52 protein-coding genes and 3 tRNA genes (2 of these 55 cut by a window edge) are annotated in these 56,383 nt (G+C 69.0%); 18 read left to right on the top strand and 37 right to left on the bottom strand.

Annotation, left to right across the window (positions count from 1 at the left end):
• On the top strand, window positions 1-361 hold the 3' end of the coding sequence (locus ACQ5DX_RS14900; RefSeq protein ID WP_430333341.1) for an RNA degradosome polyphosphate kinase. It extends 1,868 nt beyond the left edge of the window; the window shows 361 of its 2,229 coding nt (coding positions 1,869-2,229); its start codon lies beyond the left edge, outside the window; its stop codon occupies window positions 359-361.
• Between the two features lie 43 nt (window positions 362-404).
• Window positions 405-1,385, top strand: coding sequence for an NUDIX hydrolase (locus ACQ5DX_RS14905; protein ID WP_430333342.1), 981 nt, complete (start codon window positions 405-407; stop codon window positions 1,383-1,385).
• 103 nt (window positions 1,386-1,488) lie between these two features.
• Here the strand turns inward: ACQ5DX_RS14905 and ACQ5DX_RS14910 are convergent, their stop codons facing one another.
• From ACQ5DX_RS14910 to leuC, 3 genes are all read right to left on the bottom strand, one after another.
• Window positions 1,489-2,211 (bottom strand): HU family DNA-binding protein, encoded by a 723-nt coding sequence (locus ACQ5DX_RS14910; protein ID WP_430333343.1) that lies wholly within the window; start codon window positions 2,209-2,211, stop codon window positions 1,489-1,491.
• A gap of 156 nt (window positions 2,212-2,367) precedes the next feature.
• On the bottom strand, window positions 2,368-2,979 hold the full coding sequence (leuD, locus tag ACQ5DX_RS14915) for a 3-isopropylmalate dehydratase small subunit (protein WP_430333344.1): 612 nt from the start codon (window positions 2,977-2,979) through the stop codon (window positions 2,368-2,370).
• Window positions 2,980-3,004: 25 nt separating this feature from the next.
• Window positions 3,005-4,438 carry a 3-isopropylmalate dehydratase large subunit gene (leuC, locus tag ACQ5DX_RS14920; protein WP_430333345.1) on the bottom strand — a complete coding sequence of 478 codons (1,434 nt, stop codon included), beginning with the start codon at window positions 4,436-4,438 and terminating at the stop codon, window positions 3,005-3,007.
• A 121-nt stretch (window positions 4,439-4,559) separates the two neighbouring features.
• Here leuC and ACQ5DX_RS14925 point away from each other — a divergent pair, with 121 nt between their 5' ends.
• From ACQ5DX_RS14925 to ACQ5DX_RS14935, 3 genes are all read left to right on the top strand, one after another.
• A complete protein-coding gene (locus tag ACQ5DX_RS14925; RefSeq protein ID WP_430333346.1) occupies window positions 4,560-5,261 on the top strand; it encodes an IclR family transcriptional regulator in 702 nt (233 codons plus the stop codon).
• A 91-nt stretch (window positions 5,262-5,352) separates the two neighbouring features.
• Complete coding sequence (locus tag ACQ5DX_RS14930) at window positions 5,353-5,850, top strand: PPOX class F420-dependent oxidoreductase (RefSeq protein WP_430333347.1); 498 nt, start codon at window positions 5,353-5,355, stop codon at window positions 5,848-5,850.
• A 75-nt stretch (window positions 5,851-5,925) separates the two neighbouring features.
• On the top strand, window positions 5,926-6,093 hold the full coding sequence (locus tag ACQ5DX_RS14935) for a DUF5302 domain-containing protein (protein ID WP_430333348.1): 168 nt from the start codon (window positions 5,926-5,928) through the stop codon (window positions 6,091-6,093).
• A 76-nt stretch (window positions 6,094-6,169) separates the two neighbouring features.
• Here ACQ5DX_RS14935 and ACQ5DX_RS14940 read toward each other — a convergent pair.
• From ACQ5DX_RS14940 to ACQ5DX_RS14960, 5 genes are all read right to left on the bottom strand, one after another.
• Window positions 6,170-6,242 (bottom strand) — tRNA-Glu (locus ACQ5DX_RS14940).
• Between the two features lie 75 nt (window positions 6,243-6,317).
• Window positions 6,318-6,393, bottom strand: a tRNA-Glu gene (locus ACQ5DX_RS14945).
• A 153-nt stretch (window positions 6,394-6,546) separates the two neighbouring features.
• Window positions 6,547-6,618, bottom strand: a tRNA-Gln gene (locus ACQ5DX_RS14950).
• Window positions 6,619-6,798: 180 nt separating this feature from the next.
• Window positions 6,799-8,271: a glutamate--tRNA ligase gene (gltX, locus tag ACQ5DX_RS14955; RefSeq protein WP_430333349.1), complete on the bottom strand. Its 1,473-nt coding sequence runs from the start codon at window positions 8,269-8,271 to the stop codon at window positions 6,799-6,801.
• A gap of 93 nt (window positions 8,272-8,364) precedes the next feature.
• On the bottom strand, window positions 8,365-9,138 hold the full coding sequence (locus ACQ5DX_RS14960) for a fumarylacetoacetate hydrolase family protein (protein ID WP_430333350.1): 774 nt from the start codon (window positions 9,136-9,138) through the stop codon (window positions 8,365-8,367).
• Window positions 9,139-9,319: 181 nt separating this feature from the next.
• Between ACQ5DX_RS14960 and ACQ5DX_RS14965 the strand changes: the two genes are divergently transcribed.
• The gene (locus ACQ5DX_RS14965) at window positions 9,320-10,468 is read left to right on the top strand and encodes an MFS transporter (RefSeq protein WP_430335677.1); all 1,149 of its coding nucleotides are present in this window, start codon (window positions 9,320-9,322) and stop codon (window positions 10,466-10,468) included.
• Between the two features lie 61 nt (window positions 10,469-10,529).
• Here ACQ5DX_RS14965 and ACQ5DX_RS14970 read toward each other — a convergent pair whose 3' ends face one another.
• The 5 genes from ACQ5DX_RS14970 to ACQ5DX_RS14990 form a co-directional block, all read right to left on the bottom strand.
• Window positions 10,530-11,543, bottom strand: coding sequence for a 3-isopropylmalate dehydrogenase (locus ACQ5DX_RS14970; protein ID WP_430333351.1), 1,014 nt, complete (start codon window positions 11,541-11,543; stop codon window positions 10,530-10,532).
• 92 nt (window positions 11,544-11,635) lie between these two features.
• Entirely contained in the window at window positions 11,636-13,228 is a 1,593-nt protein-coding gene (gene serA, locus ACQ5DX_RS14975; protein WP_430333352.1) for a phosphoglycerate dehydrogenase, read from the bottom strand.
• 303 nt (window positions 13,229-13,531) lie between these two features.
• The gene (gene ilvC / locus ACQ5DX_RS14980; protein ID WP_206612274.1) at window positions 13,532-14,533 is read right to left on the bottom strand and encodes a ketol-acid reductoisomerase; all 1,002 of its coding nucleotides are present in this window, start codon (window positions 14,531-14,533) and stop codon (window positions 13,532-13,534) included.
• Between the two features lie 77 nt (window positions 14,534-14,610).
• A complete protein-coding gene (gene ilvN / locus ACQ5DX_RS14985) occupies window positions 14,611-15,114 on the bottom strand; it encodes an acetolactate synthase small subunit (protein WP_430333353.1) in 504 nt (167 codons plus the stop codon).
• Window positions 15,111-17,045 (bottom strand): acetolactate synthase large subunit, encoded by a 1,935-nt coding sequence (locus tag ACQ5DX_RS14990; protein WP_430333354.1) that lies wholly within the window; start codon window positions 17,043-17,045, stop codon window positions 15,111-15,113. Before ACQ5DX_RS14990 ends, ilvN begins: the two co-directional genes overlap by 4 nt.
• 268 nt (window positions 17,046-17,313) lie before the next feature.
• Between ACQ5DX_RS14990 and ACQ5DX_RS14995 the strand changes: the two genes are divergently transcribed.
• The 3 genes from ACQ5DX_RS14995 to ACQ5DX_RS15005 all read left to right on the top strand — a co-directional run bounded on the left by ACQ5DX_RS14995 (window position 17,314) and on the right by ACQ5DX_RS15005 (window position 20,891).
• Window positions 17,314-17,802: a PH domain-containing protein gene (locus tag ACQ5DX_RS14995; protein ID WP_430335678.1), complete on the top strand. Its 489-nt coding sequence runs from the start codon at window positions 17,314-17,316 to the stop codon at window positions 17,800-17,802.
• 185 nt (window positions 17,803-17,987) lie between these two features.
• Window positions 17,988-19,829 carry a dihydroxy-acid dehydratase gene (ilvD, locus tag ACQ5DX_RS15000; RefSeq protein ID WP_430333355.1) on the top strand — a complete coding sequence of 614 codons (1,842 nt, stop codon included), beginning with the start codon at window positions 17,988-17,990 and terminating at the stop codon, window positions 19,827-19,829.
• Window positions 19,830-19,982: 153 nt separating this feature from the next.
• Window positions 19,983-20,891 (top strand): hypothetical protein, encoded by a 909-nt coding sequence (locus ACQ5DX_RS15005; protein ID WP_430333356.1) that lies wholly within the window; start codon window positions 19,983-19,985, stop codon window positions 20,889-20,891.
• Between the two features lie 82 nt (window positions 20,892-20,973).
• Here ACQ5DX_RS15005 and ACQ5DX_RS15010 read toward each other — a convergent pair whose 3' ends face one another.
• Complete coding sequence (locus ACQ5DX_RS15010) at window positions 20,974-21,960, bottom strand: DoxX family membrane protein (RefSeq protein WP_430333357.1); 987 nt, start codon at window positions 21,958-21,960, stop codon at window positions 20,974-20,976.
• A 113-nt stretch (window positions 21,961-22,073) separates the two neighbouring features.
• On the opposite strand from ACQ5DX_RS15010, the gene ACQ5DX_RS15015 reads away from it, so the two are divergent.
• The gene (locus tag ACQ5DX_RS15015) at window positions 22,074-23,219 is read left to right on the top strand and encodes a PQQ-dependent sugar dehydrogenase (protein WP_430333358.1); all 1,146 of its coding nucleotides are present in this window, start codon (window positions 22,074-22,076) and stop codon (window positions 23,217-23,219) included.
• Between the two features lie 3 nt (window positions 23,220-23,222).
• Here ACQ5DX_RS15015 and ACQ5DX_RS15020 read toward each other — a convergent pair whose 3' ends face one another.
• The 5 genes from ACQ5DX_RS15020 to ACQ5DX_RS15040 form a co-directional block, all read right to left on the bottom strand.
• Complete coding sequence (locus tag ACQ5DX_RS15020; protein WP_430333359.1) at window positions 23,223-24,431, bottom strand: cation:proton antiporter; 1,209 nt, start codon at window positions 24,429-24,431, stop codon at window positions 23,223-23,225.
• Window positions 24,432-24,442: 11 nt separating this feature from the next.
• On the bottom strand, window positions 24,443-25,951 hold the full coding sequence (gatB, locus tag ACQ5DX_RS15025; protein WP_430333360.1) for an Asp-tRNA(Asn)/Glu-tRNA(Gln) amidotransferase subunit GatB: 1,509 nt from the start codon (window positions 25,949-25,951) through the stop codon (window positions 24,443-24,445).
• Between the two features lie 22 nt (window positions 25,952-25,973).
• Window positions 25,974-27,005, bottom strand: coding sequence for an ATP-dependent 6-phosphofructokinase (locus ACQ5DX_RS15030; RefSeq protein ID WP_430333361.1), 1,032 nt, complete (start codon window positions 27,003-27,005; stop codon window positions 25,974-25,976).
• A gap of 81 nt (window positions 27,006-27,086) precedes the next feature.
• Complete coding sequence (locus ACQ5DX_RS15035) at window positions 27,087-27,749, bottom strand: response regulator (protein WP_430333362.1); 663 nt, start codon at window positions 27,747-27,749, stop codon at window positions 27,087-27,089.
• Between the two features lie 9 nt (window positions 27,750-27,758).
• Entirely contained in the window at window positions 27,759-28,931 is a 1,173-nt protein-coding gene (locus ACQ5DX_RS15040; protein ID WP_430333363.1) for a sensor histidine kinase, read from the bottom strand.
• Window positions 28,932-29,097: 166 nt separating this feature from the next.
• Between ACQ5DX_RS15040 and ACQ5DX_RS15045 the strand changes: the two genes are divergently transcribed.
• The 3 genes from ACQ5DX_RS15045 to ACQ5DX_RS15055 are packed head-to-tail and all read left to right on the top strand — an operon-like array spanning window position 29,098 to window position 31,644.
• Complete coding sequence (locus ACQ5DX_RS15045; protein ID WP_430333364.1) at window positions 29,098-29,724, top strand: hypothetical protein; 627 nt, start codon at window positions 29,098-29,100, stop codon at window positions 29,722-29,724.
• A complete protein-coding gene (locus tag ACQ5DX_RS15050) occupies window positions 29,721-31,073 on the top strand; it encodes an alpha/beta-hydrolase family protein (RefSeq protein ID WP_430333365.1) in 1,353 nt (450 codons plus the stop codon). Before ACQ5DX_RS15045 ends, ACQ5DX_RS15050 begins: the two co-directional genes overlap by 4 nt.
• A 43-nt stretch (window positions 31,074-31,116) precedes the next feature.
• A complete protein-coding gene (locus ACQ5DX_RS15055; RefSeq protein WP_430333366.1) occupies window positions 31,117-31,644 on the top strand; it encodes a mycothiol transferase in 528 nt (175 codons plus the stop codon).
• Here ACQ5DX_RS15055 and ACQ5DX_RS15060 read toward each other — a convergent pair.
• The 3 genes from ACQ5DX_RS15060 to gatC form a co-directional block, all read right to left on the bottom strand.
• Entirely contained in the window at window positions 31,571-33,085 is a 1,515-nt protein-coding gene (locus ACQ5DX_RS15060) for a flavin-containing monooxygenase (RefSeq protein WP_430333367.1), read from the bottom strand. The two genes, ACQ5DX_RS15055 and ACQ5DX_RS15060, sit on opposite strands and share 74 nt — an antisense overlap.
• A 126-nt stretch (window positions 33,086-33,211) precedes the next feature.
• Complete coding sequence (gene gatA, locus ACQ5DX_RS15065) at window positions 33,212-34,693, bottom strand: Asp-tRNA(Asn)/Glu-tRNA(Gln) amidotransferase subunit GatA (protein ID WP_430333368.1); 1,482 nt, start codon at window positions 34,691-34,693, stop codon at window positions 33,212-33,214.
• Window positions 34,690-34,989 (bottom strand): Asp-tRNA(Asn)/Glu-tRNA(Gln) amidotransferase subunit GatC, encoded by a 300-nt coding sequence (gene gatC / locus ACQ5DX_RS15070; RefSeq protein WP_430333369.1) that lies wholly within the window; start codon window positions 34,987-34,989, stop codon window positions 34,690-34,692. Before gatC ends, gatA begins: the two co-directional genes overlap by 4 nt.
• A 187-nt stretch (window positions 34,990-35,176) precedes the next feature.
• Between gatC and ACQ5DX_RS15075 the strand changes: the two genes are divergently transcribed.
• On the top strand, window positions 35,177-35,827 hold the full coding sequence (locus ACQ5DX_RS15075) for an ACT domain-containing protein (protein ID WP_430333370.1): 651 nt from the start codon (window positions 35,177-35,179) through the stop codon (window positions 35,825-35,827).
• A 15-nt stretch (window positions 35,828-35,842) separates the two neighbouring features.
• Here ACQ5DX_RS15075 and ACQ5DX_RS15080 read toward each other — a convergent pair whose 3' ends face one another.
• The 9 genes from ACQ5DX_RS15080 to ACQ5DX_RS15120 all read right to left on the bottom strand — a co-directional run bounded on the left by ACQ5DX_RS15080 (window position 35,843) and on the right by ACQ5DX_RS15120 (window position 45,854).
• Window positions 35,843-36,331: a GNAT family N-acetyltransferase gene (locus tag ACQ5DX_RS15080; RefSeq protein ID WP_430333371.1), complete on the bottom strand. Its 489-nt coding sequence runs from the start codon at window positions 36,329-36,331 to the stop codon at window positions 35,843-35,845.
• 351 nt (window positions 36,332-36,682) lie between these two features.
• On the bottom strand, window positions 36,683-38,761 hold the full coding sequence (ligA, locus tag ACQ5DX_RS15085; RefSeq protein ID WP_430335679.1) for an NAD-dependent DNA ligase LigA: 2,079 nt from the start codon (window positions 38,759-38,761) through the stop codon (window positions 36,683-36,685).
• A 77-nt stretch (window positions 38,762-38,838) separates the two neighbouring features.
• Complete coding sequence (locus ACQ5DX_RS15090; protein WP_430333372.1) at window positions 38,839-39,870, bottom strand: methionine synthase; 1,032 nt, start codon at window positions 39,868-39,870, stop codon at window positions 38,839-38,841.
• A complete protein-coding gene (gene mnmA / locus ACQ5DX_RS15095) occupies window positions 39,867-40,955 on the bottom strand; it encodes a tRNA 2-thiouridine(34) synthase MnmA (RefSeq protein ID WP_430333373.1) in 1,089 nt (362 codons plus the stop codon). Before mnmA ends, ACQ5DX_RS15090 begins: the two co-directional genes overlap by 4 nt.
• Entirely contained in the window at window positions 40,956-42,173 is a 1,218-nt protein-coding gene (locus tag ACQ5DX_RS15100) for a cysteine desulfurase family protein (RefSeq protein WP_430333374.1), read from the bottom strand. It lies immediately after the preceding gene.
• Window positions 42,174-42,228: 55 nt separating this feature from the next.
• Window positions 42,229-43,074: a lysophospholipid acyltransferase family protein gene (locus ACQ5DX_RS15105; RefSeq protein WP_430333375.1), complete on the bottom strand. Its 846-nt coding sequence runs from the start codon at window positions 43,072-43,074 to the stop codon at window positions 42,229-42,231.
• Complete coding sequence (locus ACQ5DX_RS15110; RefSeq protein ID WP_430333376.1) at window positions 43,071-43,892, bottom strand: GNAT family N-acetyltransferase; 822 nt, start codon at window positions 43,890-43,892, stop codon at window positions 43,071-43,073. The genes ACQ5DX_RS15105 and ACQ5DX_RS15110 overlap by 4 nt, the downstream gene beginning before the upstream one ends.
• A 159-nt stretch (window positions 43,893-44,051) precedes the next feature.
• On the bottom strand, window positions 44,052-45,008 hold the full coding sequence (locus tag ACQ5DX_RS15115) for an electron transfer flavoprotein subunit alpha/FixB family protein (RefSeq protein ID WP_430333377.1): 957 nt from the start codon (window positions 45,006-45,008) through the stop codon (window positions 44,052-44,054).
• Window positions 45,009-45,053: 45 nt separating this feature from the next.
• The gene (locus tag ACQ5DX_RS15120) at window positions 45,054-45,854 is read right to left on the bottom strand and encodes an electron transfer flavoprotein subunit beta/FixA family protein (protein ID WP_430333378.1); all 801 of its coding nucleotides are present in this window, start codon (window positions 45,852-45,854) and stop codon (window positions 45,054-45,056) included.
• A gap of 187 nt (window positions 45,855-46,041) precedes the next feature.
• Between ACQ5DX_RS15120 and ACQ5DX_RS15125 the strand changes: the two genes are divergently transcribed.
• Genes ACQ5DX_RS15125 through ACQ5DX_RS15135 form a run of 3 tightly spaced genes read left to right on the top strand, consistent with a single transcriptional unit; the run spans window position 46,042 to window position 49,735 of the window.
• The gene (locus tag ACQ5DX_RS15125) at window positions 46,042-46,911 is read left to right on the top strand and encodes a class I SAM-dependent methyltransferase (protein WP_430333379.1); all 870 of its coding nucleotides are present in this window, start codon (window positions 46,042-46,044) and stop codon (window positions 46,909-46,911) included.
• Between the two features lie 41 nt (window positions 46,912-46,952).
• Entirely contained in the window at window positions 46,953-48,491 is a 1,539-nt protein-coding gene (locus tag ACQ5DX_RS15130; protein ID WP_430335680.1) for a 1,4-alpha-glucan branching protein domain-containing protein, read from the top strand.
• Window positions 48,491-49,735 (top strand): glycosyltransferase family 4 protein, encoded by a 1,245-nt coding sequence (locus ACQ5DX_RS15135; protein WP_430333380.1) that lies wholly within the window; start codon window positions 48,491-48,493, stop codon window positions 49,733-49,735. The genes ACQ5DX_RS15130 and ACQ5DX_RS15135 overlap by 1 nt, the downstream gene beginning before the upstream one ends.
• A 20-nt stretch (window positions 49,736-49,755) precedes the next feature.
• On the opposite strand, the gene ACQ5DX_RS15140 is transcribed toward ACQ5DX_RS15135, so the two are convergent.
• The 3 genes from ACQ5DX_RS15140 to ald form a co-directional block, all read right to left on the bottom strand.
• Window positions 49,756-50,535: an acyltransferase gene (locus ACQ5DX_RS15140; protein ID WP_430333381.1), complete on the bottom strand. Its 780-nt coding sequence runs from the start codon at window positions 50,533-50,535 to the stop codon at window positions 49,756-49,758.
• A gap of 56 nt (window positions 50,536-50,591) precedes the next feature.
• Window positions 50,592-51,002: a hypothetical protein gene (locus ACQ5DX_RS15145; protein WP_430333382.1), complete on the bottom strand. Its 411-nt coding sequence runs from the start codon at window positions 51,000-51,002 to the stop codon at window positions 50,592-50,594.
• 113 nt (window positions 51,003-51,115) lie between these two features.
• Window positions 51,116-52,246, bottom strand: coding sequence for an alanine dehydrogenase (gene ald / locus ACQ5DX_RS15150; protein ID WP_430333383.1), 1,131 nt, complete (start codon window positions 52,244-52,246; stop codon window positions 51,116-51,118).
• A gap of 263 nt (window positions 52,247-52,509) precedes the next feature.
• Between ald and ACQ5DX_RS15155 the strand changes: the two genes are divergently transcribed.
• The gene (locus ACQ5DX_RS15155) at window positions 52,510-53,817 is read left to right on the top strand and encodes a PQQ-binding-like beta-propeller repeat protein (protein ID WP_430333384.1); all 1,308 of its coding nucleotides are present in this window, start codon (window positions 52,510-52,512) and stop codon (window positions 53,815-53,817) included.
• Between the two features lie 13 nt (window positions 53,818-53,830).
• Here ACQ5DX_RS15155 and ACQ5DX_RS15160 read toward each other — a convergent pair whose 3' ends face one another.
• From ACQ5DX_RS15160 to ACQ5DX_RS15170, 3 genes are all read right to left on the bottom strand, one after another.
• Window positions 53,831-54,988: a THUMP-like domain-containing protein gene (locus tag ACQ5DX_RS15160; RefSeq protein ID WP_430333385.1), complete on the bottom strand. Its 1,158-nt coding sequence runs from the start codon at window positions 54,986-54,988 to the stop codon at window positions 53,831-53,833.
• Between the two features lie 17 nt (window positions 54,989-55,005).
• Entirely contained in the window at window positions 55,006-55,980 is a 975-nt protein-coding gene (locus ACQ5DX_RS15165) for a class I SAM-dependent methyltransferase (RefSeq protein ID WP_430333386.1), read from the bottom strand.
• 131 nt (window positions 55,981-56,111) lie between these two features.
• Window positions 56,112-56,383, bottom strand: the 3' end of a protein-coding gene (locus ACQ5DX_RS15170) for an enoyl-CoA hydratase/isomerase family protein (RefSeq protein ID WP_430333387.1). It continues 508 nt past the right edge of the window; only the last 272 of its 780 coding nucleotides appear in the window; its start codon lies off the right edge, out of view — the gene reads right to left on this strand; it ends in the stop codon at window positions 56,112-56,114.

Consider the following 56,383-nt stretch of genomic DNA (forward strand, 5'->3'; position numbering starts at 1 on the left):
CATCTGCGCGCTCAAGCCGGGTGTCCCCGGCCTGAGCGAGAACATCGAGGTGCGGTCCATCCTCGGCCGGTTCCTCGAACACTCACGGATCATGCACTTCCGCGCAGCCGACGAGTTCTGGATCGGAAGCGCAGACATGATGCACCGCAACCTCGATCGGCGCGTCGAGGTGATGGCACAGGTCAAGGATCCGCGCCTGACCCGCCAGCTCGACGAGATCTTCGAATCCGCCCTCGACCAGACCACGCGCTGCTGGGTTCTCCAGGCCGACAGCAGTTGGCAGGCGTCGCCGGCACGCGGCGAGAAGGTCCGTGATCACCAGGAGGAGATGATGCGCCGCCGACGGTCCGCCAACGTCTGACCGCCTGTACCGCCTGCCGCCGAACACCGCGAATCCGTGGTCGATGGAAGGAACCAAGCCCTTGAGTCCCGAGAAGCCGCGCCCCGACAACCCGACGACCGACAAACCAGTCAAAGCAAATATCTTTGCGGCGGGCGCGGTTCTGTGGCGAAAGTCTCCCTCGAATCCGTATGAGATCGAAATCGCGCTCATTCACCGTCCGCGGTATGACGACTGGTCATTTCCGAAGGGAAAGCTGGATCCGGGTGAAACGTCGATTGTCGCAGCCGTACGTGAGATCCACGAAGAAACCGGGATCGTGGCTCAATTGGGTCGACACCTCTCCGGTGTGACATATCCGATACCGGGACACCGCAAGCTGAAGCGCGTCGAGTACTGGGCGGCCGAGGCCGTGTCCGGCGAGTTCGAACCGAACGACGAGGTCGATGTCCTGCGGTGGCTCACACCGGATCGCGTCGCCGAGGAACTGTCCTATCCGATGGACCGGATGATTCTGAGACGTTTCGCACAAATCCCGCCCGACACGACGACGGTCCTCCTCGTCCGGCACGCCAAGGCCGGGAGCAGCAAGAACTACTCCGGAGACGACACACTGCGTCCGCTCGAGGAAAAGGGACAACTGCAGGCGAAAGCACTTGTGGCGCAACTCGAGGCGTTCGGAGCGAGCGAGATCTGCTCGGCGGACCGCACACGGTGCGTCCAGACGGTCGAGCCGCTCGCCGAGAAACTCGGCGTCCCGATTCGACTCGAACCGCTGCTGTCCGAAGAGGGGTACCTGGCGGATCCGGCGGGCGCACGGGCCCGCGTACGCAAGATCGCGGCGATGGGTGGCGTCCAAGTGATCTGCAGTCAGGGGGGTGTAATCCCGGATCTCATGGAGTGGTGGGCGGCCCGTGACGGTATCCATTTGCCGCCTGCACGAAATCGCAAGGCGAGTACGTGGGTTCTGTCGCTGTCCGGTGGGCGACTCGTAGCCGCCGACCATATCGACAGCCCACTCCCGCTCGTACGCAAAACGAACTGATCGTCGTACCGGAACCACGCAGACAACCAGGCGGCCACGGGAGGATTCCCGTGGCCGCCTAGTCAGTTACGGAGTGTTCCGTTGACGCCGTGGCGCCGCCGTTCTACTTACGGGCGGTGCGCTTCGCCGGAGCCTTCTTGGCCGCGGTCTTCTTGGCTGCGGTCTTGGCGGGAGCCTTGGCGGGAGCCTTGGCCGCAGTCTTCTTCGCGACAGTCTTCTTCGCGACGACCTTCTTGGCGGGAGCCTTGGCCGCGGTCTTCTTCGCCACGGTCTTGGCGGGAGCCTTGGCCGCAGTCTTCTTCGCGACAGTCTTCTTCGCGACGACCTTCTTGGCGGGAGCCTTGGCCGCGGTCTTCTTCGCCACGGTCTTGGCGGGAGCCTTGGCCGCAGTCTTCTTCGCCACGGTCTTGGCGGGAGCCTTGGCCGCAGTCTTCTTCGCGACAGTCTTCTTCGCAGCAGCCTTCTTGGCCGCAGTCTTCTTGGCCGCAGCCTTCTTCACCGGCTCCGCAGCGCCGCGCTTGACGGCCGGACCGGACGAGGGAAGCTTCTGGCCGCCGGCGATGAGCGCCTTGAACTGTGCGCCCGGACGGAAGGCCGGAACCGACGTCGGCTTGACCTTGACCGTCTCACCGGTGCGCGGGTTGCGCGCGACACGGGCAGCGCGGCGACGCTGCTCGAAAACACCGAAACCGGTGATGGTGACACTGTCCCCGGAATGGACGGCCCGCACGATGGTGTCGACGACGTGCTCGACGGCCTCGGTGGCGGTGCGCCTGTCCGTGCCCAGTTTCTCGGTCAGAACATCGATGAGCTCTGCCTTGTTCATGGAAATTCCTCCGCAAACTAATGGTCCACCGTCGGACCGACTACGAACTACGGTAAACCCGAAATCGGCAAGAGTCTATGTGGCACGCCAATTCTCATCAAGCGCGGCCCCCCGATCTGTGGTAGATCGGGGGGCCGCGTCAGGTGTTCGAATGCGTCAATTGTCGTTCGCGACGCGCGCCGGAAGCGTCGCTGGTTTCCAAGACGGCCTTGACTTTTCGAACTCCGAAATCGCGTCTACCTGGCGCAACGTGAGCCCGATGTCATCCAGTCCCTCGAGCAGACGCCACCGCGTGTAGTCGTCAATCTCGAAGCGCACCACCGTCGTTCCGGCGGTCACGGTCTTGTCCTCGAGATTCACCACAAGCTCGAGACCCGGCTGCTCCTCGAGGAGCTTCCACAGCATCTCGACGTCGCTCTGCTCGACCTGAGCGGCGAGCAGACCGGCCTTGCCGGAGTTGCCGCGGAAGATGTCGGCGAAGCGCGACGCGATGACGACGCGGAAACCGTAGTCGGACAGCGCCCAGACCGCGTGCTCGCGAGACGAGCCGGTGCCGAAGTCGGGTCCGGCGACCAGAACGCTGCCCTTGTCGTACGGCGCGAGGTTGAGGATGAACTCGGGATCGGTGCGCCACGCAGCGAACAGACCGTCCTCGAAACCGCTGCGGGTCACGCGCTTCAGGTACACCGCGGGGATGATCTGGTCGGTGTCGACGTTGGACCGGCGCAGCGGGACGCCGATTCCCTTATGAGTGGTAAAGGCTTCCATCGTTTTCTCCTACTTCCTTTGCGCCCTATGCCAGATCTGCCGGTGCCGAGAGCGTTCCCCGCACCGCGGTCGCCGCCGCAACAGCGGGAGACACGAGGTGCGTGCGACCACCCTTGCCTTGGCGGCCTTCGAAATTGCGGTTGGACGTCGACGCCGAGCGCTCGCCCGGGGCCAACTGGTCCGGGTTCATGCCCAGGCACATCGAGCAGCCCGCCTGACGCCACTCGGCGCCCGCAGTGGTGAAGATCTCACCGAGGCCTTCCTCTTCGGCCTGAGCCCGCACCCGCATCGATCCGGGGACGACGAGCATCCGGACGCCGTCGGCGACCTTTCGCCCCTTCAGAACCTCGGCCACCGCCCGCAGATCCTCGATCCGGCCGTTGGTGCACGAACCGACGAAGACGGTGTCCACGGACACCTCTCGCAGCGGCGTGCCGGCCTCCAATCCCATGTAGGCCAGAGCCTTCTCCGCCGCGAGGCGCTCGCTCTCGTCCACGATGTCCGACGGGTTCGGCACCGAATCACCCAGCGGAGCACCCTGACCGGGGTTGGTGCCCCACGTGACGAACGGCGTGAGCGACGCCGCGTCGATGTGGACCTCGGCATCGAAAACCGCGTCCTCGTCGGTCTTCAGCTGATCCCACGCCGCCACGGCAGCATCCCAGTCGGCACCCTGCGGCGCGTGCGGGCGACCCTTGATGAACTCGTAGGTGATCTCGTCCGGCGCGATCATGCCGGCGCGAGCGCCGGCCTCGATCGACATGTTGCAGATCGTCATCCGGGCTTCCATGGACAGCTTCCGGATGGCCTCACCGCGGTATTCGAGGACATACCCCTGTCCCCCACCGGTACCGATCTTCGCGATCACGGCGAGGATGAGGTCCTTACTCGTGACGCCGGCCGGCAGTTCCCCGTCCACCGTGATCGCCATCGTCTTGAAGGGCCGCAACGACAGCGTCTGCGTGGCCATCACGTGCTCGACCTCGCTGGTGCCGATTCCCATTGCGAGAGCACCGAAAGCGCCGTGCGTGGAGGTGTGGCTGTCGCCACAGACCACCGTCGTACCGGGCTGCGTGAGACCCAGCTGGGGACCGACCACGTGGACGATGCCCTGGTCCAGATCACCCATCGGGTGCAGCCGAACCCCGAACTCCTCGCAGTTCTTCCGCAGAGTGTCGACCTGGGTCCGCGAGACCGGATCAGCGATCGGCTTGTCGATGTCGACCGTCGGGACATTGTGGTCCTCGGTGGCGATCGTCAGGTCCGGGCGGCGCAGCTTGCGGCCGGCGAGCCGGAGTCCGTCGAATGCCTGCGGGCTGGTGACCTCGTGCACGAGGTGCAGGTCGATGTAGATCAGGTCCGGCTGCCGCGCCGCACCCTCACCCTCACCGCGCACGACTACGTGCTCGTCCCACACCTTCTCGGCCAGAGTGCGTCCTCTGTGAGCCATCTTCTCCACCTCTGTGATCAGGATGTCGCGTCACCGGGTTTCAGGGCCGACCCGTGTCGCGTGATGTGTCGAACCACCCGCCGCCGCATTTCGGCTATGATCCCAATATGCGAGAACGGAGTATCGACCTATGAGACAGCATAGCGGTATCGGAGTGCTTGACAAAGCAATGGGCGTGCTGCACGCGGTGGCCGAACAGCCCTGCAGCCTCACCGAACTGTGCAACCGGACCGGTCTCCCTCGCGCCACCGCCCACCGACTGGCGGTGGGCCTCGAGGTCCACCGACTCCTCACGCGCGACGCCGACGGGTTGTGGTGCCCGGGCCCAGGATTGAGCGAACTCGCCGCAAGCGCCAGCGACCCCCTCGTCGACGCCGCCGCCCTCGTCCTGCCTCGCCTCCGCGAGATCACCGGCGAGAGCGTCCAGCTGTACCGCCGCGAAGGCACGCAGCGCGTGTGCATCGCCTCCATGGAGCCGCCCACCGGGCTGCGGGACACCGTCCTCGTGGGCGCCCGACTGCCGATGACGGCCGGATCCGGGGCCAAGGTCCTCCTCGCATGGGCCGACCCCCAGACACAGCGCGCCATCCTCCCCGAGGCATCGTTCGGCGAGCGAGTGCTCGTCGAGGTCCGCCGCCGCGGCTGGGCCCAGAGTGCGGCCGAGCGCGAACCGGGCGTCGCCAGCGTCGCGGCACCGGTTCGGGACGCTGCCGGCAATGTGGTCGCCGCGATCTCGGTGTCCGGACCGATCGACCGGATGGGCCGACGCCCCGGCGCGCGCTGGGCCGCGGATCTCCTGGCCGCCGCCGACGCCCTCCACAAGCGCCTGTAACCCAGGACCGCGGACCCACTCGATGTCCACGAAAGTGATCCGTGGCACAGTCTTTCGCAGGAGCGAACTTCAGCCGAGTGGAGGAACTGCTGTGGGAACCAACCAGCGCGGGCAGATCACGATGACCGACGCCGAGATCACCGAATTCATCGAGCGCAGCCGGGTCTCGACCATGGCGACGATCGGACCGAGCGGCACGCCGCATCTCGTCGCCATGTGGTACGCGGTGATCGACGGAGAACTGTGGTTCGAGACCAAGGCGAAGTCCCAGAAAGCAGTCAACCTCCGCCGCGACGACCGGCTCACGATGATGATCGAGGACGGGGACACCTACGACACGCTGCGCGGGATCTCGATCGAGGGTCGCGGCGAGATCGTCGACGATCCGGAGGCCCTGTTCAATGTCGGCATCAGTATCTGGGAGCGCTACACGGGCCCGTACTCGGAGGACGTCAAGCCCGCCGTCGAGATGATGCTGCACAAGCGGATCGCGGTCCGGGTGGTCCCGGACCGCGTCCGGTCGTGGGATCACCGCAAGCTCGGGTTGCCGGCGATGCCGGTGGGCGGGTCCACGGCCGTCTACCTGTAGGTCGAATTAAATCGCGCGACTCCTCACTCCCCTCGGCGTACATTCCGGAGTACCGACGAGCGGGAGGAGGACGACGTGACCGAAGCCGGGACCGACGACATCAAACGCAAGTTCCGTGAGGCTCTGGATCGCAAGAACCACCGGCAGCCGAACGCGACGGCACACTTGGACGGACAGTCGAAGGTGCACGACGCTCATGGCAGCGCCGACCACAAGCGCGATTTCCGCCGCAAGAGTGGATAGCGGTCCGGTGGACTCACCGAAGCCCCAGGAAACGAGAAACACCCTCCGATCCGAAGATCGGAGGGCGTTTCTTTTGTAGCCCCGACGGGATTTGAACCCGCGCTACCGCCTTGAGAGGGCGGCGTCCTAGGCCGCTAGACGACGGGGCCAGGACTGTGTTGTTCTGCAAGGTCTCTCCGAAGAAGAACCCTCCGACGATCGCAGACGATCGGAGGGCAATTCCGTGGTAGCCCCGACGGGATTTGAACCCGCGCTACCGCCTTGAGAGGGCGGCGTCCTAGGCCGCTAGACGACGGGGCCGAGAACTTGCATGGAACACTGTATGACTGCGTGGCTCTGACGAGCGATCACAGTGTATGTACTGCAGCGAATGCAAGCGAAGCGCTGCAGTCGGAAGAACCGGCAAGCCGAGACTCACCGAAATCCTAAAGGCTTTCACCTTGCGGACTTCCGCTGGGGTACCAGGACTCGAACCTAGAATGGCTGAACCAGAATCAGCTGTGTTGCCAATTACACCATACCCCAATGGTTTGTTGCTTCGGCCTGCCCTGCGGGCGTCGCGGCCTCCGTTCCGAACCGAGAAGAAGATTAGCACCAACCCTCCTCCGAACTACAAATCGGCTGGTCAGAGGCGGTAAATCGCCCTGAAGACACTCTCGGCCCGCCCCGGAAGATCCGGTGCGGGCCGAGAAATGGGGGGTCAGGTCAGGCGATCTGTGCACGCGCCGAACGAAGGCGAGCCAGCGTCTTGTCGCGACCCAGCAGTTCCATCGACTCGTACAGCGGCGGGCTGATGTGCGAGCCGGTGAGCGCCACACGCACCGGTGCGAACGCCTTACGCGGCTTGAGCTCGAGCTTCTCGATCAGCGCGGCCTTGAGGGCCTCCTCGAGGTCCGCGGTGGCCCACGTGGACAGGGAATCGAGGGCGGCGATGGTCTCGTCCAGCACCGGAGCGGCATCGGCACCCAGGTTCTTGGCGGCGGCGGCCGGATCGATCGCGAAGTCCGACTCGTCGATCAGCAGGAACTTCAGCAGGTCCCAGGCCTCGGAGAGCACGACGATTCGGGTCTGCACGAGATCGGCCGCGATGTCGAACTGTTCGGCCGTCAGCGCGTCGACGGGATGCCCGTGCGTCGTCAGGTACGCGCGCAGCCGCGCCGAGAAGTCCGCCGGCTCGAGCAGGCGGATGTGCTCGGCGTTGATCGCGTCGGCCTTCTTCTGGTCGAACCGCGCCGGGTTCGAGTTGACCTTGGAGATGTCGAAGGCCGCCACCATCTCGGCGAGCGAGAACACGTCGCGATCCTCGGCGATCCCCCAGCCCAGCAGCGCCAGGTAGTTGAGCAGACCCTCGGGGATGAAGCCGCGATCGCGGTGGATGAACAGGTTCGACTCGGGATCCCGCTTGGACAGCTTCTTGTTGCCCTGACCCATCACGAACGGGAGGTGACCGAACTCCGGTGTGAAATCGGCGACACCGATGCGCTGGAGCGCCTCGTAGAGCGCGAGCTGGCGCGGCGTCGACGACAGCAGGTCCTCACCACGCAGGACGTGTGTGATCTTCATCAATGCGTCGTCGACCGGATTGACGAGCGTGTACAGCGGAATTCCGTTGCCGCGGGTGAGCGCGAAGTCCGGGACCGTGCCGGCCTTGAACGTCGTCTCGCCGCGCACCAGGTCGTTCCACGTCAGATCGTGGTCGGGCATCCGCAACCGCACGACCGGACTGCGTCCCTCGTCCAGGTACGCCTGGCGCTGCTCGGGCGTCAGGTCACGGTCGTAGTTGTCGTAGCCCAGCTTGGGATCGCGTCCGGCCGCCTTGTGCCGCGCCTCGACCTCCTCGGGGGTCGAGAAGGACTCGTACGCCTCGCCGGCCTCGACGAGACGCCGGACGACGTCCAGGTGCAGGTCGCGCCGCTGCGACTGCCGGTACGGCGCGTACGGACCGCCCACCTCCGGACCCTCGTCCCAGTTCAGCCCCAGCCAGCGCAGCGCGTCGAGGATCGCCTGGTACGACTCCTCCGTGTCACGGGCGGCGTCCGTGTCCTCGATGCGGAACACGAGCGTGCCACCGTGGTGACGTGCGAACGCCCAGTTGAACAGGGCCGTCCGGACGAGCCCGACATGCGGGGTACCGGTGGGTGACGGACAGAAACGGACGCGTACTTCGCTGGTGGTCATGGCTCTCTTCGATACACGCTGCTAGGCGCCGGGAAAAGGACCCTTACAGGCTAGTACTGCGGCGGTTCCATGCCCACCCGGATCGGAATCCGATCAGCGCTTGGCGGCAACCGGATTGGTCAGGGTGCCGATCCCCTCGACCGTGACGCTCACCGACTGGCCGTCGACGATCGGGCCGACACCCTCCGGCGTTCCGGTGAGGATGACATCGCCCGGCAGCAGCGTCATGACCGTGGACACCCATTCGATGACCTTCGGGATGTCGTGCAGCAGAAGCGAAGTGCGGCTGCGCTGCTTGACCTCACCGTCCACCTCGGTCTTGATCTCGACGTCCGAGACGTCCAGGTTCGTCTCGATCCACGGACCCAGCGGGCAGAACGTGTCGTAGCCCTTGGCGCGGGTCCACTGACCGTCGTGGCGCTGCTGGTCTCGCGCGGTCACGTCGTTCGCGACGGTGTAGCCGAGGATGACGTCACGCGCCTTCGCGGCAGGAACGTCCTTGCAGGGACGGCCGATGACCACCGCGAGTTCACCCTCGTAGTGCACCTCGTTCGACGACGGCGGCAGCATGATCGGGGCGCCGGGACCGACGATCGAGGTGTTGGGCTTGATGAAGATGACCGGATCCTCGGGAGCCTCGCCGCCCATCTCGGCCGCGTGCGCCGCGTAGTTCTTGCCGATGCAGATCACCTTGCTCGCGAGAATCGGAGCCAGCAGGCGGACGTCCGCCAGCGGCCAGCTGCGGCCGGTGAAAGTCGGTGTACCGAAGGGGTGTTCGGCGATTTCCTTCGCAGTCTGCGCATCGCCCTCCCCCTCGATGGACACGAAGGCAACTCCGTCGGGACTGGCAATTCGACCTAGGCGCATGGGGCCGAGTCTATCGAGTCACGCCGCGCCGCCCGGGCAGACCCGTCGCGCGCCGGGCGCCGCAGGGTCTACACTCCGAGACGTATCCACATTCTAAGACATTCATTTCACATTTTGGGATGGCTCCGTGAGTGAGACGAGAACTCGGGAATTGCAGGCGAGCCCGCTGCACCGCTGGTCGATGCTGGGACTCGGCGTGCTCGCACAGACTGCGGGGGCGGTGTTCTCGAACACGCCCGCGTTTCTGCTGCCGACGCTGCAGGGTGAGCACGGACTCGACCTGTCCCGGGCCGGGCTCGTCGTCGCCGCGCCGACCGTCGGATTCCTCGTCAGCCTCATGGCGTGGGGTGTCGTCGTCGACCGCATCGGTGAACGTCGGGTCCTGGTGATCGGCATGGCGGTCACGGCGCTCGCCAGCGCAGGTGCCGCCCTCACTTCCTCGTTCGTGATGCTGGGCGTACTGCTGCTGATCGGCGGCATGGCAGCGTCGAGCGCAAATGCCGCCAGCGGGCGGGTCGTGGTCGGGTGGTTCCCGCCGCAGCGCCGGGGATTCGCGATGGGGATCCGTCAGATGGCGCTGCCGCTGGGCGTGGCATTGGCCGCGCTGACGGTGCCCCGGATTGCCGAATCCCACGGTGTCGGTTGGGCGTTGGTACTGCCCACGGCGGTGACCTTCGTCGCAGCGGTGGCCTGCCTGTTCGTGGTCGACCCGCCGCGCCCGGCACACGCGGACGCGAAGGAAACCGGCCTGCTGGACAATCCGTACCGGGGATCGAGTGTGCTGTGGCGGATTCACGGCGTGTCCGTGCTGCTGGTGGTCCCCCAGTACCTGGTGTGGACGTTCGGACTGCTGTGGCTGATGACGGACCGGCACTGGTCCGCCGCGTCCGCAGGCATCCTCATCACAGTCACCCAATTGCTCGGCGCCGCAGGCCGGATCGCAGCCGGCGCCTGGTCCGACCGAGTCGGAAGCAGGATGGGCCCGTTGCGGTGGGTGGCCGCCGCGGCGGCCGTGTCCATGGGAGCGCTGGCGCTGACGGACTGGCTGGACTCGCCGGTCTCCGTTGCACTCCTGATGATCGCGTCGGTGATCACGGTGGCGGACAACGGGTTGGCGTTCACAGCCGTCGCCGAGATCGCCGGACCGTACTGGAGCGGTCGAGCGCTCGGCGCACAGAACACGAGCCAGTACCTGGCCGCGTCGGTGGTCCCGCCCGTGTTCGGCGCACTGATCGGTGCCGTCAGCTTCCCGTTGGCGTTCGCGATCACGGCGTTGTTCCCGCTCGTGGCACTGCCCCTGGTGCCCGAGGATCAGCCCGAACGACGTTGAAACGACGGTGGCCGCCGCCCGGATTCCGGGCGGCGGCCACGTCTTTCGGAGTTCGAAGCGCCTAGACGGCAGCCGCGATACGGTCACCGACCTCCGTGGTGACGATCGGGGCGTCGCCACGCGAAGCCAGATCCGCCTCGACGGCCCGCTCGATGCGCGCGGCGTCGTCCTCACGGCCGAGGTGACGCAGCAGCATCGCGGCCGAGAGGATCGCGGCGGTCGGGTCCGCGATGCCCTGGCCGGCGATGTCCGGAGCCGAGCCGTGGACGGGCTCGAACATCGACGGGTTGGTCCCCGACGCGTCGATGTTGCCGGACGCGGCCAGGCCGATACCGCCGGTGACGGCACCCGCGAGGTCGGTGATGATGTCGCCGAACAGGTTGTCGGTGACGATCACGTCGAAGCGCGTCGGGTCGGTGACCATGTAGATGGTGGCCGCGTCGATGTGGCAGTACGCCGTCTCGACGTCCGGGTACTCGGCGCCGATGGTCTCCATCGCGCGGGTCCAGATGCGGCCGGCGTTCGAGAGCACGTTGGTCTTGTGGATCAGCGTCAGGTGCTTGCGACGCTTCTGCGCGAGCTCGTACGCGGCACGCACGACGCGCTCGGCGCCGAACCACGTGTTCACCGAGACCTCGGTCGCGACCTCGTGCGGCGTGCCGACCCGGATCGAGCCACCGTTGCCGGTGTACGGACCCTCGGTGCCTTCGCGGACGACGATGAAGTCGATGTCCGGGTTCGCGGCCAGCGGCGAGCTCGAGCCCGGGTAGGTGCGCGCGGGGCGCAGGTTCACGTGGTGATCGAGCAGGAAACGCATGTTCAGCAGCAGGCCGCGCTCGAGGATGCCCGGGGCGACGTACCGCGGGTCGCCGATCGCGCCGAGCAGGATCGCGTCGTGCTGACGGATCGCGTCGAGCTCGGCCTCGGGCAGCAGGTCGCCGGTCTCGTTGTAGCGCTTGGCACCGAGGTCGAACTCGGTGGTCTCCACATCGGGCACCAGCTTCCGCAGCACCTTCAGTGCTTCCGCCGTGACCTCGACACCGATGCCGTCACCGGGGATGACCGCAAGCTTCATGAACACACTCTCTTCCTGGAAGAAATCCGACGGTGGCCGCGATCATCGAAACTCAGTCGACGATCGCGGCCACCGGGTAGGGATGGTGAGGATCAGGACAGATCGACCTGCGCGACGCGAGCGTCGAGCTTCTCCACGATCTGCGCGATCTCGGCGTCGGGGACGACGCGGTCGACGCGCAGGATCACGGTGGCGCCCCCGCCCTCGACGTCCTGGCTCAGCGCGGCGGCCTGGATGTCGATGCCGGCGTTGCCGAGCACGGTGCCCAGGATGCCGAGCACGCCCGGCCGGTCCGTGTAGTGGACGACGATGTTGTGGCCCTCGGCGCGCAGGTCGAAGCTGCGGCCGTTGATGTTGACGATCTTCTCGACCTGCTGCAGGCCGGTCAGCGCGCCCGCGACCGTGGTGACGGTGCCGTCGGCGGCGACCGCGCGGACCTCGACGGCGCTGCGGTGCGTCTGTGCCTCGCTGTGCTTCTCGACCTCGACGCTCACGCCGCGCTGCTCGGCGAGCTGCGGGGCGTTGACGAACGTGACAGCCTCGTCGGTGCTCGCGGAGAACAGGCCACGGAGCGCAGCCAGGCCGAGGATCTCGACGTTCTCGGCCGACAGCTCACCGCTCGCGACGACCTGCACGTTCTGCACGGCCTCCGGCGAGAGGGTGCCGGCGAGCAGACCCAGCTTGCGGACCAGCTCGAGCCACGGGGCGACCTCTTCGCCGACCGGGCCGCCGGAGACGTTGACGGCGTCCGGGACGAACTCGCCGGCCAGGGCCAGCAGCACGCTCTTGGCGACGTCGGTGCCGGCGCGGTCCTGTGCCTCGGCGGTGGACGCACCCAGGTGCGGGGTGACGACGACGTTGTCGAGGTCGAACAGCTTGGAGTCGGTGCAGGGCTCGGTGTTGAACACGTCGAGGCCGGCGGCGCGGACCTTGCCGTTCACGAGCGCGTCGTACAGCGCGTCCTCATCGATCAGGCCACCGCGAGCGGCGTTGACGATGATGACGCCGTCCTTGGCCTTGGCCAGGCGCTCGGCGTTGATCAGGCCCGCGGTCTCCTTGGTCTTGGGCAGGTGGACCGAGATGAAGTCGGCGCGCTCGACCAGCTCGTCGATGTCAACCAGCTCGATGCCCAGCTGCGCGGCGCGAGCGGCCGGCAGGTAGGGGTCGTACGCGATGACGTTGGTCTCGAACGCGGCCAGGCGCTGCGCGAACAGCTGGCCGATGCGGCCCAGGCCGACGACGCCGACGGTCTTGCCGAGGATCTCGGTGCCGTTGAAGCTCGAACGCTTCCAAGTCTTCTCACGCAGCGTGCGGTCGGCGGCCGGGATCTGGCGCGCGGTCGACAGCAGCAGCGAGACAGCGTGCTCGGCGGCCGAGTGGATGTTGGAGGTCGGCGCGTTCACGACCATGACGCCACGCTCGGTGGCGGCCGGGATGTCGACGTTGTCGAGGCCGACACCGGCGCGGCCGACGATCTTCAGCTTGGTGGCGGCGGCGAGCACCTCGGCGTCGACCGTGGTGGCCGAGCGGACGAGCAGGGCGTCGGCCTCAGGCACAGCCGCGAGCAGCGCGGGACGGTCGGGGCCGTCGACCCAGCGCACCTCGACACCGTCTCCGAGCGCATCGACGGTCGATTGTGCGAGCTTGTCGGCGATCAGGACAACAGGGCGGCCATTCTGGCTCACGAGTCAACTCCCTAGTTCGGTGTCGGGCTGTGTCAGTTTCTTCGAAGACGTCCTCGGAGGATCTCTTCGAAGGTCGAGCGTGATGTCCACGGCCGGGCACCGCGTGGGCGCGCACGAATGGCCGTAGTCGGGAATCAGTTTAGTGGGGCGGAGCGAGCGATTCCGCAGGGCGGGTATCTATTACCAGATAGTGGACACCCCCGGTGCAGAAAACCGAGATTCACGCCACACCCGGAAACACTTCGGCCCGAGGGCCACGCGTACTGGACGCGCCACCCTCGGGCCGAAGATGTCAGCTGTGGATCAGGCCGTCTCGGTGATCGGACGATCGACCCAGCTCATCAGGTCGCGCAGCTTCTTGCCGGTGACCTCGATCGGGTGCTCGGCGTTCTCCTTGCGGAGAGCCTCGAGCTCCTTGTTGCCGTTCTCGACGTTGGCGACCAGGCGGCGGGTGAACTCGCCGGACTGGATGTCGGCCAGGATCGCCTTCATGCGCTCCTTGGTGCCGGCGTCGATGACGCGCGGGCCGCTCAGGTAGCCACCGAACTCAGCGGTGTCGGACACCGAGTAGTTCATGCGGGCGATGCCACCCTCGTACATGAGGTCGACGATGAGCTTGAGCTCGTGCAGCACCTCGAAGTACGCCATCTCGGGCGCGTAGCCGGCCTCGACCATGACCTCGAAACCGGTCTTGACCAGTTCCTCGGTGCCACCGCAGAGCACGGCCTGCTCGCCGAAGAGGTCCGTCTCGGTCTCTTCCTTGAACGTGGTCTTGATGACGCCGGCGCGGGTGCCGCCGATGCCCTTGGCGTAGGACAGAGCCAGGGCCTGGCCCTCACCCTTCGGGTCCTGGTGGACGGCGATCAGGGCCGGGACGCCCTTGCCGTCGACGAACTGACGACGGACCAGGTGGCCGGGGCCCTTCGGGGCGACCATGCCGACCGTGACGTTCGCCGGGGGCGTGATCAGGTCGAAGTGGATGTTGAGGCCATGGCCGAAGAACAGCGCGTCGCCGTCCTTCAGGTTCGGCTCGATGTCGTTCTTGAAGATCGACGCCTGGGCGGTGTCGGGAGCGAGCACCATGATGACGTCGGCCCACTCGGCGACCTCAGCCGGCGTGCCGACCGTCAGGCCCTGCTCCTCGGCCTTTGCACGGGACTTCGAACCCTCCTGGAGACCGATGCGCACATCGACACCGGAATCGCGCAGGCTCAGCGAGTGCGCGTGGCCCTGGCTGCCGTAGCCGATGACCGCGACCTTGCGGCCCTGGATGATCGACAGGTCTGCATCGTCGTCGTAGAACATCTCGACTGCCACTGTTCTTACCTCTCCTCTGGGTTCTATGAACGCTTGAATTGTCTGTTGTCGGCTGGTGAACGGTACTAGCGGGTGGCCGTGATGGACTTCGGCCCACGGCCGACCGCCACCACACCGGACTGCACGATCTCGCGGATGCCGTAGGGATCGAGCATGCGCAGGAGCGCATCGAGCTTGGAACGCGTGCCGGTCGCTTCGATCGTGAGGGACTCCGGCGAAACGTCGATAACCTTGGCGCGGAACAGGTTCACGGTCTCGATCACCTGTGTGCGGACGCTGGCGTCGGCGCGCACCTTGATCAGGATCAGCTCGCGGGCGACCGATGCCTCGGTGTCCTGCTCGACGATCTTGATGACGTTGACGAGCTTGTTGAGCTGCTTGGTCACCTGCTCGAGCGGGAACTCGTCGACCGTGACGACGATCGTCATGCGCGAGATGTCCGGAACCTCGGTGCCGCCCACGGCGAGCGACTCGATGTTGAATCCGCGACGGGAGAAAAGTGCAGCGACACGGGCCAGCACGCCCGGCTTGTCCTCGACGAGGACGCTGAGGGTGTGGCTGGTGCTCACTTGGTGTCCTCCGTTTCGGCGCCTGCGCGCTGCTCACGTTCCATGGCCTCGTGGATGACGGCAGGCTCGTCGGCCGACTCGTCTTCGTCGAACAGCGGGCGGATGCCCCGCGCCGCCATGATCTCGTCGTTGCTGGTGCCCGCGGCGACCATCGGCCACACCTGGGCGTCCTTGCCGACGATGAAGTCGATGACGACGGGCTTGTCGTTGATCGACTGCGCGGTGCGGATGGCGTCTTCGACGTCCTCCTCCCGCTCGACCCGGATGCCGACGCAACCCAGGGCCTCGGCCAGCTTCACGAAGTCCGGGATGCGCACGGCACCGTGCGTGCCCAGATTCGTGTTGGAGTAGCGCTGGTCGTAGAAGAGGGTCTGCCACTGGCGGACCATGCCCAGGTTGCCGTTGTTGATGAGCGCGACCTTGATCGGCACACCCTCGACGGCGCAGGTAGCGAGCTCCTGGTTGGTCATCTGGAAGCAGCCGTCACCGTCGATGGCCCAGACCTCGCGGTCCGGCATGCCCATCTTGGCGCCCATCGCGGCCGGCACGGCGTAACCCATCGTGCCGAGACCACCCGAGTTCAGCCACGTGCGCGGCTTCTCGTAGTTGACGAACTGTGCAGCCCACATCTGGTGCTGACCGACGCCGGCGCAGTAGATGGCGTCCGGGCCCGCGAGCCGGCCGACGGCCTGGATCACGTACTCGGGCGACAGCGCACCGTCGGCGGGACGGTCGTAGGCCAGCGGGTAGGTGCGGCGGATCCCGTCGAGGTACGCCCACCACTCGGTGAGATCGAGGGTCGTGCCCGTCGCCTGGTCGGCGCGGATCGCCTCGAGCAGCTCGGTGATGACCTCCTTGCAGTCGCCCACGATCGGGACGTCCGCATGGCGGTTCTTGCCGATCTCCGCCGGGTCGATGTCGGCGTGGATGACCTTCGCGTCGGGCGCGAACGAGTCGAGCTGACCGGTGACGCGGTCGTCGAACCGCGCGCCGAGGGTGATCAGTAGGTCGCTCTTCTGCAGCGCGGCGACGGCCGCGACCGTGCCGTGCATGCCCGGCATGCCGCAGTTGAGCTGGTGGCTGTCCGGGAACGCGCCACGCGCCATGAGGGTCGTGACGACGGGGATGCCGGTGAGCTCGGCCAGTTCGAGCAGCTCGGCGGACGCCTCGGCCTTGATCACGCCACCGCCGACGTACAGCACCGGGGACTTGGCCTCGGCGATCAGGCGCGCGGCCTCGCGGACCTGCTTGCCGTGCGGCTTGGTGACCGGACGGTAGCCGGGCAGGTGCATCTCCGGCGGCCACGAGAACGTGGTCTGCGCCTGCAGGATGTCCTTGGGGATGTCGACGAGGACCGCGCCCGGGCGGCCGCTCGACGCGAGGTAGAACGCCTCGGCCAGGATGCGCGGGATGTCGACGCCGTCGGTGATCAGGAAGTTGTGCTTCGTGATCGGCATCGTGATGCCGGAGATGTCGGCTTCCTGGAAAGCGTCGGTGCCGATCAGCGAGCGCCCGACCTGTCCGGTGATCGCGACGACGGGGACCGAGTCCATCTGGGCGTCGGCGAGCGGGGTCACCAGGTTGGTCGCACCCGGACCGGAGGTCGCCATACAGACGCCGACCTTGCCGGTGGCCTGCGCGTAACCGGTCGCGGCGTGACCCGCGCCCTGCTCGTGACGCACCAGGACGTGGCGAACCTTCTGCGAATCGAAGAGCGGGTCGTACACCGGGAGAACGGCACCGCCCGGGATGCCGAACACCGTGTCGACCTCGAGTTCCTCGAGGGCGCGGACCACGGACTGCGCGCCGGTGACCCGCTCGGGGGCGACCTGACGACGGGGACCGGTCTGCGTGGCGGCGGCCGCGGTGGTCGGGCTCGCTGCTCCCGACTTGCGCGGCGTGGGTTGAGGCCGTGCGGTTGGTGCGCTCACTGGAAATCCTCTTTGATTCTGGCTCCGGGCAACAAAAAACCCTCGTCAGCATCAGCTGTACGAGGGTGGCGCGTCGTTATCTGGCGAGTTGAAGAACCGGCTCAGGCGACGACGCGCCGGCCGATTACGAGCAACTCATTCTGCTTCACGCGCTCGACGGTAGGCGCGCTAATGGTAGACAGTCAACTTTGGTGAGTGCGCTGTCCCAGAATGTAAGATGCCTCGGCTGCAGTGCGAAGATGTAGAGGTGTCATCTCCTCAGCAGCCCGTGCCACCTCAGTCATCATCCCACACGCCCGACGACGACCGTCAGGTCATCCGGATTTCCCCGCTCGCGCTGATCGCATGCATCTTCCTGCTGTTCTGCATGAGCTTCCCGGTTCTCGGGTGGCCGGCGGCGTTCGGCTGGATGCTGGTCATCCCGTTCCTCGTCGGCGCCTGGGTGCTGCGCGTGCGCACGACCGTCACGCCCGAGGGGCTCGAACTGCGCCGCGCTTTCTCTTCGCAGTCCATATCGTGGGATCAGATCAAGGGGTTCCGCTTCCCCAAGCGCGGCTGGGCCCGGGCCGACCTCGTCGACGGCACCGAGGTGTCGCTGCCGACCGTGACGTTCGGACGTCTGCCCCAGCTGGCCTCCGCGAGCGGTGGCCGCGTCACCGACCCGTACGCCGCAGCCCACGAGGCGGAGCGCGCCAAGGCTCGTTCGGAATCCGCCGCCACCGAGGTGTCCACCGACACGGAGCCGAATACCGACTGATCCGTGCGCGGGAGTAGCGTCTCACCAGGACGTCTCCCGCTCCCACCGGAGATGACGAGGCGACCGCACTAGCCGAAATCGGGTCCAGCCGACCAGCACCTTCACGGGCCCATCTGTTTACGAATTACGCCGCGCTCGGCGCACAGCCCGCCGCCGAGAACCGCTGATCGACGAAGGAATCGCCCATGCCCCCGCTCAGGTCACGCACAACCACCGTCGGACGCAACGCTGCCGGAGCCCGCTCGCTGTGGCGCGCTACCGGTATGACGGACTCCGACTTCGGTAAGCCGATCGTCGCGATCGCGAACTCCTACACGCAGTTCGTTCCCGGCCACGTCCACCTCAAGGACGTGGGCGAGATCGTCGCCGAGGCCGTGCGCGCCGCCGGTGGCGTGCCCCGCGAGTTCCACACGATCGCGGTCGACGACGGCATCGCGATGGGTCACGGCGGCATGCTGTACTCGCTGCCCAGCCGCGAGATCATCGCCGACTCCGTCGAGTACATGGTCAATGCGCATACCGCCGACGCCCTGGTCTGCATCTCGAACTGCGACAAGATCACGCCCGGCATGCTCAATGCCGCTATGCGCCTGAACATCCCGACCGTGTTCGTCTCGGGCGGTCCGATGGAGGCCGGCAAGGCCGTCGTCGTCGGCGGCGTCGCGCAGGCCCCCACCGACCTGATCACCGCGATCTCCGCGAGCGCCAACGACTCCGTGTCCGAGGAGGGACTCGACGAGGTCGAGCGCAGCGCGTGCCCGACGTGTGGCTCCTGCTCGGGCATGTTCACCGCCAACTCGATGAACTGCCTCACCGAGGCACTGGGCCTGGCCCTGCCCGGCAACGGCTCGACGCTGGCTACCCACGAGGCCCGTCGCGCGCTGTTCAGCCGCGCCGGCACCACCGTCGTCGAGGCCGCGCTGCGGTACTACCGCGACGAGGACGAGTCGGTTCTGCCGCGGAACATCGCCTCCCCCAAGGCGTTCCGCAACGCGATGGCACTGGACGTCGCGATGGGCGGCTCCACCAACACCGTCCTGCACACGCTCGCCGCGGCGCAGGAGGGCGAGGTCGACTTCGACCTGAGCACGATCGACGAGATCAGCCGCCGGGTGCCCTGCCTGTCGAAGGTCTCCCCCAACTCGGACTACCACATGGAGGACGTGCACCGCGCCGGTGGCATCCCCGCACTGCTGGGTGAGCTGCGCCGCGCCGGCCTGCTGGAGACCGACGTCTCCACCGTTCACACCGCGAGCTTCGACGAGTGGCTCGACACGTGGGACATCCGCTCCGGCAAGGCTTCCGACGAGGCGCTCGAGCTGTTCCACGCGGCTCCCGGTGGCGTCCGCACCACCGAGCCGTTCTCCACGAACAACCGCTGGAGTGCGCTCGACACCGACGCCGAGGGCGGCTGCATTCGCGACCTCGAGCACGCGTACACCGTCGAGGGCGGCCTGTGCGTGCTGCGCGGCAACATCGCCGTCGACGGCGCGATCCTCAAGACCGCCGGCATCGACGAGGAACTGTTCTCGTTCCAGGGTCCGGCCGTCGTCGTCGAGTCGCAGGAGGCCGCGGTGTCGGTGATCCTGCAGAAGCAGATCAAGCCGGGCGACGTCATCGTGGTCCGCTACGAGGGCCCCAAGGGCGGCCCGGGCATGCAGGAGATGCTGCACCCCACCGCATTCCTCAAGGGCGCCGGTCTGGGCAAGGAGTGCGCGCTGATCACCGACGGCCGCTTCTCCGGCGGCACCTCGGGCCTCTCGATCGGCCACATCTCCCCCGAGGCCGCGTCGGGCGGTGTGATCGGCCTCGTCGAGGACGGCGACCAGATCCGCATCGACGTCGCAACCCGCACGCTCGAGGTCCTCGTCGACGACGAGACCCTCGCGCAGCGCCGCGCCAAGATGGAGGCGTCCGAGCGTCCGTGGCAGCCGGTCGACCGTCAGCGCACCGTCACCACCGCGCTGCGCGCCTACGCCGCCCTCGCCACCTCGGCCGACAAGGGCGCCGTCCGCCAGGTGCCGTAGCCACCTGCCGCTCCGCTATTCGCTGTGCCGCGTCCCCGATCGGGGGCGCGGCACAGTCATTTTCGGAGCGGCGGATCTGTGGATACGGAGAAATCCATCCACAGATCGCGAATCGGGCGCCGTCGACGTGCTACCGGGCGGCAGGCTCGCCACATGGAATTCGACGGCACGCCACTGGTGTTCAGGTCCGACGCGCTCGGACACGGCTTCACGGATCACGAACTCCGCACGGCGCGTCGGTCGCGGGAGTTGCTCGCGGTCCGGCCCGGTGCGTACGTCCGCGCGGCCGATCTCGCCCGGCTCGACTCGGTTGCGCAACACCGATTGGCGGTCCTCGCCACGGCATCGGCATGCCAGGACGCCGTGGTCAGCCACGTGTCGGCAGCGGTGATGCACGGAATCGAGCTGTGGAACGTGCCGCTGCGGCTGGTGCACTCCACCCTGGACCGTCCCTCCGGCGGCAAGGTCACCAACCGCCGGCACGTTCACGTCGGGCGACTTCCCGCCGAGGACCTCGTCGTCGTGGACGGGCTGACCGTCACCACACCGGCTCGCACGGTCGTCGACCTCGCGCGGACGTTGCCGTTCGAGTGTGCCGTCACGTCTGGCGACCACGCGCTGGCGACGGGGCTGGTGACGCACGGGGCTCTGGCCGACGCCCTCGAGCGGTGCCGTGGCCGACGCGGAGCGGCACAGGCAGCCCGCGCGGTCTCCTTCATGGACGGGCGCAGCGAAAGCGTCGGCGAGTCCCGCAGTCGCGTACTGATCCATCGGGCCCGGCTCCCGGCCCCCGATCTCCAGCGCGTGCTGCACGACGACGGCGCGCCACTCGGCCGCGTCGACTTCTTCTTCGACCGCGAGCGTGCGGTCGGCGAGTTCGACGGCGTCGGCAAGTACACCGAGCATCTGTGCCCCGGTCAGATCACCGAACAGGCGGTCATCGCGGAGAAGCTACGCGAAGACCGCATCCGTGCTGCCGGGTACAGCGTCGCTCGTTGGGGCTGGCGGGAGTTGTCCACACCGGCGGAGGTAGTCCGCCGGCTGCGCCGAGCCCTCGGCTGAAAACCGAGTTGCCGCTCCCGAACTGGTCGTGCCGCTCCCCCGATGGGAGGAGCGGCACGACCAGAACCGGAGCGGCGACGCGTCAGATGACCGGATTGGCACCGTTGAACAGGAACCACACGCCGACGCCGACGGCGACACCCAGGATCAGGACCACGGCCGAGCCGACGTAGGGGCGGGTCGCCCACTTCCGTCGCCCGTCCAGCGAGATTCGGCCCGGACCGGTCAGGATGATCGCCGCGGCTGCCGCCCCCAGCACGGTCTCGTACTCGATGCCCTCGGGCGCGAAGTACTCGAGGCCGGGGACCATCGACTGCTTGAGGCACCAGGCGTTGATCATCACCGCGAGCACGACGGCCGCCGCCACCGGTGTGAGCAGGCCCAGGATCAGCAGCGCGCCGCCGGCCACCTCACCGACCGCGCCCGCCATCGCCAGCGCCCGCGCGTGGTCGAATCCCGAGTCGACCAACTGGTCGCGGTAGCCGCCGAGCCCGGGGCCGTTCCACCACCCCGTCAGCTTCTGCAGACCGTGCACCAACAGCGTGCCGCCCACCGCCGCTCGCAGGACGAGCAGACCCAGATCGAGCGTGCCGCGACGCGAGTCCTCCGACGGCTCCGCGGGCGGGACAACCACCGGTCCGGCGCCCGTATGTGATCCGATCGGCTCCGACACGACGGGCTCGGCGAGGATCGGCTCCGACACGACGGGCTCGGCCACCGTTCGATCGGTCACGGTGGGTTCGGCCGCGATCGGTTCGGTCACCGCGGTCATCGCGACAGGCTCGGACACCACCGGCTCACCGCGCGCGATCACGACAGTCGGCTGATCCTCCACGGTGCTTGGTGCCGGCGACGACAACCGCCGGAAGGCAGGGATCTCCTCGGTCGGCAGGCTGTCCCGATCCGGGGCGCCGAAGTCGAGGTCCTCGTCGGTCTGCGGGAGCAGCTTCCGCGTCGGGTTCGACGTCCGGATCGACTGGGCCGCAAACCTCTCGGTCGGCTGGTCGAATGGGCTCGGCGCCGACGCCCCGCCGGCGGACGCGGTGTGATCTTTCGGCTTGTCAGTCACGACAGGCAGCCTATGTGCGCTTGCCGGAGTTGCCCGGGTACCGCAGCCCGGCGCGCCGGTCACATCGCACCGCGCGTGGCGGCGACGGCCGGACCTTCCGTAACGTCTGCACCATGACGACTGGTGAACGGAGCCGGACGGTCCGCCGCACGGCCGCGACGGCGCTCCTCTCGATCACCGTGCTCACGATCGCCGGATGCGCCCGGTTCGACGATTCCGCATCGTCCCCGTTCACCCCGGAGCCGACGTTCGGTTCCGGCGCCGAGGTGCAGCCGAAGGAACCGTCCGCCCCGTCGGCGGCGATGCCCGAGCCCTCGGTGCCCGACGACCCGTGCTTCGACCGCGACCCCAATGTCATCGCGACTTGTCTGGACACCACCGGCGGCATGGTGATGCTCCCCGACGGTGGCTCCGCCCTCGTCACCGAGCGCCGCACCGGGCGCATCCTGCGGGTGGCACCGGGGCAGCAGCCCGCCGAGTTCGCAAGGATCCCCGTCGATTCCGGCTCGGACGGCGGGCTGCTCGACATCGCGCTGTCCCCCACGTTCGCCGAGGACAACCTGCTCTACGCGTACATCACGACGCCGACCGACAACCGGGTGGTGCGGATCGCGCCCGGTGACGTACCCAAGGACGTGCTGACCGGCATTCCGCGCGGGGCCGCCGGAAATGCGGGCGCGCTGGCGTTCTCGAAGCCCGGTGAGCTGATGGTCCTCACCGGCGACGCCGGGAATCCGTCCGCCGCTGCTGATCCCGCGTCCCTCGCCGGAAAGCTGTTGCGGGTCACGGCACTCGCGTCGACGTCGAACCCGCCGCGGCCGGCCGTGGTGCTCTCGGGCATCGGCCGGGCGGGTGACGTGTGCGCCGACCCGAGCGGCGCCGTCTGGGTGGCCGACCGCACGGTCGTCGAGGACCGCTTGCAGCGGGTCGGAGCCGACGGCGCCGTGGGTGCGCCCGCCTGGACATGGCCCGACAAGCCGGGCGTCGCCGGGTGTGCGGCCACGCCGGGCGCTGTGGTGGTGGCGTTGAACGACGGCCAGGCGGTCGCCGTCTTCGCCACCGAGCGCGAGACCGGTGCCGTCTCGACGGCCCCGGCGCTGCTGGCGCAGAAGCTCTACGGCCGGCTCGGCGGAACCGCAATCAGCGCTGACGGGCAGATCTGGGCGGCGACCGTCAACAAGTCCGGCGGCACCCCCGGACCCACCGACGATCGGGTGGTCAAGCTCCCGTTGCCGTCGGGCTCGGGCGGGGTGGACTGACGGTCACGCCGGGAGCGGATCGCAGCGGTCGCTGGGAGTCTTGGGCGCCAACGCGCTCGCGAGCAGCGGCAGCACCAGGACGGTGATGGCGCCGGCGGCCACGAGGATCGACGCGGTCGCGTTGGACATCTGACCGGCCGAGACCGCCACGCCGGTGACGGCGACGATGAGTGGCAGGCCGGTGGTCGAATACAGCGCCACCTGCAGCTGTTCACGGGTGTCGAAGTTCGCGCCCGCAGGGCCGCGGTCGTAGCGCGACGCGACGAACACCGGGACACCGCGGACGACGACGAGCAGGGCGAGGAAGGCCAGCAGGACCAGGGGTTCGCCGGCCACCGCCGACACGTCGATCGCCATTCCCGAGGTGACGAAGAAGATCGGGATGAGCAGGCCGAACGCGAGCCCCTCGAGCTTTCCCTCGAGCAGTTCGTCGCCCTCGGGCAGCGTGCGGCGCAGGATGAACCCGGCCGCGAACGCGCCCAGGATGATGTCGAGGTCGAAGACCGCTGTCACCGCGATCAGCGCCACCACCAACAACATCACCAGACGCACGGTCGTCTGGGCGGTCGTGTCGGATCCGCGCCGGACCACCTCCAGCAGAGCGGTGCCCTCCCGCAGGATCCGCGCCGGGAGGATCGCGACGACAACCGCCACTGCGGCGAACAGCGCCAGCACGATGAGCGAGGCCACCGCGCCGCGCGCCCCCAACAGCACCGCCATCGCCAGGACCGGGCCGAGCTCGCCGATCGCACCGTGGTTGAGGACGGCCCGCCCGACCGGAGCGCCGAGCAGACCGCGGTCCTTGAGGATCGGCAGCAGCGTGCCCAGCGCGGTCGAGGTGAGCGCGATCGCCACCGCGATCTCCGAATGCACCACTCCCGCGGCCCCGAGGGCTGCGACGACCGCGAATGCCAGTGCCAGGCACACGAGCCAGGTCACCAGCGCGCGACGACCGCCGCGCCCGGTCAACTCGTCCTTGTCGATCTCGTAGCCGGCCAGAAGGAACAGCATGCCGAGGCCGAGTTCACGCAGCAGCTCGATCTCGGAATCGACGTTCGCCAGGTCGAGCGCGTACGGACCGATGATGATGCCGCCCACGAGCAGCAGCACCACCTCGGGAATCAGCTTGTGCCGCAACGAGCCCGCGACGAGCGGCGCGATCGCCGCCGCGACCGTGATCCAGAACAGTGATGTGGCAACGGCGGCGTCCATGGGCCGCTACGTTAGCTGCACGCGGCGATGACCAGCTCCTTGACACGCGCAGGATCGGCCTGCCCGCGCGTGGCCTTCATGACATCTCCGACGATCTTGCCCGCCGCGGCGACCTTGCCGCTGCGGATCTTCTCGGCGATGTCCGGGTTGGCCGCCAGTGCCTCGTCGACCGCAGCCTGCAGCTTGGTGTCGTCGCGCTCTACGACCAGGCCGCGGGCCTCGACGATCTGCTCGGGCTCGCCCTCGCCGTCGAGCACGAAGTCGACGACCTTACGGGCGACCTTGTTGTTGAGCTTGCCGCTGTCGACGAGCTCGACCACCTTTGCCACCTGAGCGGGCGTGATCGACAGGTCGGCCAGCTCGACACCACGGGTGTTGGCCTGCTGCGCGAGGTACGACACCCACCAGGAGCGGGCCGCGTCGGCGGAGGCGCCGGCCTCGGTCGTCGCGATCACCAGTTCGAGGGCGCCGGCGTTGACGAGGTCGCGCATGACCTCGTCGGACACGCCCCACTTCTCCTGGATCCGGGCGCGCCTGATCCACGGCAGCTCGGGCAGCGTGCCGCGCAGTTCCTCTACCCAGTCGGCGCTCGGGGCGACCGGCTCGAGGTCGGGCTCCGGGAAGTAGCGGTAGTCCTCGGCGGTCTCCTTGCGGCGACCGGCGGACGTGGTGCCGTCGGCCTCCTGGAAGTGCCGGGTCTCCTGGATGACCTCGCCACCGGAGACGAGCACGGCGCCCTGGCGGCGCATCTCGTAGCGGACGGCGGTCTCGACGCTCTTGAGCGAGTTGACGTTCTTGGTCTCGGTACGGGTACCGAACTCCTCGGCCCCGATCGGCATCAGCGAGACGTTGGCGTCGCAACGCAGCGAACCCTGATCCATGCGGACGTCGGAGACGTCGAGGGCCTTGAGCAGGTCGCGCAGCGCAGTCACGTACGCGCGGGCCACCTCGGGGGCACGCTCACCGGCGCCGGTGATGGGCTTGGTGACGATCTCGACGAGCGGCACGCCGGCGCGGTTGTAGTCGAGCAGCGAGTGGCTCGCGCCGTGGATACGACCGGTGGCGCCGCCGACGTGCAGCGACTTTCCGGTGTCCTCCTCCATGTGCGCGCGCTCGATCTCGACGCGCCACGTGGTGCCGTCGTCGAGCACGACCTCGAGGTAGCCCTCGGTCGCGATGGGCTCGTCGTACTGCGAGATCTGGTAGTTCTTCGGCTGGTCCGGGTAGAAGTAGTTCTTGCGCGCGAACCGGCCCCACGGGGTGATGGAGCAGTTCAGCGCGAGGCCGATCCGGATCGCGGACTCGACGGCCGCCTGGTTGACGACCGGCAGCGCTCCGGGCATGCCGAGGCACACCGGGCAGACCTGCGTGTTGGGCTCGGCGCCGAACGCGGTCGGGCACGGGCAGAACATCTTGGTGGCGGTGTGCAGCTCGACGTGCACTTCCATGCCCAGTACGGGCTCGAACTTCGCGAGGACGGCGTCATAGTCGAGAAGGTCAGCGGACACGGCGGCAGTCATGCTCATGAGTTTATGCGCCTCGTCACCCGAAGAACGCGGCCGCCTCCCGGTAACGATCCAAGGGCACGGTCTTGAGCTGTTTGGTTGCCTCCGACAGCGGCACGAGGTCGATCGCGGTGCCGTGCAGCGCCACCATCTGACCGAACTGTCCACTGTGCGCGGCGTCGGTGGCGTGCACCCCGAACCGCGTGGCCAGCACCCGGTCGTACGGCGTGGGGGTGCCGCCGCGCTGCACGTGCCCGAGCACCGTCGTGCGGACCTCCTTGCCGATCCGCCGCTCGATCTCCACGGCGAGCTGCTGCGCGACGCCGGTGAAGATCTTGTGCCCGAACTCGTCGATCCCGCCCTCGCGCAGCGTCATGGACGCCGGATCAGGTGCCGCGCCCTCGGCGACGACGGCGATGAAGTGCGAGTCGCCGCGCTGGAAGCGCTTCTTGACCATGGCGCACACCTCGTCGACGTCGAACGGCTGCTCGGGAACGAGGATCAGGTGCGCTCCCGACGCCATCCCGGACTGCAGCGCGATCCAGCCGGCGTGCCGGCCCATCACCTCGACGAGCATCACACGCTGGTGCGACTCAGCGGTGGTGTGCAGGCGGTCGATCGCGTCGGTCGCGATGGTCAGGGCCGTGTCGAATCCGAAGGTGACGTCCGTGCAGTCGATGTCGTTGTCGATCGTCTTGGGGACACCGACCACGGGGACACCGCTGTCGGCGAGCCAGCTACCGGCCGTCAGCGTGCCCTCCCCGCCGATCGGGATGAGGACGTCGATGCCGTTGTCGTCGAGGGTCTGCTTGATCCGGTCGAGTCCGTCGTGCAGTTTCTGCGGGTTGACCCGCGCGGTCCCGAGGATCGTGCCGCCGCGCGCGAGGATACGGTCGATGCGGTCCTCGTTGCGCATCTGGACCTTGCGGTCTTCGAGGAGTCCGCGCCAACCGTCCTGGAAGCCGACCACGGCGCTGCCGTACCGGCCGTCCGCGGTGCGCACGACGGCGCGGATCACGGCGTTGAGACCGGGACAGTCGCCGCCTCCGGTCAGGATTCCGATGCGCATCACGGCCCCCTCGGCGTTCGGGTAGCAGGGCGGTCCCCTCTCATCTTGCCGCTCCCGTGCCGATCGGGCACCCCGACTCGATCAGCCGGGCGTGACGAGGCCCGATTCGTACGCGAGCACCACGGCCTGGGCCCGGTCCCGCAGCGACAGCTTCGACAGCACCTTGCCCACGTGGGTCTTGACGGTCTGCTCCGCCACGAACAGACGTTCGGCGATCTCGACGTTCGACAGCCCCGCGGCGATCAGCTCGAGCACCTCGCGCTCGCGCGGGGTCAGCGATTCCAACTGCGGGTGGCGGGCGCGCGGCGCCGAACGGCGTCGGGTGACGTCGGCGATGAGCCGTCGGGTCACACTGGGTGCGAGCAGCGCGTCGCCGTCGGCGACTACCCGCACCGCCCGGATCAGCTCCTCGGCCGGGGCGTCCTTGAGCATGAAGCCACTCGCGCCGATGCCGAGCGCCTCGTAGACGTACTCGTCGATGTCGAACGTGGTCAGCATGAGCACCCGAACCGGAGGATCGATTGCGGCGGACAGGATTTCCCGTGCCGCATCGAGGCCGTTGAGCTCCGGCATCCGCACGTCCATCAGCACGACGTCGGGTCGCAGCCGCTTGACCTCGGAGACGGCGACGCGGCCGTTCGGCGCGTCGCCGATCACGCTGATGTCGGGCTGCGCGCCCAGCAGCGCGCCGAAGCCCTGCCGCACCATCGCCTGATCGTCCGCAATGAAGACCGTGATCGCCACCCGGACAGCCTAGGCGAGCGGCGCGGCGGGGATGTGGGCCCGGACCTCGAAACCGCCGTCGGGCAGCGGGCGCGTGTCGAGGGTGCCACCGACCGCAGCGGCGCGCTCGCGCATGCCACCGATGCCGCTGCCGCCGGAGGACTCCACCGGCTGACCCGGGGCTGCGGCCGGCCCGTTGCGCACCACGATCGCGGTGACCGAAGGCCCGTGGTCGAGCGTCACCGTCACCGGCGCACCCGGGCAGTGCCGTGCCGCGTTCGCCAACGACTCCTGCAGGATCCGGTACACCGTCAGCCCCGACAACTCCGAGAGCACGGTCGGATCGCCGGTCACGTTCCACGACAACGCGATCCCGGCGCGGCGGGTGCTGTCGAGCAACTCCTGGATCTGCTCGACGCCGGGCTGCGGCGCCCGCTCGATTGCCTCCGCGTCGCTGCGCAACACGCCGAGCAGACCGCGAATCTCGTTGAGCGCCTCGCGCGCGGTGGCGCCGATCGAATCGAACTCGGCCTTCACCTCGTCGGACACCGAGGACAGCCGGTAGGGCGCGCTCTGCGCCTGCACGACGACCATCGACATGTGGTGCGCGACGACGTCGTGCAGATCTCGGGCGATGCGCGCCTTCTCCTCGAGGATCGCCCGGCGCGCGCGTTCGAGTTCGCTGGTCTGCTCCTCGGCGGCGAGCTGTCGGCGCGAGTGGATCAGCCACCGGATCAGCAGCCCGAAGACGACCATCGCGCTGAGTCCGACGGCCCATCCGACGCCGTCGTCGCCCGGGGTGTCGGCGAGGAACAGCAGCACCGTCGAGATCCACGCCACCATCACCGTGCGCGCACCGGCGGTGACACTGACCGCGAGGAGCAGCGCCATGATCACGATGATGTGCACGACCTGCCACGGGTACGTGTACCCGGAGTCGGGGACGAGGTCGAACACCCGCGGGATCACGAGCGCCGAGACCGCCGAGACCGCCCATCCCAGAGCCGGATTGGCCCGGATCAGGAGGAACGGCCATGCGGCGAGCGCGGCGACGATCGGTTGCACCGGAGGCAGCACCTCGTGGGTGAGGTGCAGCGTCGGCCACGCCACCGCGTACAGGATCGCCGTGACGAGCACGATGAGGCTCGTCAGTCCGTTTCCGTGCAGCCGCGTCTTCGCTCGTACCGGTTCGTTGCCACTCACAGCTGTCGACTCTAGGAACCCGGACGTCGTCGGGCGTCATACCTGAGAGTGAGATCATGCTGGCTCCGCGGTACGACGGTCCCGCCACAGCCCCTCGACGGAGCCGCCCCGATTCCACTCCACGGAGTGATGTCGCAGCGTACGGGCGATTTCTAGCGTCGTTTCCATGCGAACCAGAAGATGGACCGGCGCGGTCCTCGCCGGCGCCGCAATCGTCACAGCCACCCTGTCCGCTCCGCAGGCGGATGCGGGAACCCCCTTCCGGGAGGACTCGGGCGCCGCGCGGGCGGTGACGGAACTGACCGCGGGCGACGCCGCACCGGACCTGTCCGCCGTACCCGAAGACTTCGCGGCCGTCATCGGCTACCGCCCCATCGTGGAGGGGGGCATGCTGGTGAATCCGAACGGCGAGTGCTCGTCACCGGTGCCCCTGCCTGCCGAGTTCGACGCCGCCTGCAAGGCCCACGATCTCGGCTACGACCTACTGCGCTACGCGCACCAGGCCGACGGCGACCTTGGTGGGTGGGCCCGCAGCGCGCTCGACGCCCAGCTCGACCGACGGATGCACGAGGCGTGCGAGACCCGAGAACGGGACCGCACTTCCTGTTTCGCGATGGCGAACACCGCGACGACCGCGGTGTCGGTCAACTCCATGCGGCAGGGATACGGCGTCCCGGTCGACGAGCCCTGGATTCGGTACACCGTCGGCGTAACCCTCGCCGCGCTGGGGCTGTTGGCCGTGGTGGCCGTGGTCCGCCGGGTGGGGCGGATCCGCTGGGCGGTGCCGGCATGAGCGCGATGGCGAGCGCGGGGACCCGGGCACGGCACCACGCCCTCGCCCTGCCGCTCCCCCGCGTGGGTGTGTCGCTGGCGGTCTCGGGCGGTGCGGCGGTATCGCTGGCCCCGTCGCTGCTCCCCCGCTCCGCGCCGGTCCAGGGGGTCCTGACCGGTGTGCTGGTCGCGGTGTTGTACGGAGCGGTGGCGCTGATCGGCCGGTTACGCGCGCATCCCGGGCAGGCCACGGGGGCACGAATCACGGCCCTCGCGGTGGCAGGTGCCGTCGTCACCTGGGCCGTCGTGTGCGCCGATCGCTGGCAGAACTCGCTGCGGGCGGCGATGGCCCTGCCCTCCGTCGGTGCGGTCCACTGGGCCCAGGTCGGTCTCTGGGCGGTGGCCGTGTTCCTGGTGTCGGTGGGGATCACGCGTGGGTTCGCCGCAGCAGGGCGTCGGTTGGGTGGCGCACGGTCGACGGCACTGGCCGTCGTCGTCGCCGCACTGGCATGGTTCGTCGCGGTACCGGGCGCGACTTCGGCTGCGGCGCAACACTTCCGAGCGACGAGCACGGTCGTCGATCCCGGCCTCGTTGCGGGCGACCGGGATTCGCTCGTCCCGTGGACAACGCTGGGTGCCGAGGGTCGACGGTTCGTCGCCGGCACCTCGGACCCCCGCAGCATCCGCACCTACGTCGGGCTCGACTCGGCGCCCGATGTGAACGCCCGCGCCGCGCTCGCCGTGCGGGAACTCGACCGGACCGGCGCCTTCACGCGCGGACACGTCGTGGTGGCCGTCCCCACCGGGTCGGGGTGGATCGACGGAGAGGCCGCGCGCGGGATCGAACGCCGGTTCGGCGGCGACGTGGCGATCGTCGGGCAGCAGTACTCGTACGCCCCCAGTTGGGCCACGTTCCTCTTCGGACGCGCCGACGCGGAGGCGTCGGCCCGCGCGCTGTTCGCCGCGGTGTCGGCGCACATCGCCACGCTGGCACCGGGCGAGCGACCGAGCCTGCACGTGTACGGACAGAGCCTGGGCTCGGTCGGCGGCAGCGCGATCTTCGACAGCGATGCGGCCGCACGACCGGCCACGTGCAGCGTGCTGTGGGCCGGTCCACCCGCCGGTGCCGTGGACGTCGACGGCGCTGCGGTACTGGCCAACAGTTCCGACCCCGTCGTGTGGTGGTCCCCGGCGCTGGTGGCCAACCCGCCGGACCTGAGCCGTGCGCGAGTCGACGCACCCGTGCCCCAATGGATTCCGTTCGCCAGTTTCGTCCAGACCACCGTGGATCTGGTGTTCGCGCTCGACGCTCCCACCGGCCACGGGCATCGCTACGGCATCGACCAGGGCCTGTCGATGCCGGCATGCTGAGCGATCCGCTGCGAAGGCGGCGTCTCGCTCCTACCGTGGAGACATGAGCGGACACACGGACACGGAAGCCGCACGGGCGATCCTGCGGGACAACTTCGAACGCATCCGCGAACTGGTCGTCTCGAGCACCGACGGTCTGACGCCCGAGATGTCCGACTATCGCCCAGGGCCGCAGGCGAACTCGATCGCGTGGCTGATCTGGCACCTGACCCGGGTGCAGGACGATCACGTCAGCGATGCCGCCGACGTCGAGCAGGCGTGGACGTCACGGGGCTGGCAGGAGCGGTTCGACTTCCCGTTCCCCGCCGCGGACGTCGGGTACGGGCACAGCAGCGCCGACGTCGGCGCCGTGCACGCCGATGCGCAGCTGCTCGCCGACTACCACGGGGACGTGCACCTGGCGACGCTCGAGTACGTCGACGAACTCACCACCGACGAACTCGAACGCATCGTCGACCACCGGTGGGATCCGCCGGTCACGGCCTCGGTGCGACTGGTCAGCGTAATCGGCGACTGCCTGCAGCATCTGGGGCAGGCGGCGTACGTGCGGGGACTGTTCGAGTCCCGGTGATCCGGTAGTCGCGGCGGTCCGGTCGCCTCGTGCGACGCCGATAGGTCGTGACGGTGCCGGGCCAGTTGGTGGTGATCCGGCCCGACGCGGTGCGGTACCAGCTGCTGCACAGACTCCACACCGAGTCGTCGAGCCTGCGCTGGATGCGTCCGTTGAACCGGCGCTCCACGCCCGCGTCGACCTCCACCGCACAGCCCGGTTGCTCGACGAGCCACCCGACGAGGCCGGTGATGTGCCGGGCCTGCGACTCCAGCATGTACACGATCGAACCCGAACCGAGATTGGTGTTGGGGCCGTACAGCATGAAGAAGTTGGGGAACCCCGCGGTGGTGATGCCGAGATACGCCTGGGCGCCGTCGGACCAGGTGTTGCGCAGGGTCCGGCCACCGCGGCCGCGGACGGTCATCGGGGCGAGGAAGTTCGTTGCGGCGAAACCGGTTCCGTAGACGATGACGTCGGCCGGGTGGAGGGTTCCGTCGACCGTCCGCACGCCGTCGGGTTCGATCCGCTCGATCGCGTCGACGACGAGGTCGACGTTGTCGCGGGTGAGGGCCGGGTAGTAGTCGTCGGACAACAGCATCCGCTTGCAGCCGGGCTCGTAGTCGGGTGTGAGCGCGGCCCGCAGATCCGGATCGACGACCTGCTTCTCGAGGTGGCGCCGGGCGAGCGCACCCGCGAATCCACCACGCTGCCTGGTGTGCAGCAGGCCGACCGTGAGCACCTCGAAGATCCCCCACGTGAGGAACCGTTCGCCCCGCAGCGTCGCGGGCACCGACCGGAAGATCCGGTGGTGCCAATCGTGGTACACGCGGTCGGGTTTCGGGAGGATCCACGGCGCGGACCGCTGGAACAGCGTCATCCCTCGTACCTGCGGTGCGATCGCCGGCACGAATTGGATTGCGCTGGCGCCGGTACCGATCACGGCCACCCGCTTGCCAGCGAGAGGCACCGAGTGGTCCCACTGCGCGGAGTGGAATGCCGGGCCCGCGAACGTCTCCCGTCCGTCGATGTCGGGTAGTGCCGGTCGCGACAGCTGCCCCACCGCCGTCACGAGGACGTCGGACTCGACGACCTCCCCGCCGGCGGTGTGCACCGACCACCGGTTGGTTCGCTCGTCGAACTCGGCCGCGGTGACCGTGACACCGAACCGCACGAGCGACAGCAGGTTGTGCCGGTCGGCGATGTCGCGCAGGTACGCCAGGATGTCGGGCTGCTCCGAGAATCGCCGCGACCATTCGGGATTCGGCTCGGACGAGATCGAGTACAGCGGCGACGGCACGTCGCACGCCGCGCCCGGATAGGTGTTGTCCCGCCACACGCCGCCGACGTCGTCGGCCTGCTCGAGGATCGTGATGTCCGTGAGCCCGGCGCGCCGCAGTTCGAGCGCCATCGTGATCCCGCCGAACCCGGCACCGATGATCGTGATCGACGGCTGCCCCACTCCGGCCCTCCTGGTGCGTTCGGCTTCCGAGATGTCCCGATGCCACGCAGCCTAGTCCTTCCGAACAGGCGACAGCCCGGATCCGTTGTCCGGATCCGGGCTGTCGAATGTTCGGTCGGCCGCGTCCTACGCGACCGGCGAGGCGATCGGGCCGCGCGCGGCCTCATAGGCGGCGCCCACGCGGTACAGGCGCTCGTCGGCCAGGGCCGGGGCCATGATCTGCAGGCCGACGGGCAGGCCGTCGTCCGCCGAGACACCGGACGGCACCGACATCGCGCAGTGGCCGGCCAGGTTGGTCGGCAGCGTGCACAGGTCGGACAGGTACATCGCCAGCGGATCGTTCACCTTCTCGCCGAGCTTCCACGGCGTGAACGGGCTGGTCGGCGAGACCAGGACGTCGACCTTCTCGTACGCGGCGTCGAAGTCGCGCGCGATCAGGGTGCGGACCTTGAGCGCCGAGCCGTAGTAGGCGTCGTAGTAGCCCGACGACAGCGCGTAGGTGCCGATCATGATGCGGCGCTTGACTTCCTTGCCGAAGCCGGCGGCGCGGGTCGCGGCCATGACCTGCTCGGCGCTCATGTCGCCGTCGTCGACGCGCAGGCCGTAGCGCATGGCGTCGAAGCGCGCGAGGTTCGAGGACACCTCACTGGGCAGGATCAGGTAGTACGAGGCGAGCGCGTACTCGAAGTTGGGGCACGAGACCTCGACCACCTCGGCGCCGAGGGCGGTCAGCTGCTCGACCGCGGCGTCGAACGACGCGATGACGCCCGGCTGGTAGCTGTCCGAGCGCAGCTCCTTGACGACGCCGACGCGCACGCCCTTCAGGTCGCCCGACGCACCCTGGCGGGCGGCCTCGACGACCGGACGGACCGGCTCGTTCACCGACGTGGAGTCGCGCGGGTCGTATCCGGCGACGACCTCGTGCAGCAGCGCGGTGTCGAGCACGGTGCGACCGCACGGGCCACCCTGGTCGAGCGACGACGCGCAAGCGACCAGGCCGAAGCGCGAGACCGTGCCGTAGGTGGGCTTGGTGCCGACGGTCGCGGTGACGGCGGCGGGCTGACGGATCGAGCCACCGGTGTCGGTGCCGATCGCGAGCGGCGCCTCGTACGACGCGAGCGCGGCCGCGGAGCCGCCACCCGAGCCGCCCGGAATGCGCGTGGTGTCCCACGGATTCCGGGTGGGGCCGTACGCGGAGTTCTCGGTGGACGAGCCCATCGCGAACTCGTCCATGTTGGTCTTACCGAGGATCGGGATGCCGGCTTCGCGCAGCTTGGTGGTGAGCGTCGCGTCGTACGGCGACACCCAGTTCTCGAGGATCTTCGACGCGCACGTCGTCGGCATGTCGGTGGTCGTGAAGACGTCCTTGAGGGCGATCGGCACGCCCGCGAGCGCCGACGCCGGCTTCTCGCCGGCCGCGATCGCGGAGTCGACCGCCTTGGCGGCGACCAGCGCCTGCTCGCCCGCGACGTGCAGGAAGGCGTGCAACTCGCCGTCGACCTGCCCGATCCGGTCGAGATGCGCCTGCGTGACCTCGACCGAGGAGACCTCGCGAGAGTGGATCTTCGACGCCAGGTCGGAGGCGTCGAGGCGGGTCAGATCGGTCATTCGCCCTCTCCCAGGATCTGCGGAACGGCGAACCGGTCCTGTTCGACGGCCGGTGCGCCGGACAGCGCCTGCTCCGGGGTGAGGCCGGGCACGATGACGTCCGGCCGGGTCACGTTCGAGATCGGATTGGGGTTCGCGGTCGGCGGGACATCATCTGCCGCGACCTCCGACACCGCCTTCACGTGGCTGAGAATCGAATCCAGCTGACCGGCGAACTCGTCGAGTTCGGCGTCGGTCAGGGCGAGCCGGGACAGCCGGGCGAGGTGGGCGACCTCGTCACGGGAGATGGCAGGCACCTTCGGTGACCCCTTTCAGGTCGAAGTGAACGTTCCCGACCAGCCTAGAGCGTGCCCGGATCCGTCGTGCAGCCCGTCACCCCAGCGGGCGCGGACCCCGAGTGAAAGGATGGAGAGCGGCGGGGGCCGCATCGCGTCCCTTCTTCTGCATCGCACCCGCGGTTTCGAACGACTGGAAAGGTCACCAGTGTCCTACCTGCTCCGCGTCCAGCTCCCCGACCGGCCCGGCAGCCTCGGTGCGCTCGCCGTCGCGCTCGGCTCCGTGGGCGCCGACATCCTCTCGCTGGACGTCGTCGAGCGCGGCTCGGGTTACGCCGTGGACGACCTGGTGGTCGACGTCGAGGCCGGATCGCTGCCCGACACCCTCATCACCGCGGCGGAGAAGCTCCCGAACGTCCACGTCGACTCGATTCGCCCCTACTCGGGCATCCTCGACACCCATCGCGAACTCGAGCTCATCGACCACGTCGCGACCGCCCGCTCGGATCGCCTCCAGGTGCTGGTGGACAACGCGCCACGCGTACTGCGGGTGGGCTGGTGCACCGTGATGGACATCGGCGCCCACGGCGCGTTCCGTGTGGTCGGCAGCCCCGGCGCACCGGAAACCCATGCCGGCGACGCCCCGTGGATGCCGTTGAAGAAGGCCACCGTGCTCGACGGCGACGAGGACTGGGTGCCGCAGACGTGGCGCGACATGGACACCACTCTCGCCGCGGCACCCTTGGGCGCCACCGGCCGGGCGCTGCTGCTGGGGCGGCCCGGCGGCCCCGAGTTCCGGCCGTCGGAGGTGGCGCGGCTCGGTTACCTCACCGGAATCCTCGCCACCGTGCTGGGCTGACGGCCGGACGCGCTGTCAGACGAGTTCGCGCACCAGTGCGGTGAGCTCCACTCCGGGCACGGGCTCCCAGTTGCGTTCCGGGACGGGCACGAAGCCGTTGCGGTCGTAGATCCGGCGCGCGTCGACCATCTCGGGCTGAGTCGAGATGACGACGGCCCGATCGCCGCGGTCGTAGGCGACGTCGAGCACGTGCTTCACGAGCGCCGAGCCGACGCCCTTGCCGCGGGCCGACTCCGACACGGCGAGCATGCGGAATTCGAGTTCGCCCCTCTCCGCGACGTCGGCGAACGAGGACGCAGGCTCGGCGATGGTCACCGATCCGACGATCCGGCCGTCGACCTCGGCCACCAAGACCTCCGCGTGCTCGGCACGGGTTGCGGTGTCGCGGAGGCGATCGGCGTACGTGTCTGCCTCCGATACGAAACCACCACCGATGTAGACGTCGGCGGTGAGCTCCCCGACGGTCTCGTAGTCGGCAGGTGTTGCGGTTCGGATATCGATCATGGCGTCACTATGTCAGCCCCTGGCCCCGGCCGGAAAACCGATTCAGAAGCCCGATTGAGACTCGCGCCACATTCCGGGCGATTACGATCGTCGGCCACATTCCCGCCGACGCCCCCCGGTTCGCGCATTCGCGACGACATCCACACCGAGCCCCACCAGCATCGACGCGCCCCGGCACGGTGCGGGCGGGGCGCGCGAACGGCAGGTGCACCGGGCCCGATTTCCACCCACCGGGAACCATCCGTCAACGACCGAGCGTCGTAGAAGTGGCGTTCATCACGTAGACAAGCACAGCAAGACGGTGTGAATGTTGCTGTCGCACTGTGCTTCTGCCAGATCGGGCTCCGATTCTCAGATTCCGTCCGGTCCGTTTTCCAGCAAGCGCCGGAAGCCCGCCTCGTCCAGGATCGGCACACCGAGTTCCTCAGCCTTGGCCGCCTTCGACCCGGGGGCGTCGCCGATCACGACGAACGCGGTCTTCTTCGACACCGACCCGGCCGCCTTGCCGCCACGGATGAGGATCGCTTCCTTCGCGTCGTCGCGGCTGAAGCCGTCGAGTGAACCGGTGACGACGATCGAGAGACCCTCGAGGTTGCGCACGATCGACTCGTCGCGCTCGTCTTCCATCGTCACGCCCGCGGCCCGCCACTTCTCGACGATGTCGCGATGCCAGTCCACCGTGAACCAGTCGACGACCGCGGCCGCGATGGTGCCGCCGACGCCGTCTACCGCCGCCAGTTCGTCGACCCCGGCGTTCTCGATCCGCTCGAGGCTGCCGAACTCGCTCGCGAGGGCGCGCGCCGCCGTGGGGCCCACGTGCCGGATCGAGAGCGCGACCAGCACCCGCCACAGCGGCTGCTGCTTGGCCGAACCGAGATTGTCGAGCAGTCGACGCCCGTTGGCGGACAGCTTGCCCGCCTTGGTCCGGAACAGCGGCGCCTCGAGCAGGTTGTCCTCGGTGAGCCCGAAGAGGTCGCCCTCGTCGCGGATCACCTCGGCCTGCAGCAGCGCGGTGGCCGCCTCGTAGCCGAGCACCTCGATGTCGAACGCGCCGCGGCCCGCGACGTGGAACACGCGCTCGCGCAACTGCGCCGGGCACGAACGGGTGTTGGGGCAGCGGATGTCGGCGTCGCCCTCCTTCGCCGGCGCGAGCGTCGTGCCGCACTCGGGGCACTCGGTGGGCATCACGAACTCGGTCTCGGTGCCGTCGCGGACGTCGACGACCGGCCCGAGCACTTCGGGGATCACCTCGCCGGCCTTGCGGATCACCACGGTGTCGCCGATCAGCACGCCCTTGCGCTTGACCTCGGAGGCATTGTGCAGCGTCGCGAGCGACACCGTCGAGCCCGCCACCAACACCGGTTCCATGTACGCGAACGGGGTGACGCGTCCGGTTCGGCCGACGCTCACGCGGATGTCGACGAGCTTGGTGGTGGCCTCCTCCGGCGGGTACTTGTACGCGACGGCCCACCGCGGAGCCCGCGACGTGGAACCGAGCCGCCGGTGCAGCGACATCTCGTCGACCTTGACGACCAGGCCGTCGATCTCGTGCTCGACGTCGTGGCGGTGCTCGTCCCAGTACTTGACCTTCTCGACGACGGCGTCGACGCCGACGACCCTCGAGGTGTGCGTCGACACCGGCAGCCCCCACGCCGCGAGCGCGGTGTACGCGTCGTACTGCGAGACGGGGTCGAAGCCTTCGGTGCGGCCCAGGCCGTGACAGATCATGCCGAGCCGACGGCGCGCCGTGACGGCCGGATTCTTCTGTCGCAGTGAGCCGGCCGCCGAGTTGCGTGGATTCGCGAAGGGCGCCTTGCCATCCTGGACCAGCGACGCGTTGAGGGCCGCGAAATCCTCGAGCCGGAAGAACACCTCGCCACGCACCTCGAGCAGTGCCGGAATCGGGTATTCGTCGGTGGGCGTGAGGGTTTCGGGGATGTCGGCGATGGTGCGCGCATTGAGCGTGACGTCCTCGCCGGTGCGGCCGTCTCCTCGGGTCGCGGCGCGGACCAGCTTGCCGTTCTCGTACACGAGGTTGAGCGCGACGCCGTCGATCTTGACCTCGCACAGGTAGTGCAGGGCCGGTCCGGTCTCGCTCTCGACGCGGCTCGCCCACGTACGGAGCTCGTCGTAGTCGAAGACGTTGTCGAGACTGAGCATTCGCTCGAGGTGGTCGACGGCCGCGAACTCGGTCGCGAACCCCCCGCCGACGAGCTGCGTCGGAGAGTCCGCGGTCCGCAGATCCGGGTGCTGTTCCTCGAGCGCGTTCAGCTGACCGAACAGCTGGTCGAACTCGCCGTCGGAGACGATCGGTGAGTCGAGCACGTAGTACCGGAACTGGTGATTGCGCACGACCTCGGCCAGTTCCTGCCAGCGTTCCCGGTCCTCGGTGCTCGCGGGCTCCACCACGACGTCGGACGGGCTGGACATGGCGGTGACGGCTTCGTTCTGGTCCACCACGGAAGGTTATCGCAGCCTGGCGACACTTTTCGCCGTCGCGAACCCGGTCAGGGCCTCTCGTCCGGGTCCGCGCCGTCGGCGAAGGCGCGGGTCAGTTCGTTCGCCGCACGCAGCGCCGAGCGGGCCCGCTCGACGCTCGCCCCCGCCAGGCCGCACGCCGGCGTGACGGCGACGCGGGAGGCGAGGTGCTCGCGCGGAAATCCGAGACGGTCGAGCAGTCGCGTCGCCGGCTCGGCCAGCTCTCGCCACCCGGGCGCGCGCTCCGGTGCGACGGTCGGCACGAGACCGAGGGCGAGGTCGACACCGGCGTCGAGCAGCTCACCGACGCCGTCCAGGTCGGCGGTGCGCAGGATGCTCACGTCGAACCCGACCATCGCGGCCCCGCTGCGGCGCAGCAGCCCCCACGGGACGTCGGACGCGCAGCAGTGCACCAGGACCGGTGCGCCGATCCGCTCGATCGCGTTCTGCAGCAGGTGCAGTGCCTCGGGCTCGGGCATCGCCGGCGGTGGCTGCAGGATCGACACCCCGGGCAGCGAACCGGCCAGAACCGCGGGCAGCGCGGGCTCGTCCAGCTGGACCACGATCGGAGACTCGAGACGTCGCGCCGCCTCGGCGACGTGTGCCGCGACACCTTCGGCGAGCGATTCCGTGACGTCGCGCAGCGCGCCACGGTCGGTGAGGATCCGGTGACCGCCGTGCAGTTCCACCTGCGCCGCCAACGTCAGCGGTCCCACGGCCTGCACCTTCACCGGCTGATCGGTACCGCGCCGTCCGGCCAGCTCCCACGCCTCCTCGAGCGCGTCGAGGTCGCGGGCCAGCAGATCACGCGCGGTCCGGGTGGCCGCACCGACCCGCTGGGCCAGGCGGTACCCGGTGGTGGAGGTGTCGAGCGGCATGTCGACCAGCAGCGCCGCGGCCCGGCCGACCATGTCCGCGCCGATGCCTCGGGCCGGCAACTCGACCAGGTGCGGCAGTGCGGGCAACTCTCCGACCACGATCTCGGCGGCCGCCCGCGGATCGGTGCCAGGCCAGGAGCCGACCCCCGTCGCGACACCGACGGGAATCCGGGCGTCCGTCACGGCCGATCCGCGGAGGTGCCCGAGATTGTGCCGCTGCCGATGACCACGTCACCGGACTCGTCGGGGCTGTAGAGCACCACGGCCTGTCCCTTGGCGACGCCGGTCAGCGGCTCGGACAGCTGGACGACGATGCTGCCGCCGGATTCCTCCGCGACGGCGCGGGCGGTCCCGCCGTGCGCGCGCACCTGCACGACACATTCGACCGGCCCCGTGGGCGCCTGACCCGACGTCCAGATCGCGCGCTCGGCGGTGATGGTCCACACCTGCAGGCGTTCGGCCGAGCCGACCCGCACCGTGCCGGTCTCGGGTTCGATCGCGGTGACGTACCGCGGCTGACCGTCGGCGGCCGGGCCCTGCACCCCGAGCCCCTTGCGCTGGCCGATCGTGAAGCCGTGGACGCCCTCGTGCTGCGCGAGGACCTCGCCGGTGTCGGCGTCGACCACCGTGCCGGGGCGGATCCCGATCTTCGCGCCCAGGAACGCGCGGGTGTCGCCGGACGGGATGAAGCAGATGTCGTGGCTGTCAGGCTTGTTCGCGACCGCGAGGCCACGCTCGGCGGCCTCGGCGCGGATCTGCTCCTTCGGGGTGTCCCCGACCGGGAACATCGCCCGCGACAGCTGCTCGGCGGTGAGCACCGCGAGCACGTAGGACTGGTCCTTGTCGGCATCGACGGCTCGGCGCAGCACGCCGCCCTCGAGCCGCGCGTAGTGGCCCGTGGCGACGGCGTCGAAGCCCAGCGCGTAGGCCCGCTCGGCGAGCGCGGAGAACTTGATCTTCTCGTTGCAGCGCAGGCACGGGTTGGGAGTCTCGCCCGCCGCGTACGACTCGACGAAGTCGTCGATCACGTCTTCCTTGAAGCGGTCGGCGAAATCCCAGACGTAGAAAGGGATTCCGAGGACATCGGCGGCGCGCTTGGCGTCACCGGCATCCTCCTTGGAACAGCATCCGCGCGAGCCGGTGCGCAGGGTCCCCGGTGCGGTCGACAGTGCCAGGTGCACGCCGACGACATCGTGACCGGCGGCCACCGCACGGGCCGCCGCGACAGCGGAGTCCACTCCGCCGCTCATCGCTGCCAGAACTCGCATCTAACGATTCCCTCCTCGAGCGCCGGTGCTCGCCAATCCGGCGGCGCGGGCCCTTTCGATCACCTGCGGCAGCGCCGACAGGAGCGCGTCGACGTCCCGCTCGGTCGACGTGTGTCCCAACGAGAATCGGAGCGAGCCGCGCGCGACAGCGGGGTCGACGCCCATGGCCGTCAGCACATGGCTGGCGCTCGCGACCCCGGCCGTGCACGCCGAACCCGTCGAGCACTCGACACCCGCGACGTCGAGCAGCATCAGCAGCGAGTCGCCCTCGCAGCCCGGAAAGGTGAAGTGCGCGTTTCCTGGAAGTCGCCGCGCACCTCGAGGACCGTTGAGGACCGCGTCGGGAGCTATACCCTGCACGCCCTCGATCAGCTTGTCCCGCAAGGCGGTCAGCTCCGCGCCGCGTGTGTCCATCTCCGACGTCGTGATCTGCAGCGCCGAGGCGAGTCCGACGATCGACGCGGTGTCCTGGGTTCCGGACCGCAGGTCGCGCTCGTGGCCGCCGCCGTGCAGCAGCGGCACGCACGACACCTGGCGGCCGAGCAGTAGCGCACCGACACCCTGCGGACCGCCGAGCTTGTGACCGGCGATGCTGAGCGCGGACAGTCCACTGGCCGCGAAGTCGACCGGCAGGTGCGCCGCGGCCTGGACCGCGTCGGAGTGGATCGGAACGCCGTGTTCGGACGCAATGGCCGCTATCTCCCGGATCGGGTTGATCGTGCCGATCTCGTTGTTGGCCCACATCACCGTGACGAGTGCGGTCTCCGCGGCGTGCACCGCCAGCTCCGCCCGCACGACCTCGGGGTCGACCGCGCCGGTCGCGTCGACCGGCAGCCACGTCACCTGCGCGCCCTCGTGCGCGACGAGCCACTCGACGGCGTCGAGCACGGCGTGGTGTTCGACGGCGCTCGCGAGGATGCGGGTGCGCTTGGGATCGGCGTCGCGCCGGGCCCAGAAGATGCCCTTGACGGCGAGGTTGTCGCTCTCGGTGCCACCGGAGGTGAAGATCACCTCGGACGGTCGGGCACCGAGGCAGGCTGCGATGGACTCGCGGGACTCCTCGATCCGGCGCCGGGCCGCCCGACCCGATCCGTGCAGCGACGAGGCATTACCCACCGTGGCGAAGATCTCGGTCATCGCCTCGATGGTGGCCGGATACATGGGTGTGGTCGCGGCGTGGTCGAGGTAGACCGCAGAGCTGAGGGCAGACGAGATCATGGCTCGTCAAGAATAGCCCTTCACCGAGAACCGGCACCTCGGCGGACATCGCACCTCAGGCGGCGCGCTCGTGGCGACGGTCCTCCAACCGCGCGAGCAGGCCCCGAGCGTCAAGATCCGCACCGCTACGCACGTGCCGCTCACACCGCTGCGCGAGTTCACGCCGACACGCTCCCGGGTCCTGACGTGCACCGACGACCACCTCCGCCCGCAGTCCCCGGCTGCGCAGGACCCGGCGCATCGCGCTGCCGATGCCCTCGTCGCCCACGAAACACGGATCCGTCGTCGGATCACCGGCGGCGTCGACGTAGCCGATCGACACCGGCAGCACCGGTCGGCCGGCGTCGATCGCGGCCTGGAACAGCGCCGGCCGGAACCGCCCGAACGCCCGCCCGCACCACGTGGTGCCCTCCGGGAACGCGATCACCGTCTCGCCCGCGACCAGCCGGTCCCGCACCACCGCGACCGTCCCGGGCAGCCGCCGCAGGCTGTCGCGCACGATGGGGATGACGCCGGCCCGACGGGCGACGCCGCCGAGCAGCGGCCACGAGACCAGATCGGCCCGGGCGACGAACCGGCCCGGCACCACGGCGGCGAGCACCAGGACGTCCAGCCACGACACGTGCCCGGCCACGATCAGCACTCCCCCGCCGACGTCCGCGCGCCCCGTCACCTCGAGACGAATCCCGATGCCCCGCAGCGCCGTCCGCGCGAGCAGACGGTGTGCGCCCGACCGTCGCCGCGCCGGCAGCAGCCGAACCACCGGCAGCAGCAGCGAGCTCGACGCCACCAGGATCAGTGCGATCCAGCGCCCGCACGCCGCCGGGATCGACACCCGGGCGGGTCGCGGTGGCAGACAGCCGTCGCCGCACGGACTCACCGGCACCCACGGATGACTCACGCCGCCGCCTCGATCGTCGCTGCCGCACTCCGCAACCGCTCGATGTAGCGGGTGTTCGCGGCGCGCAGATGCTGCATCGCCACGAAGTCGGCGACACCGAAGTCCGGATCGTGCGCGGGCTCGCCGCAGATCCGGGCGCCCAATCGCAGGTAGCCGCGCAGCAGCGGCGGCACCGCGGCACGCTCGGGCGGGGCAATGTCGTCGAGCGACCGCCCGTCCACCCGGACCGGACGCAGCGGTCGCACCCAGCGCGACCGGTCCGCGGCATGCCGCTCGAGCAGCAGGTCGCGCACCGCCCGCACGTTCGCGCCGGCCACCGCGTCCGGCCGCTCCTGCATCGGCACCGACACGCAGCCCATGACGGCGTCGTGCCCCGTCAGCTGGAGATAGTGGAAGATGCCCGCCCACATCAGCGCCAGCACCGACCCCGAGCGATGCGCCGCGTCGACACACGCGCGCCCCATCTCGACCACGCGGTGCGCGGCCGGATCGAGCGCCGTGAGGTCGAACTCGGTGGCGGTGTAGTAGCCACCGGCCGCGAGCGCGGCGTCCGGCGGGAGCATGCGGTAGCAGCCGACGAACTCGTCCGACAAGTTGTCGCGCACCAGCAGGTGGTCGCAGAACTCGTCGAACCGGTCGGCGTCGCGAGCGTCGGGCGAACGTGGGATCACGAAGCCCGGTTCGGTGGCGAACACCTTGTAGCGCAGGCGCTGTGCGGCCTCGCGGTGTTCGCGGTCGGAGGAGACGAGGAGGGAGTAGCGGGGCCCGGCGATCCCGGGCGCTGAGTAGACGGTCTCGACGAGCGACGAAGTTGTCATGGCGCAGGTCTATCGACCCGGAAAGGCGGTGGGGCGTCGGTTTCGTGTCGCGCCGGTGCAGGTTCGGTGAACGTGCCCGTGCGGGACCGGCGGACTGGAGAAAGGCGAAACCCCCGCCACCGGAATCGGTGGCGGGGGTCTGCGAGCCGAAGGGCTGGATCAGCCCTTGTGAGCCTTGACGGCCTCGGTCAGCTGCGGTGCGACGTTGAACAGGTCGCCCACGACGCCGAAGTCCGCGATCTCGAAGATCGGGGCCTCTTCGTCCTTGTTGACCGCGACGATGGTCTTCGAGGTCTGCATGCCGGCGCGGTGCTGGATGGCACCGGAGATGCCGAGCGCGATGTACAGCTGCGGCGAGACCGTCTTACCGGTCTGACCGACCTGGAACTGGCCCGGGTAGTAGCCGGAGTCGACGGCGGCACGCGAGGCGCCGACGGCGGCACCGAGCGAGTCGGCGAGCGCCTCGACGACCGAGAACTTCTCGGCCGAGCCGACACCGCGGCCACCGGAGACGACGACCGACGCCTCGGTCAGCTCGGGGCGGTCGCCACCGACGATCGGTGCACGCGAGACGACCTTGACGGCGCCCTCGTCCTGAGCCGGAACCTCGACGACGACCTGCTCGCCGGCAGCGGCCTGCGGCTGGGCCTCGACGGCACCCGGGCGGACCGAGATGACCGGAACCTCGCCGTTGGCCTTGGCCTCGACGGTGAACGCGCCACCGAAGATCGAGTGGACGGCGCTGCCGTCGGCCTTGACGTCGACGACGTCGGACAGCAGGCCGGAGCCGATGCGAGCCGCCAGGCGACCGGCGACCTCCTTGCCCTCGGTGCTGGCGGCCAGGACGACGGCGGCGGGGCTGGCGGTCTCGACCAGGCCGGCGAGAACGTCGACCTTGGGGGTCACGAGGTAGCCATCGATGTCGTCGGACTCGGCGACGTAGATCTTCGCGGCACCGGCGGCAGCCAGCGCGTCGGCCACCTTGGCGGCGGTGCCGGCCGGGCCGGCGACGACGGCGGACGGCTCACCGAGCGCGCGGGCGGCGGTGAGGAGTTCGGTGCTGACCTTCTTGAGCGCACCCTCGGCGTGCTCGACGAGCACCAGTACTTCTGCCATTGCTTACTTCTCCCTGTCTTGTCTGCTGGTCTCGAGGGGGCGCTATCAGATGATCTTCTGGCCCACGAGGTACGCGGCGATCTTGCTGCCGCCGTCGCCCTCGTCGGAAACGCGCTCGCCAGCGGTACGCGGGGGCTTGGGGGTGGAGGCGGTGACGGTGGTGCCGGCGTTGGCGACGCCCACGGTCTCCGGGTCGACACCGAGGTCGGCCAGGGTCAGGACCTGAACTTCCTTCTTCTTCGCGGCCATGATGCCCTTGAAGGACGGGAAGCGCGGCTCGTTGATCTTCTCGGTGACCGAGACGATGGCGGGCAGGCCGGCCTCGAGGCCGAAGACGCCCTCGTCGGTCTCGCGCTCGCCGGTGACCTTGCCCTCGGCGACCGTCATCTTGCGGAGCTGGGTCAGCTGCGGCAGGCCCAGGTACTCGGCGATGATGGCCGGAACGGCGCCGATGCGGCCGTCGGTGGCCTCGTTGCCGGCGATGACCAGGTCGGCAGCCTCACCGTTCTCGAAGCTGATCTGGCCGAGAGCAGCAGCCAGGGTCCAGCCGGTCTGGATGGCGTCCGAACCGTGCAGAGCCGGGTCGTTGACGTGAACGGCCTTGTCAGCGCCCATGGAAAGCGCCTTGCGGATGGCGTCGGTGGCGCGGTCGGGACCGGCGCACAGCACGATCACCTCACCGCCCTGGGCCTCCTTGATGAGGAGGGCTTCCTCGACGGCGCGCTCGTTGATCTCGTCGAGCACGGCGTCGGCGGCCTCGCGGTCAAGCGTGAAGTCGCCGTCGGTGAGCTTGCGCTCGGACCACGTGTCGGGGACCTGCTTGATCAAAACGACGATGTTCGTCATGGGTCTTCGTCGACCTCCTGTGTGTAGCTAGCTGAATGATCGCGAGGAACTCCGCGACATGCCGAGCTCTCGTAAGTAATTTCGTTGCACGTTGGCTGTGCGACAGATTACCCCACAGCAAGTTACCGGTCGGTAACTTAGGCGAAATCCGGTCTCACCATAACCGCCGACGAGCTCTTTCACGGCTGTGATGTGGACCACCCCGACAACTGTCCGATCCGCAGCCACTAACCTCGCTGAGGTGAGCGAATCCACAGCTGGTTCCACGACCGAGCGCGCCGACGCATCGACCGAGCCGTCGAACGAGGCGTCGACGCTGCCGTTGACCGGCGAACGCACGGTGCCCGGAATCCCCGAGGAGAACTACTGGTTCCGGCGCCACGAGGTGGTCTACCGCGACCTGCTCCCCCGCTGCGCCGACCGCGCCGTGCTCGAGGCCGGATCGGGAGAAGGCTACGGCGCCAACATGATTGCCGACGTCGCGACGAAGGTCACCGGACTCGACTACGACATCTCGGCCGTCGAACACGTCCGTGCCCGCTACCCGCGCGTGGAGATGCTGCACGGCAATCTCGCGGAGCTGCCGCTCGCGGACGGGTCCGTCGACACCGTCGTCAACTTCCAGGTGATCGAACACCTGTGGGATCAGGCACAGTTCCTGCGCGAGTGCCACCGCGTGCTGCGCCCCGGCGGCGAGCTGCTCGTGAGCACCCCGAACCGGATCACGTTCTCCCCCGGTCGCGACACCCCGCTCAACCCGTTCCACACCCGCGAGCTCAACGCCGCCGAGCTGACCGAACTGCTGGTCGAGGCCGGGTTCCGCGTGGCGCTGATGACCGGCGTCCACCACGGACCCCGCCTGCGTGCACTCGACGCCAAGCACGGCGGCTCGTTCATCGACGCCCAGATCGAGCGCGCCCTCGCCGGCGAGCCGTGGCCCGAGGAGCTCTCACGCGACGTCGAGGGCATCGGCGTCGACGATTTCGCGCTGCGCGAGGACGACATCGACGCCAGCCTCGACCTCGTCGCGGTCGCCATCAAGGATCCCGTGGCGTGACATCAACTCAGGGGGACGCTGTGACATCGCGCGAACCGGGCATGTTCTGCCTGGTCCTGCACTCGCACCTGCCGTGGCTTGCGAACCACGGCCGCTGGCCGGTCGGCGAGGAATGGCTGTACCAGTCGTGGGCGGCGACATACCTGCCGGTGACGGCGGTACTGCGCCGGCTCGCCGCGGAGGGCCGGACCCGGCTGCTGACGCTCGGCATCACCCCGGTGCTCGCGGCGCAGCTCGACGACCCGCACTGCCTCGACGGCATGCACCACTGGCTCGGCAACTGGCAGATCCGCGCCCACGAGGCAGCCGGGATGCCGTCGGCGTCGCAGCGCGAGCTCGGCGCCCGCGAGCACCGCGCGTCCGCAGCGGCGCTCGAGGGTTTCGAAACCCGTTGGCGCCATGGCGGTTCCGCCGTCCTGCGGGAACTGATCGACGCCGAGACGATCGAACTGCTCGGCGGGCCGCTGGCGCACCCGTTCCAGCCGCTGCTCGATCCGCGGCTGCGCGCGTACTCCCTCACCGAGGGCCTCGCCGACGCCCGCGCCCGCTGGGACCACACGCCGTCCGGGATCTGGGCACCCGAGTGCGGATTCACCCCCGGCATGGAGATCGGCTACGCGGCGGCGGGTGTGTCGCATTTCATGGTCGACGGCCCCGCGCTCCGCGGTGACACGTCGGCGGGCCGGACCGTGTGGGACTCCGACGTCGTCGCATTCGGCCGCGACCTCGAGGTCAGCTACCGGGTGTGGTCGCCCAAGACCGGCTATCCGGGCCACGCCGCCTACCGCGACTTCCACACCTACGACCACGACACCGGCCTGAAGCCCGCCCGGGTCACCGGCCGCACGGTGCCGTCGGAGAAGAAGGCTCCCTACGACCCGGCTCTGGCCGCGGTCGCCGTCGACCAGCACGTCGCCGACTTCGTCGAGACCGTGCGCCGACGGTTGCGCAGCGAGTCCGAGCGCATCGGCCGCGACGCACTGGTGGTGGCGGCGTTCGACACCGAGTTGTTCGGGCACTGGTGGTACGAGGGCCCGCAGTGGCTCGAGAAGGTGCTGCGCGCGCTGCCCGAGGCCGGCATCGAGGTCGGCACCCTCGCCGACGCCCGCGCCCGCGGCTACGTGGGTGCGCCCGTCGAACTGCAGGACTCGTCGTGGGGTTCGGGCAAGGACTGGCGGGTGTGGGCCGGCGACCAGGTGCAGGACTTGGTGCAGCTCAACGCCGAGGTGGTCCAGACCGCGCTGGACACCATCGACAAGGCCCGTGACGCGAATCCCGAAAGCCCGAAACTTCGCAATCGAGTCCACGACCAGATGTTGCGTGAGACGCTGATGACAGTCTCGAGCGACTGGGCCTTCATGGTCAGCAAGGACTCGGCGGCCGGGTACGCCCGGGACCGGGCCCACAAGCACGCACACGCGTTGCGGGAGATCGCCGACGCCGTCGCGTCCGGACGGGACGACGTCGCACGGCGTCTCGCGGACGGTTGGAACGCTGCCGACGGTCTGTTCCCCGCACTCGACGCACGGCGCCTGCCCGGTCGCGGGGCCGAAACAGCCGCATTCGCTGGGAGCATGTGATGAAAGTTCTGATCGTGTCGTGGGAGTACCCGCCCGTCGTGGTGGGTGGCCTGGGACGACACGTCCACCACCTCGCGACCGAACTGGCCGCGGCCGGCCACGAAGTGGTCGTGCTGTCGCGGCGCCCGTCGGGCACCGACCCGTCCACCCACCCGACGACCACGGAGATCGCCGACGGTGTGCTCGTGGTCGCGGTGGCCGAGGACGCGCCGCACTTCGTGTTCGGCGAGGACATGCTGGCGTGGACGCTGGCAATGGGGCACGCGATGGTCCGCGCCGGTGTCGCCCTCTCGAAGGGCGGAATCGGCGACGGCTGGCAGCCGGACGTCGTGCACGCGCACGATTGGCTGGTGGCGCACCCGGCGATCGCGCTGGCCGAGTTCTACGACGTCCCGCTGGTCTCGACGCTGCACGCGTCGGAGGCCGGCCGACACAGCGGATGGCTCTCGGGCCGGGTGAACCGTCAGGTGCACTCGGTGGAGTGGTGGCTCGCCAACGAGTCCGACTCGATCATCACCTGCTCGGCGTCGATGGAGGACGAGGTCACCGAGCTGTACGGACCCGAGTTGCCGCCGATCACCGTGATCCGCAACGGCATCGACGTGACCACGTGGAGCTACCGTCCGCGCGCTCCGCGGTCCGGGCCGGCGACGCTGCTGTTCGTCGGACGCCTCGAGTACGAGAAGGGCGTGCAGGACGCCATCGCGGCGCTGCCGCGGATCCGGCGCAGCCATCCGGGGACGACGCTGGCCGTCGCCGGTGAGGGCACCCAGTTCGAGTGGCTACAGCAGCAGGCCCGCACGCACCGTGTCGCCCGGTCGGTGACGTTCCTCGGCAACCTCGACCACGAGGAACTGCTCGGCTGGCTGCACGGCGCCGACGCGATCGTGCTACCCAGCCGGTACGAGCCGTTCGGCATCATCGCGCTCGAGGCCGCGGCCGCGGGCACCCCGCTGATCGCGTCCACCGCGGGCGGTTTGGGTGAGGCCGTCGTCGACGGCGTGACCGGCTTGTCGTTCGCGCCCGGCGACGTGGACGGGCTCACCTCCGCGGTACGGGAGACGCTCGACGATCCGGAGGCGACTCAGGCTCGGGCGCAGGCGGCACGCGATCGGCTGACCGCCGACTTCGACTGGGGCAAGGTCGCCGAGGAGACCGTGCAGGTGTACTCGGCAGCCAAGCGCCGCGTGCGGCACCCGTTGGCACGCCCGGAGATTCCCGAGCGCCCGCTACCCGACCGGTAGCGGGCACCCGGTCCGCCGCCTCACTTCGGGGCGGCGGCCCCGTTTCCGTTCGCCGCGGCCGGATCGACCGCAGTCTTCTTGCGGGCGATGTCCTCGAGGGCGGCGATGTACTTCGCCCGCTCCTCGGCACCGGACTCCCAGTCGGCGCGGCGGTTCTTCACGGCCTTGGCCGGGGAGCCGACGGCGATGCTGAAGTCGGGGATTTCGCCCTTGACCACGGCGTGCGCACCGAGCACACAGCCGCGGCCGACACGGGTGTTGCGCAGGACCGTGACCTTCGCGGCGATCCACGTGTCGGGTCCGATGCGAACCGGACCCTTGACGATGCCCTGGTCCTTGATCGGGACCGTCACGTCCTCGGTCCGGTGGTCGAAGTCGCAGATGTAGCACCAGTCCGCGACGAGGGTCGATGCGCCGATCTCGATGTCGATGTACGTGTTGACGACGTTGTCCTTGCCGAAGACCACCTTGTCGCCGATCCGCAGCGAACCCTCGTGGCAGCGCAGGGCGTTGCCGTCACCGATGTGGACCCACTTGCCGATCTCCATGCGCGAGAGTCCCGGCGTCGAGTGGATCTCGACGTTCTTGCCCAGGAACACCATTCCGCGCGTGATGATGTGCGGGTTGGCAAGTTTGAATTTGGCCAAGCGGTAATAACGGACCAGATACCACGGCGTGTACGCCTTGTTCGCGATGACCCACTTCAGCGAGGCCAGCGTCAGGAAACGGGCCTGCTCACTGTCCCGACGTCGGGATCCGCGCCACCTCGAGCGCAACGGTGCGCCCCACATGCTCGTCATGACACACAAGCCTACGGACCGTGACTGTGGGCCTCGTCACGTGCCCTCGAGGTCGGTTATGCGGCACGCCTTCCGACGCCCTGATCGCCCCACGCCTCGCCGCTCCAGGACCCGGACCAACTCGGGCTGACGGCTACGTGGCGCCGCCGCGCGCGCGTGGGCCGCGTCCGCGTCGCCTGCAGCCAGTCGTCGTCGTGCGCCACCAGATACGCGGTGACCGCTCCGACCGCGCCCGTCACCAACATTGCGACGATCGACGCCATCGCGAAGCCCACGGCGCCGGCGATCCCCACGACCAGCATGATCGCGACGACGCGACCCGCCGACGGGGACCCGAGCAGGTAGTCGTACTGGGCCTCGGGCGCGGGATCATCGCGGGTGGAATGTCCAGCAGGCGGACCGACCGCATCACGCGCGACAGGTTCCTGCTTCTCTGCTTCGGATTCCGTCCGCGTCCCCGGCTGCATGAAACTATTAGACACAAATTCCGGTGGCGTGTCGCGGCGGAACTCGATAAACGATCGGCAACAATCACCGATCACGCGAATTGCATGGTTGGCGTTCACGCAAATCGGACGTTTCAGCCACGCAATGCGTTTTCGACGGACACGTGTGGGAGAGCGTGCGCAATCGCCACCGGCGCGTGCGTCACCTGCCCGGACCAGGTGTTGAGACCCATCGCGAGCGCGGGATCGCCGCGCATTGCCGCGCGCCACCCTTTTCCGGCGACTGCGGATACGAACGGCAGGGTCACATTTACCAAAGCATGGGTGGACGTATGGGGAACAACGCTCGGCATATTGGGAACCGCGTAAATGATCGAATTGTGAACTACATACGTCGGTTGATCATGCGTGGTGGGTCGCGAATCCTCGAAGCAACCGCCCTGATCGATCGCCACGTCGACCAGCACGCTGCCCGGCAGCATCCGCGACACCTGCTCCGACGAGACCAGACGTGGCGCACGGGCACCGTGCACCAGGACCGCACCGATCACCAGATCGGCGTCCGTCAGCGTCTGCTCCAGCTCGGTCCGGGTCGACACCGCGGTGGAGATGCGCGAACCGAACCGGGCGTGCAACGCCCGCAACCGCTCGACGTCGCGGTCGAGCACCGTCACCCGCGCCCCCATACCGACGGCCACCGCCGTGGCGTGCGTCCCGGCGCTGCCCGCGCCGATGACGACGACGCGCGCCGGCGGCACTCCCGGCACCCCGCCGAGCAGGATGCCGCGCCCGGAGCTGTCCCCCGCGGCCCTCGCCTGTAGCGCGTGCGCACCGACCTGGGTCGCCAGCCGGCCGGCCACCTCGCTCATCGGCGCGAGCAGCGGCAGCGAACCGTCGGACCGTTCCACCGTCTCGTATGCGATCGCGGTGACACCGCTCGACAACAGCGCCTCGGTGCACTCGAGCGAGGCAGCCAGATGCAGATAGGTGAACAGGACCTGTCCGCGTCGCATCAGCTCGTACTCCGGCGGGAGCGGCTCCTTGACCTTCACGACCAGATCGGCCTCGGCCCACACGTCCTCTGCACGATCGAGGATCCGGGCCCCGGCGGCGACGAACTGGCCGTCCGGCATCGACGAGCCCACACCCGCCCCGCGTTCGACGAGCACCTCGTGTCCCTGCACGCGTAGCTCGTTCACCGCGAGCGGAGTGAGCGCGACCCGCAGCTCCCCGTTCTTGATCTCCTTGGGCACACCAATTCTCATGATGTCTCCTCCGCCGGAACGGATCTTCGGGATCCCGCCGCGACAAGCGGTGGTGGGTCCTTCTTCGAGGGTCCCACGAAATGCGCATCCAGGGCAGAGAAGATCGTCGAAAGACTCGGTACCCCTCTCGCTGACAGCCCATTCCGCGGCGCGCCTTCGTTGCCTGAAGCTCCGAGTCGGTGTCGCGACGGGGCGGTTCGGCGACGCCGATTCGTGGCCGGGATAGTCTCTGGTCCGACCAGATTCCGACTCGAGGAGATCCAATGCGGCGTGCCCTCAGGTCGTCGGCGGCAGCGCTGACGGCGATCTCGGCCCTCCTTCTCTCAGGATGTGGCGGAGATTCCGGCACCGAGAACGTGTTCGGCGCGGGCGGCTGGCCGGGCATGCACTCCGATGCCCGCAACAGCGACACCAGCACCGTGGCGGGCGCGCGCTCGCTCGACTTCTCGTGGTCCCGGCCGATCGGAGGCCCCACGCCCACCCGCGCGACGGTGGCCGCGAACGGGCAGATCTTCCTCACGTCGCAGGCCGAGCAGGGCTGCAATCTCTTGTCGTTCCAGATCGAGTCCGGACGCAAGCGCTGGTGCAACCGCATCGGTCCCGGCGCCGCCGCCTCGTCGCCTGTCGTGGACGCCGTGACCAACGTCTACGTCGGCGAGGAAGGCGCGATGACCTCGTTCAACGAGCACGGCCAGTTGCGCTGGCGCACACCGGTCACCGGGGTACCGCTCGCCGCGCAGTTCACCAGCGACGGCAAGCTGCTCTTCATCACGCACCTCGGCCAGATCAACGTGCTCGACCCGCAGACCGGGTTCAAGGTCGCCCCGTCGTACGACCTGATTCCGCCCGCGTCGTACACGCAGGGCATGAACGTCGAGACGGTGCCGAACGACCTGGGTCTCGACCAATGCTTCGACGGCGGGTCCCCGTGCCCGGTCGCTAACTCCCCCGCCCTCGACCTCGACAGCGGCCGGTTCGTCTTCACGTTCTGGCGGCCCGGCGCCGAGCAGGCCGACCTCGTCGCGATGCGCTACACCGGCGGCGACAAGGCGAAGATCGAGCCGGACTGGTCCGCGAGCACCCTACCCGGGGGCAGCGCGTCCAGCCCGGTGCTGTCTGCCGACGGAAAGACCGTGTACGGCAACGACAATGCCGGGCATCTGTGGGCGGTGGACGCCCAGTCCGGAGCCCTCGAGTGGAGCCACGACCTCGGCTACCGGCCGCTGGGCAGTCCGTCCGTCACCGCCGACGGGCTGATCGTGCCGGCCGGCGGCGAGAAGGGGCGGCTGTCGGCGCTGCGCGACCGCGGCGACCACGCCGAGGTGGTGTGGGAGCGACGCGATCTGCAGCACTTGGGCTCGCCCGCCCTCGCGGCCGGCGCGACCGGGTACACGGTGGTGCGTGACGGCGACAACGGCCTCGCGCTGCTGACCTTCGACACCACCACCGGCGACACCCGCGACCAGGACACACTGCCCGGCGCCACCGGATTCACCGCGGGCACGTCCATCGGCCCGAACGGCGAGGTACTCACCCCGACCCTGATCGGCGAACTGTTCGTCCTGAAGTGAGAAGCGGGGCCGCTCAGTCCCGTGCCGCACACACGAAAGCGACGGGGCTGCGGCCGATCCGGGTGAGCACCACCGACAGCGGCGTGGTGCCGCGCAGCTTCAGCCGCGGCCGCACCACGGCCGGGTCCACGTCGAGGCCCCGCACGAGGATCTCGGCCGAACCACAATCGCGCGCCGCGAGTTCCTGCCGCAGCGCCTTCTCGGTGTACTTGAGCCGCGCCAGCACCCGGAACCCGCGCACGCCCTCGGGGACGCTGTCACCGGTCAGGTAGGCGATCCGCGGGTCGAGTTGCCAGAGCCCGTGCCGGGCCGCGTAGTGGCGCACCAGACCGGCGCGGACCACGGCACCGTCCGGGTCGACGATCCACTCCCCCGGTTCGCGTTCGGGGATGTCGTCGGACTCGGCGTCGGTGATCTCCCACGCCGTCCCGTCCGAGTGCAGCACGCTCGCCCGTCGGTGCACCCCCGTACCGGACAGCCCCGGCGACCACAGGCACGCCTCACGCACGCCGCCGTCGAGCGAGACGATCTCCACCTCCCCGTCCCAGTCGAGACGGTCGAAATCCAGTCCCGGCGCACACTTGACGGCGAGATCGCGTCCGGCATAGACGTCGAGGAGGTCGGGCAGCGGCGGCATCAGCGCCGCCGGGTCGTACGTGCGCTTGCCGCCCGAGCGACGTGCCGGATCTGCGATCACGACGGTGTCGCGCGTGCACGGGCGCAGCGCGTCCGCCCGCACCAGGGTTGCCCCGGGCACGTTGTTGGCGGCCATCGCCAGGCGCACCGGGTCGAGGTCGCTGCCGACCACCATCTCCGCCAACGGAACCAGCGCCGACAACTCGGCACCGATCGAGCACGTGACGTCGTGGACACGTCGGCCCGCCAACCGGGCACCGCGATGCCGCGCCACGGCCAGCGGGGTCGCCTGCTGCAGCGCGTCGTCGGTGAACAGCCACGACGCCGCATCGACCAACTTGGCCTCGGCCTTGCGCCGCAGCAGCACCGTCTCGATCAGCAGCGCGGCCCGGTCACCGAAACGCGCACGCGCCCGGCCGATGTCAGCCAGGCGCGTCCGCGTGGACAGCTCAGACTCCGCCGTCTGCGCCAGCGCCGCAATGCCTTCGGCGCTGCGCAGGTAGTCGACGTCGTCGATTGTGAAGTCGTATCCCAAAACTCGTTCGGCTCAGCTCAGTCGGTGGCGCCCGGCTTCACGCCGGTGATCATCACGTTGTAGAAGAAGTTGCGCGGGACCACGTGCTGGAGCACCTTCTCGTCGACCCAGCTCAGCGTCTTGAAGCCGCCGAACGCGAACTTGGCCCAGCCCCAGCCCAGCTTCTCCGGCGGCACGGCGGCCTCGAAGGTGCGGACCGGCCAGCCGAGGAGTGCCGCGGCGAACTCCTCCGTCTTGGCCTTGACCTCGACGGCGCCGGCCGACTTCGCGATGTTCTCGAGGTCGGTGGGGTCGAAGGTGTGCAGGTCGACGACGGCCTCGAGCGCGGCGGCCCGCGAAGACTCGTCGAGTTCGGCCTGCGGACGACGCCAGTCGGACAGGAACGGCAGCTTGGTGACGTTGGTGGTCGCCGCCCACGTCGCGCGCCCGAGCCAGCGGGCGTAGAAGTTGCCGATCGTGCTGGGCTCACCGGCGAAGACGAAACGCCCACCCGGCTTGAGCACACGCAGCACCTCGCGGAGCGACTGCTCGACGTCCGGGATGTGGTGCAGCACCGCGTGCCCGACGACGAGGTCGAAGGTGTTGTCCTCGTACGGGATCGTCTCGGCATCGGCGACGCGGCCGTCGACCGGCAGACCCAGGTGCTCGGCGTTACGCAGCGCGACCTTCACCATGCCCGGCGACAGGTCGGTGACCGAACCGGTCTTCGCGACACCACCCTGCATGAGGTTGAGGAGAAAGAAGCCCGTGCCGCAGCCCAGCTCGAGTGCCCGCTCGTACGGCAGCGGCTGGTCGCCGGCGACGGCGTCGAAACGACCCCGCGCGTAGTCGATGCAGCGCTCGTCGTACGAGATCGACCACTTGTCGTCGTACGTCTCCGCTTCCCAGTCGTGGTACAGGACCTGGGCGAGCTTCGTGTCCTGCAGCGCAGCCTCGACCTCTTCGGCCGTGGCGTGCGGGTTGGGCGCGGGGTCTTGCGGGCTTGCAGTCATGCCGAGAATCCTACCGAAAGGTAAGGAATGAACAAGTTCTAGTTTTGAGCACTTCTCGGCCCGATTTGCGCACTTGCCGATGCTCCGAGCAGGCGGGAGGCAGCGGCAAGTGCGCAAATCACCGAAGGCGGCTACTTGCCGGTGAACTTCGCCTTGCCGGGGCCGTTCTCCACGAAAGACTCCATGCCGATGGTGCGGTCGGCGGTCGCGAACAGCGACGCGAACAGGTGCTGCTCGATCTTCAGGCCCGTCGCCAGATCCGTGTCCAGACCCTGGTCGATCGCGGCCTTCGCGGCGGCGAGCGCGCGGCTCGCTGCGCCGGTGAACTGCGACGCCCACTTGCGGGCCGCGTTGTACACCTCGTCGGGGGCGACCATCTCGTCGATCAGGCCCATCTGCAGGG

The organism is Rhodococcus sp. ACT016 (assembly GCF_050477185.1).
Classification (GTDB): Bacteria; Actinomycetota; Actinomycetes; order Mycobacteriales; family Mycobacteriaceae; genus Prescottella.

Bases quoted from the DNA above. Each gene is read 5' to 3' on its own strand.
- ilvD (WP_430333355.1), top strand. From the start codon at position 17,988: ATGCCCCCGCTCAGGTCACGCACAACCACCGTCGGACGCAACGCTGCC.
- ACQ5DX_RS14965 (WP_430335677.1), top strand. From the start codon at position 9,320: ATGCTGGGACTCGGCGTGCTCGCACAGACTGCGGGGGCGGTGTTCTCG.
- ACQ5DX_RS15140 (WP_430333381.1), bottom strand. From the start codon at position 50,535: ATGACGAGCATGTGGGGCGCACCGTTGCGCTCGAGGTGGCGCGGATCC.
- ACQ5DX_RS15055 (WP_430333366.1), top strand. From the start codon at position 31,117: ATGAGCGGACACACGGACACGGAAGCCGCACGGGCGATCCTGCGGGAC.
- leuD (WP_430333344.1), bottom strand. From the start codon at position 2,979: ATGGAAGCCTTTACCACTCATAAGGGAATCGGCGTCCCGCTGCGCCGG.
- ACQ5DX_RS15145 (WP_430333382.1), bottom strand. From the start codon at position 51,002: ATGCAGCCGGGGACGCGGACGGAATCCGAAGCAGAGAAGCAGGAACCT.
- ACQ5DX_RS15155 (WP_430333384.1), top strand. From the start codon at position 52,510: ATGCGGCGTGCCCTCAGGTCGTCGGCGGCAGCGCTGACGGCGATCTCG.
- mnmA (WP_430333373.1), bottom strand. From the start codon at position 40,955: ATGCGAGTTCTGGCAGCGATGAGCGGCGGAGTGGACTCCGCTGTCGCG.
- ACQ5DX_RS14960 (WP_430333350.1), bottom strand. From the start codon at position 9,138: ATGCGCCTAGGTCGAATTGCCAGTCCCGACGGAGTTGCCTTCGTGTCC.
- ACQ5DX_RS15110 (WP_430333376.1), bottom strand. From the start codon at position 43,892: ATGACAACTTCGTCGCTCGTCGAGACCGTCTACTCAGCGCCCGGGATC.
- ACQ5DX_RS15080 (WP_430333371.1), bottom strand. From the start codon at position 36,331: ATGATCGATATCCGAACCGCAACACCTGCCGACTACGAGACCGTCGGG.
- ACQ5DX_RS15120 (WP_430333378.1), bottom strand. From the start codon at position 45,854: ATGACGAACATCGTCGTTTTGATCAAGCAGGTCCCCGACACGTGGTCC.
- ACQ5DX_RS14905 (WP_430333342.1), top strand. From the start codon at position 405: ATGGAAGGAACCAAGCCCTTGAGTCCCGAGAAGCCGCGCCCCGACAAC.
- ilvC (WP_206612274.1), bottom strand. From the start codon at position 14,533: ATGTTCTACGACGACGATGCAGACCTGTCGATCATCCAGGGCCGCAAG.
- ACQ5DX_RS15130 (WP_430335680.1), top strand. From the start codon at position 46,953: ATGTTCTGCCTGGTCCTGCACTCGCACCTGCCGTGGCTTGCGAACCAC.
- ACQ5DX_RS15135 (WP_430333380.1), top strand. From the start codon at position 48,491: ATGAAAGTTCTGATCGTGTCGTGGGAGTACCCGCCCGTCGTGGTGGGT.
- gatB (WP_430333360.1), bottom strand. From the start codon at position 25,951: ATGACTGCCGCCGTGTCCGCTGACCTTCTCGACTATGACGCCGTCCTC.
- ACQ5DX_RS15030 (WP_430333361.1), bottom strand. From the start codon at position 27,005: ATGCGCATCGGAATCCTGACCGGAGGCGGCGACTGTCCCGGTCTCAAC.
- ACQ5DX_RS15165 (WP_430333386.1), bottom strand. From the start codon at position 55,980: ATGACTGCAAGCCCGCAAGACCCCGCGCCCAACCCGCACGCCACGGCC.
- ACQ5DX_RS14910 (WP_430333343.1), bottom strand. From the start codon at position 2,211: ATGAACAAGGCAGAGCTCATCGATGTTCTGACCGAGAAACTGGGCACG.
- ACQ5DX_RS14925 (WP_430333346.1), top strand. From the start codon at position 4,560: ATGAGACAGCATAGCGGTATCGGAGTGCTTGACAAAGCAATGGGCGTG.
- ACQ5DX_RS15100 (WP_430333374.1), bottom strand. From the start codon at position 42,173: ATGATCTCGTCTGCCCTCAGCTCTGCGGTCTACCTCGACCACGCCGCG.
- ACQ5DX_RS15115 (WP_430333377.1), bottom strand. From the start codon at position 45,008: ATGGCAGAAGTACTGGTGCTCGTCGAGCACGCCGAGGGTGCGCTCAAG.
- gltX (WP_430333349.1), bottom strand. From the start codon at position 8,271: ATGACCACCAGCGAAGTACGCGTCCGTTTCTGTCCGTCACCCACCGGT.
- ACQ5DX_RS15050 (WP_430333365.1), top strand. From the start codon at position 29,721: ATGAGCGCGATGGCGAGCGCGGGGACCCGGGCACGGCACCACGCCCTC.
- ACQ5DX_RS15020 (WP_430333359.1), bottom strand. From the start codon at position 24,431: ATGGACGCCGCCGTTGCCACATCACTGTTCTGGATCACGGTCGCGGCG.
- gatA (WP_430333368.1), bottom strand. From the start codon at position 34,693: ATGACCGATCTGACCCGCCTCGACGCCTCCGACCTGGCGTCGAAGATC.
- ligA (WP_430335679.1), bottom strand. From the start codon at position 38,761: ATGTCCAGCCCGTCCGACGTCGTGGTGGAGCCCGCGAGCACCGAGGAC.
- ACQ5DX_RS15015 (WP_430333358.1), top strand. From the start codon at position 22,074: ATGACGACTGGTGAACGGAGCCGGACGGTCCGCCGCACGGCCGCGACG.
- ACQ5DX_RS15045 (WP_430333364.1), top strand. From the start codon at position 29,098: ATGCGAACCAGAAGATGGACCGGCGCGGTCCTCGCCGGCGCCGCAATC.
- ald (WP_430333383.1), bottom strand. From the start codon at position 52,246: ATGAGAATTGGTGTGCCCAAGGAGATCAAGAACGGGGAGCTGCGGGTC.
- ACQ5DX_RS14970 (WP_430333351.1), bottom strand. From the start codon at position 11,543: ATGAAGCTTGCGGTCATCCCCGGTGACGGCATCGGTGTCGAGGTCACG.
- ACQ5DX_RS15005 (WP_430333356.1), top strand. From the start codon at position 19,983: ATGGAATTCGACGGCACGCCACTGGTGTTCAGGTCCGACGCGCTCGGA.